Here is a 57,671-nt window from a genome sequence, read left to right on the forward strand (position 1 = left end):
ATATCATTAATGAAAAAAATTTTTACTACTATTACTTATTAATTGGAAAAGAATTAATTTTATTAGAAGAAGCTAAAAAAAAAATATTCAAAATAGCTAAAAAAAAACATTATTTTGAAAAAAAAACATTTTTTATTTCGTCAAAATTTAATTGGAACAAAATATTTTTTTTGTTAGAAAACAAAAATATTTTTAACTTTAAAATGATAATAATATTAATTATAAAAAATGAAAAAAAAATGTTTTTTCTAAAACCTAAGCTTACAAAAATATTTTTTTTATTGAGCAAAAAAAATATAATTGTTATTCAACACGATAATTTTTATTATATAAAAAACAAAATTCTTAAAAAAAAAAAGATCTTGGAGGAATTTCAATTTTTTGTTCATTTTCTAATAAATCAAACAAAGAATTATGGATGAAAAGAAAAATATTGCTTGTTAATCCAACTTTGTCAGAAAAAGTTCAGACAAAAATACAAAAAAAATATGAAAATAATTTATCTATTTTTGAACAAATACTAAATATAATAGAACTTTTTTATTTAAAGAACAAAAATATTACATTAGAAGAAATTGATCAATTAGTTGTTAACAATGAAGAAACGTTCCCTGTAACATGGAGTAATTCGATTCTTTCTGGAGACATAAAAAAATCAGTAAAAATTATAAATGAAATTATATATAAAAAATATAATCCCTTAAATTTAATTAGATTTTTTCAAAAAGATTTATTACTTTTAATAAAGTTTTTCTTTCAAAATAAAAAAATAGAATTTTTTTTAAAAAAAGAAAATATAAAAAATAATCGTTTTATATATTTTATGCGTTGCCTTAAAAAAAACGATCTCAAAAAATTATATTTTGCGTTATCATTACTAATTAAAATAGAAATAAATATCAAAAGTAATGAAAAAAAATTTTTAATTTGGAGTAAATTACAAAATTTATCTATCTTTCTATCGTAGCATTTTTAAAATATATCTTTTAATTTTAATCAAAATTAAGATTTTAAAAAAATTTTCAAGTTTTTTAAAAACATACTTTTTTCAAAAAAGTATGTTTTTAACAATAAACTTAACATATTACAAATATTTTTTTTAATAAAAATTATTTTCTTATTTTTTTTACTTTATAAAAATTATTTTTTAAAATTAAATTTAGGAATTTATAAAATGATCAAAAAAAAACTAGATTTAAGAAATTTTCGATGTCCAGAAAATATTATGTTATTGCGAAAAAAAGTTAGAAACATGAATTTTGGAGAATATTTGTTAGTAATTTCCAATGATTTTTCTTCAAAAAGAGATATACCAAAATTTTGTCAATTTATGAATTGCAAATTAATTAATGTAGAAAAAAAAAATTCTACTGATTATCATCTTCTAAAAAAAAATAATGAAATGTAAAATTATTTAATTAAAAATTTTAACATTCTTCTTATTGGTTCTGAAGCTCCCCATAAAAGCTGATCACCAACCGTAAAAGCTGATAGGTATCTAGAACCAATTGTTAATTTACGTATTCTTCCTATTGGAATATCTAAAGTACCAGTAACAGCAATAGGGTTTAAATATAAAAGCGTATCTTTTATAGTATTAGGTACAACTTTTACCCAAGGATTATGAGAAGATAAAATATTTTCTATTTCCAAAATAGAAAGATCTTCTTTTAATTTTATTGTAAATGATTGACTATGACAACGTAAAGAACCTATTCGAACACAAGTTGCATCTAAAAGTATAGGATTGTTAGATCTAGATAAAATCTTATTAGTTTCAGCTTGAACTTTCCATTCTTCTTTACTTTGACCACTGTTCATTTCTTTATCTATCCAAGGTATTAAACTATACGCTAATGGAGCTTTGAAATTTTTAGTAGGAAAATGAGAAGATCGGATAGTTAAATTTATTTTTTTTTCAATTTCCAATACACTTGAACTTTTAAGAACATCAGAAATATTATTCAAAATCACTCCTGTTTGTTGTATCAACTCTAACATACTTTCTGCTCCACTTCCAGAAGCAGCCTGATAAGTATGAATTGTGCTCCATTCAATTAAGTTATTAGAAAATAAACCACCTAAAGCCAATAACATTAAACTAACAGTACAATTAGAGCCAACATAAGTTTTAATTCCTCTTCTTATAGATTCTTCTATAAAGAAATTATTTATAGGGTCTAACACTATAACACTATCTTTTTCCATTCTAAGAGAAGCAGCTGCATCTATCCAATATCCTTTCCAATTTCTTTTTCTTAGTTCGTAATATACTTTATTAGTATATTCTGTTCCTTGACAAGTAACAATAATATCCATCTTTTTCAAATCATCAATGTCGTATGCATTTTTGATATCATCTAAAGATATTTTTTGAACAAGCGAGTTTTTTTTTCCAATTTGAGAAGTAGAAAAGAAAATAGCATCTATATTTTCAAAATCTTTTTCTTCTAACATTCTTTGCATTAATACTGTTCCTACTGTTCCTCTCCAACCAACAAAACCTACAGATTTTTTCATAATTTTTTTTACGGTCATTTTTTTTTTTAATATAAAATATTCATACTTTATTCAAAAAATAAAAAATTTTTCCCATCTCCTAAAAAATAAAATTAAAATTTTTTTGTTTAACTAAAAATAAAAATTTAATATTTTTAATACAAAAAATATTTTGATTCAAAAATAAAAATTAAAATGAACAAAAATTTTCTATAATATAGAAAACATAAAAACATTATCGATAACATATATACAAAAATATTTTTTGTTAAATATTACATTGTAATATTTAATTATTACATTTTTATATACTAAAGGTAGATTACATTTTATTTAAATTTTAAAAAAGTTACAATAGACAGTATACTACTTTAAGTAACTTAAATTAAATAAAACAGGAAATAGAAATGAAAGAAATGGTATCCACCGTAACATTATTAATTTTAATAATGGATCCTCTAGGAAACCTTCCTATTTTTATGTCAATATTAAAAGATCTTCCTCGAAGAAGACGTCGGTTTATCTTGTTGAGAGAAATGATAATTTCTCTTTTAGTTATGTTATTATTTTTGTTTTTAGGAGAAAAAATACTTACTTTTCTTAATTTAAGAACAGAAGTTGTTTCAATATCAGGAGGAATTATTTTATTCTTAATATCAATAAAAATGATTTTTCCAGAACAGTCTCTTATTAAAGAATCAAAAAAAAATACTCAAGAAGAACCATTTATAGTTCCATTAGCCATACCCTTAGTTGCTGGTCCTTCATTATTAGCAACTCTTATGTTAATGTCACATCAATATCCTGAAAAAATTTTTCTATTATCTGCTTCTTTAATTTTTTCTTGGTTTTTTACTTTAATTGTTTTGTTACTTTCAGGATTTTTTTTAAAAATATTGGGTTCAAAAGGAGTAAATGCTTTAGAACGTCTAATGGGATTAATTTTAATTATGTTATCGGTTCAAATGTTTCTCGATGGAATAAGTGTTTGGTTTAAATTATAAAAAATATAATTTAAATAAAAAGATATTTTTTAAAAAAATTTTTTTGAAAAACAAATATCAAAACAATTTTCATTTTTACAAGGAAATTTATAAATGCCTGTCATATCAATGAAAGAATTAAATTTGTATAACAAAAAAGTATTAATTAGATTAGATTTAAATGTACCAATAAATGATCACGGAAAAATTACTTCACATGCTCGAATTACAGCTTCTATTCCAACAATAGAGTTAGCTATTAAAAAAAGAGCAAAAATAATTATTTGTTCTCATTTAGGAAGGCCTAAAGAAGGAAATTTTCAAAAAAAATTTTCTTTGCTTCCAATTTTTCAATATTTAAAAGAATACTTTAATTCAGTAAAAATTACTTTTAGTAAAACATTTTCATTTAAAGAAATTGAAAAAAGTGAAATAATAATGCTTGAAAATGTTCGATTTAACATAGGAGAAAAAAAAAATTGCAGTTTATTATCAAAAAAATACGCTTCTTTATGCGATGTATTTGTCATGGATGCTTTTGGAACAGCTCACAGATCAGAAGCTTCAACTTGTGGAATTGGATATTTTTCTAAAATAGCTTGCGCAGGACCTTTATTTTTATCCGAACTTTCATCGTTAAAAAAAGCGTTAAAAAATCCTGTTCAACCTGTTGTTTCTATTATCGGGGGATCAAAAGTATCTACTAAATTTAAAATTTTGCAATCTTTAGGAAAGATATCAAACACCATAATTGTAGGAGGAGGAATTGCTAATACTTTTATAGCTACTGATAAAAAAATTGGAAAATCCTTGTTTGAACGTGACTATTTGCATCATGCAAAAAAATTAAAATCAAAATTTAATATCTTGATTCCAACGGATTCAAGAGTTGGAACAGAATTTTCTAAAAATGCCGTTGCTAGAGTAAAAAATACTTCTGATATTAAAGAAAATGAAGAAATTATGGATTTCGGAGATAAAACTATATCAAAAGCATTAAAAATAATCAAATTAGCAAAGACAATTATTTGGAATGGACCTGTAGGAGTATATGAATTTAAAAACTTTCAAAAAGGAACTAAATCGATCGCTTTAGAAATTTCTAAGAGTAATGCTTTTTCTCTTGCTGGAGGAGGTGATACTTTGGCTGTAATTGAAATGTTAAAGATAAAAGAAAAGATTTCCTACGTATCAACCGGAGGAGGTTCATTTTTATCATTTATTGAAGGAAATACATTACCGACTATTAGTATGTTACAAAAAAAATATTTTAAAATAGATAAAAAAAAACAAATTAATTCCACTAATACTTAAATTTTTTTAAAAATAGAGAATTTCAAATGAAAAAAAAATTAAATTTTAAAAAAACAGGAGTTTTGTCCGGAAATGAAGCAAAAAAATTATTTTTGTTTGCTAAAAAAAATAATTTTGCAATTCCAGCAATTAATTGTACCGGAATAGATTCTATAAATACTATTTTAAATTCTGCAGAAAAAATAAATTCTCCCGTTATTATTCAACTTTCATATGGAGGATCTGAGTTCATAGCAGATATTAAATCTAAAAAAATTAAGAAGGAAAAAAAAGCTGTTTTAGGTGCTATATCTGCGGCTAAACATATACATCTAATTTCTTCCTATTATAATATTCCTATTATATTACATACAGATCATTGCCCAAAATCAAGATTATTTTGGATTGATGAATTGTTAGATGAAGGAAAAAAATATATTAAAAATCACGGACATCCTTTATTTACATCGCATATGATTGACTTATCTAAAGAAAAAATTAAAGAAAATATCGACACTTGCTGTAAATACTTAAAACATATGCATGATTTAAATATGTTATTAGAAATAGAATTAGGTTGTACTGGTGGAGAGGAAGATGGAATCGATAATTCTCTTATCAATAAAAAATTGTTATATACTCAACCTATTGATGTTTTATACGCTTACGAAAAATTATATGCTACTAGTAAAAATTTTACAATAGCAGCTTCATTTGGAAATGTTCATGGGGTTTATCAACCAGGAAATGTTTTTTTAAAACCTAAAATACTTAAAAAATCTCAAGAAATTATTAAAAAAAAATATGGTCTATCTTTTAATCCTTTAAATTTTGTATTTCATGGAGGGTCAGGTTCTTCCGAAAAAGAAATAAAAGAAGCTATTAAATATGGAGTTGTAAAAGTTAATATTGATACTGATATTCAATGGGCTAATTGGAAAGGAATTCTAAACTTTTATAAAAAAAATAAAGAATATCTACAATCTCAACTAGGTAATCCAGAAGGAAAAAATATCCCTAATAAAAAATATTACGATCCTCGTGTTTGGATTGAATGTGGAAAAATTTCAATGAATGCTTATTTAAAAAAAATCTTTAAAAAATTAAACGCATTTAATGTATTATAATTTTTTTAAATTACTCTACTTATTTCCTTTATTAAAATATTAAATAAATACGGAGAATAAATGCAATCTTATTCTTCGTAATTAATATGTATCTGAAAATCAAAAATTAACTTTATGTACCAATTGAATATTTAACAGATAAAAATTTCAAATAAATATTGAAAATATTTGACTTATCCAAAAATCTAATATATGGAAATAAAAATGGAAGAATTAAATGTAGTAAGCGATATTAATCATGCAGGAAATTGGATTATACGAAATCAAGAACTTTTGTTTGATTACATAATAAATCTTATGTCATCTATTACTGTTTTAATAGTAGGTTTATTTATAGGAAAAATCATTTCTAATGGAGTAAACAAACTTTTAATTAATAGACATATTGATGCTACTATAGCTGGTTTTTTATCTACTCTAGTAAGATACGTTATTATTACTTTTACAATAATAGCAGCATTAGGTTGCATAGGAGTTCAAACAACTTCGGTTATTGCTATATTAGGAGCCGCTGGGATGGCTATAGGATTAGCATTGCAAGGATCGTTATCAAATTTTGCTGCTGGAGTTTTATTAGTTACATTGAGACCACTAAGAACTAATGAATATGTAGATTTAGGAAATGTAGCTGGAACTGTTTTAAACGTTCATATATTTTATACTACATTAAGAACATTAGATGGAAAAATAGTAGTTGTTCCTAATGGAAAAATTATTGCTGGCAACATTATTAACTATTCTAGAGAACCAGCTAGAAGAAACGAATTTATTATTAGTGTTGCTTATGATTCAGATATTGATAAAGTAATAGAAATATTAAGAGAAGTAGCAAAAAATGAAAAAAGAGTTTTACAAGAAAGGGGGATAGTAGTTGGATTAAGTGAATTAGCTCCTTCCTCTTTAAACTTTATCGTTAGATGTTGGAGTAAAATTGATGATTTAAACTTAGTTTATTGGGATTTGATGGCCAAATTTAAAAAGGCACTTGATGCTAATAAAATTAATATTCCTTATCCAAAAATAGATGTCCATATTTGCAAAAAAAAGTAATTTTAAGACATATAAAAAACAAAAACATTTTTTAAAAAAGGTTTTTATGATTTATTTATACACATCTAACAATCTAAATTCAATTATTATAAAATGCTTAAAAATAATTAAAAAAAACCCTCTTAAAAATCCCTTAGAAAAAGAATATTTTCTAATAGAAAATGAAAATATGGAAGAATGGATCAATATTTTTATTGCAGAAAGAGAACAAATTAGTGCTAATATTGAATTCAAAAATATGTATAATTTTATATGGAAAATATTTAAAAAAAATTTCAATTTTAGATTTCAAAAAGATGAATTTGAACAAGATTCTTTAACTTGGAAATTAATGAATATTTCGTCAATAGAAAAATTTATAAGCAATTTTGGAAAAATTGACACTCAAATAAAAAAAATTCATTTTTGTACTTTTATGGCTGATTTATTTTCAAAATATTTATTGCATCAAAATAAATTAATTATTAACTGGGAAAAAAATATTCTTTTAGATAAGAAAAATTCTTCTGAAAAATGGCAAAAAAAATTATGGAATGAAATAACTAAAAATAACCGTTTGCATTTTTTAAATTTAACTAATTTGCTTTTTAAAAAAATAAGATCTAAAAAATTTAAACATACATTTTTTTCTAATCGTATTTTTATAATAGGAATACATCATTTATATGAAAATTACCTAAAAATCTTGAATCAAATTAGTCCTTATTTAGATATTCACATTTTCATAATTTCTCCTTATAAAATAAAAAACATATCTTTTTCTAAAAAAAATATAGTTTTTAACACTTATATAAATAGAGAATTTAAAAAAAATATTTTATATAATTCATTATTTTCATTAACAAAATATGCTTACAAAAAACTGTTTTTATTTAAAAAAATTCCAATTAAAAAATATACGTCACTGGCTAAAAAAATAGAAAATCCTAAAAAAAAATTATTATTCTATATACAAAATGAAATTTTTTTCTTAAAAAACGAAATATTTTCTTACAAAAAATTAAAACAAGAAATATCAAAGAAAGATTTTTCTTTATCAATACATTGTTGTCATAACATTAGAAGAGAAGTTGAAAATCTACAAAATAATTTATTAAAAATTTTAAATGAAAACAAAAAAATTTTCCCTCAAGATATTTTAGTTCTTGTTTCAAACATAGATAATTACTCGGCAACAATAAGATCTGTCTTCAATAAAAAAGGTGAAAAGAATTTTCTTCCTTTCACTATTTTGAATCAAACTTCTAAAGAAAATAGAACTATTTTATACCTATTAGAAAAGCTATTTAAACTTCATGATTTTAAATTTTGTAATATAGATGTATTAGAGTTATTACAATTTAAATTTATATCAAGAAAATTTAACTTTTCAAAGAAAGAACTAGAAATTTTGAAAGTTTGGATAAAAAATACTAATATCAGATGGGGATTAAACAATAACCATTTAAATAAATTAGGTTTGAATTTGACCGATAAAAACACCTGGGAAAATGGCATTAAAAAATTACTACTTGGTTATGCTATGAACGATTATGATAAATTATGGAGAAACATATCTCCATTTAAAATAACAGAAAAAAAAGAAATAAATGTTTTAGAAAAATTAATTCAGTTTATGACCACTTTAAATAAATGGAAAAAAATTATTTCAAAACCGAAAAAATTCAAAGACTGGTTACCTATTTTTAAAAAAATGATAGTATATTTTTTTTTAAAAGAAGATCTAATTTTAAAAAAAAAATATATTATTTATGAAAATATTTGGAAAAAAAATATTTATTTTGCAATTAATCAAAATTACAAAAAAAAAGTTTTTATTAATATTTTTGTTAAAAAATTTCTAATCAGTGTTAAAAATTTTTTTAAAAAAAAATATTATTCAACAAAAAAAATAACTTTTTTAAGTTTATATAATTTTAACATCATTCCATTCAAAGTAATTTACATACTAGGTTTAAATAAACATATCTATCCTAGAATTAAACCTAATAAATACTTTGATCTTTCAGAAGAAAAAAAATATAAAAATCATGAAAATTTAATAGAAAAAGATTCTTATACCTTTTTAGAAATTTTAGCATCTTCCAAAAAATATTTTATTTTAAGCTATATTAATTATTGTCCAAATAATAATTTAAAATCTGCTCCATCTATTTTAATAGAAAAATTATTGAATTATATTAAAAATAACTTTTTCATAAAAGAAAAATCAAAAAAACAAGAGATACTAAAACATATTCATTTATTTCATTCAACAAATTCATTTGACACCGAAAACTTTAGTAAAACGAATAAATATCAAAGTTTTGACGCTGATTGGTTTAAAATTTTATCCAATAAAAATAAAAATGAATTTAATTTTTTTAAGAAAATGAATCTTTATTTCGAAAAAAAAATTGAATTAAAAAAACTAATTTTATTTTGGAAAAATCCTGTTCGATTTTTTTTTCAAAATAGACTGGAAATTGTATTTCCAACTGAAAATGAAAATTTAACTAAAAATGAACCTTTCGCTTTAAATTCACTTGAAATTTACAGCTTAAACGAAAAAATTTTAAATGGATTAATTAAAAAAAAATCCATAAAAAAAATTTTAAAAGATTTTCAATTCTCAGGAAGATTACCTTATAATTTTAATTATTTTTATATATATAAGGAAAAATATGAAGAATTATTAATTCTATCAAAAAAAATTTTAGAAAATAAAAAAAAATTAGAAGATAAAAAAATATATTTTTGTTTATCTAAAAACACAATATATGGAACGTTAAATAACGTACAAGAAACAGGTATTTTAAAATGGAAATCAACCCTATTAAATTATAATGATATGATATCATTGTGGTTAGAACATTTAATATACTGTATTTCAGGAGGTAAAGGAACTTCTGTTTTATATGGAATAAAAAACAAAAAGTATTTATTTTTAACAATTGAAAAAAACATAGCTATATCATATCTTGAATATTTTATTCAAGGATATTTAAAAGGATTAAATAGTCCTATTTTATTAACAAAATCTGGATTTTCTTGGATGAAAAGGATTTATAATACAACTCAAAAAACTATGTTTTTAGATAAAAAAAATATTAAACAGGCAAAAAAAAATTTTCTACAAACCTGGTATGGAAATATGATTATTTCTGGAGAAAAAGATGATCTTTACATTAAAAAGATTATTCCTGAAATAACCGAAGAATTAATTCAAAAAATGTGCAAAGTTTGTGAAAAATGGATTGTTCCTATTTTAAATCAAATTAACTATTAATTTATTTGTCAAATATATGGAAGAAAATAAAAAAATAAAAGATATAATGAAATTTTCATTAACTGGAAAAAAAATAATCGAAGCCTCTGCTGGAACAGGAAAAACTTTTTTTATAGTCGTAACTTATATCAGATTAATATTAGGCATTAACTATAAAAATAATAATAAACCTTTATCAATAAACGAAATTCTTGTATTAACTTTTAACAAATCAGCAAAAGAAGAAATTTTAAATAGAATAAAAAAAATTATTCAAAATCTAAAGTATGCTTGCTTTAAAAAAAATATTTATGATGCATATGTAAATATGATTTTAAATCAAGTTCAAAATTTAAAATCAGCTTATCTTTTACTTTTAAAAGCAGAAGAAGATTTAAATCAAGCAAAAATTTTTACCGTAGACAGTTTCTTTTATAGAATACTAAATCATTTTTCTTTTCATATAAATCCTATAAATAATTTTAAACAAAATATGAATGAAAAAAATATATATCTAAAAGCAACTATAAATTTTTGGAGAAAAAAATGTTATTTTTTTTCAAAGGAACTATTAAATATTATTTATAAAACTTGGAAAACACCTTTAAATTTATTTAAAGAAATTGAACCTTGGATTTTTTACAAAAAAAATAATCCTACTTTTAAAATAAAAAAAATTCCAAATTTAGAACATTTACATAAAAAAAATATCAAAAAAATTAATTTTTTTAAAAAATCTTGGTTAGGAATTAAAAACAAAATATTCCTTTTAATTGATAATATTTCCAATAATAAAAAATTTTTGGGCAAAAAAAACAAGAAAAAATGGATAAATACCATAAATTTTTGGGCAAAACAAAAAACAATCGATTATTTTATTCCTAATGAACTAATTTATTTTCAAAAAAAAATAAATGTAAAAAATAAAAAAAATAAAAAAATGCACAATTTTTTTATTTATATAAACTTTTTTTTAGAACAAAAAATATCTATAAAAAAAGAATTCATTCTAACATCTATCAAAAATATACTTTCATATGTTAATTTTGAAAAAAAAAATACTGGAAAATTGGAATATTCTGATTTTTCAAAATTACTTTTTAAAGAATTAAAAAAAAGAAAAAATAATTTTCTAAAAAAAATAAGTAAAAAATTTTGTTCAATATTAATCGACGAATTTCAGGATATTAATCTACAACAATATAAAATCATTAAAAAAATATTTTATAAACAAAAAAATATATTTTTACTATTAATAGGAGATCCAAAACAATCTATTTATAATTTTAGAGGAGCAAGTATACTTTCTTATTTACAATCAAAATTTGAAATTAAATCACATTTTTTTCTTGATACAAATTGGAGATCTACACCTCATATAGTTAAAAATATAAATTTATTTTTTTCTAGAGTTCAGAATCCATTTTTAACTTCAAAAATAAAATTTATTCCTTCTGTTTATTCAATAGAAAATAAAAAAAATTATTTTAGAATAAAAAATTCTATTCAACCTTCTTTCTCTATTTTTTTTAATTCAAAAGAGACAATTTCTAAAAAAAATTATGAACAATGGATTTCTAAAGAATGCGCTAAAAGCATTTTTTATTGGCTCGAAACAGGAAAAAGAAAAAGTTCAATTTTATCTATTAAAAACAAAAAAAATTATGTTTCAGAAAAAGATATCGTTGTAATAGTAAAAAATAAAAATGAGGCTTATTCCATACAAAAAGCTTTAAAAAATATAAATATCTCATCAATTTATTTATCTTCTAATAAAAATGTATTTGCTTCGTTAGAAGCTAAAGAATTTCTTTGGATACTAACTGCTATTTTAGATCCTAAAAATGAAAGAAAAATTAAAAGAGCATTATGTACTAACATTTTAGAAAATAACTCAAATAAAATAAATAAAATTTTTTTAAATTTTCAAGATTGGTCGTTGATAATAAAAAAATTTAAATATTTTAAACAAATTTGGGAAAAATCAGGAGTTTTTTCTTTAATAAAACATTTAATAAAAATTAAAACAAAAAAAATATCTTTAAATAAAGAAATGAAAAGTTTTTTTAACATTAATAACTTCTTGCATTTGGCTGAATTAATCAATGAAAAATTCTTTTCGTTAAATGAAAAACAATCTCTTGTATATTGGTTAGAAAAAAAAATTAACAATGTTAATTTTTTATCAAAAAATAATTTTTTTCATATTCCAACTAACAATAATTTTATTAAAATTATTTCTGTGCATAAATCAAAAGGACTAGAATTTCCATTGGTTTGGATACCTTTTATTATGAATTATACGGAAAAAAAAATAGGGTTATATTTTACAAAAGAAAAAAAATTAAATCTTAATTTAGATAAAAATTCAAAAAAATCTCATTTAGTTGATAATGAACGACTTTCTGAAGATATACGATTATTATACGTATCATTAACGAGAGCAACTATACATTGCAGTTTAGGAATAGCTAGAATTTCTAAAACAAGAAAAAAAAAATACGATATCTTTTCTACGATACACCAAAGTGCTTTTGGATATCTTCTTCAAAAAGGAAAAAAATGTAATTTCCTTAATTTTAAAAAAGAAATTAAAGAAATTAAAAATTATAAAAACATTAAATTTTTTTCAAAATTTGAAGAAAAAATTTCTACAAAAATTTCTAAAAAGAACGTAAAAAGTACAAATGTACAAATATTTCATAGAAATATTAAAAATTACTGGAATATAACCAGTTACTCTCAATTAAAAATTGAAAACATAAATTTAAATAAAAATGAACCCTTCTCCTCAAATAAAAAAAATACAAATATTATTTCAAATATTTTAAATCCCCATTATTTTCCAAAAGGTAATAAATTAGGATCTTTACTACACAATATTTTAAGAAAATGCGAATTTTCCAAAGAAATAAAAGAAAAATTCCTAGTTAAAGAAATTAATAAAGAAGAATTAAATGAAAAATGGGTTCCAATCCTAAAAGATTGGATAAATCAAATATTTTTTAGAGAAATTAACAAAGAAAAAATTGTACTATCAAAACTGAAAAAGGGCGAATATTTAAAAGAATTAAAATTTTTTTTCCCTATAAAAAAAATGATAAATGATCAAAAATTAAATGAGATAATACAGCTAAATAATTTTAAAAATCAATCCCCCCCTTTTTTTAAATTTAAGAAAAAAAAAGGAATAATTACAGGATTTATTGATCTAATTGTATTTTTAAATAAAAAATATTATATTTTAGAATATAAATCTAATTGGTTAGGTATTAATAATAGTTTTTATTGTACAAAAAACATAGAAAAGGAAATAATTAAACAACGATACGATATACAATGTTTGTTATATACTATAGCACTTAATAGATATTTAAATAAAAAAATAAAAAAGTATGATTTTAATAAAAATTTTGGAGGTTTTTATTTTTTATTTATTAGAGGTATGTACCATGAAAAAAATGCATCTAAACAAAATAGCGGAATTTATCTGTACAATCCAAAAAAAAAATATGTAAATGAATTGGATAACTTTTTTAAAGGAAAATAAATTCTTTATCAAAGTTTTTAATTTAACAAAATGGATCAAATATTTTTGATATGAAAATATTAAAAATTAAATAATAAATATTATTACTTTTAATTGAATTAAAAAAATTTTTATTAATTAATAATATTAATTATCACTATTCTTTTTCATATTCTAAAATATTTGATTTAATAATAAAAAATTTATCCTTTTAAAAAAAATAAATAATGCTTAAAAAATGAAAAAAATACTAAAAGAAGCTGTTAAAAAAAAAATGATTAGAAACATAGATTTTTATTTTTCTATTTTTGTTTCTAAAAAAAATGAACCTGCTGTTATGTTAGCTGCTGCTTGTACAAGTCATTTTTATGGAAATGGTAATGCATGTTTACCTATAAAATTATTAAAAAAAAAATATTTTAGAAATCCTAGAAAAAAAATTGTTAAAAACCTATGGAAAATTATAGATTTCATAAAATCAACCAAAGATTGGATTAATATTTTAAAAAAAAGCGATGCGATTGGAAAAGAAAATAGTAATAATCCGATTATTTTATCAAACAATAGTTTATATCTTTATCAAGTTTGGAAAACAGAAAAAAAGATAATTGAATTTTTAATTAAAAATAGTAACTTGGAAATAAAAAAAAAATTTTATGAAAATTTTTTAAAAAAAATAAATTTTAAAAAAGAAAACTATTATCAAAAATTAGCTATTTTAATGACAATGATCAATAAAATTACTTTCATCATAGGGGGGCCTGGAACAGGAAAAACTACCTTAATATCAAAATTAATTATTTCAATAATTCAACTTTCCAACAACCTTCCCATTATTAAGTTAACAGCAATGACAGGAAAAGCTGCTTCTAATTTATTAGATTCAATAAAAAAAAATATTTCTATATCAAATTTAACAAAATCAGAAAAAAAATGTCTTCCAAATTGCTCTTCTACTTTACATCGTTTGTTAAAAATAAAATCTAATTTTAATTTAAATACAACTCAAAAAAAAAATATTATTTTAGCAGATATATTAATCATTGATGAATCTTCAATGATCGATTTTTTTATAATGAACAAATTAATTCAATCTGTATCAGAATCTACAAAAATAATATTTATAGGAGATTGTAACCAGTTACCCCCTGTAGGAACAGGATTTTTGTTAAAAGATATTTCTTACTTTCATCAATTAGGATATACCAAAAAATTTACAGATTTATTAAAAAAAACAAATTTTTTAAACAAAAAATATATTAATAAAAATTCAAAATTTATTATTAACAATAATATTTGTGCTCTAGAAAAAAATTACCGATTTTCATCAAAATCAGGAATTAATCAACTTGCTCTGATGCTAAAATTAGGAAAAACAAAAATAATAAAAAAAATAGTTAACAATGTTTATCCGGATATTAAATATATTTCAGTAACGAATAATAAAGAATATAAAAATATGATATTTTCAGTTACTAAAAAATACAAAAAATATATTAAAAACATCAAAACAACTCAAAATCCTAAAAAAATTATAACTTTATTTAATAAATATCGACTAATTTGCGTATTAAAAAAAGGATTTTTTGGAACTAAACATATTAATAAATGCATAGAAAACAAAATGAAAAAACTTTCTTTAATCAAACCTACTATAATTAACAAAAAAAATTGGTATGTAGGAAAACCTATTCTAGTTAAAGAAAATAACAAAAATTTAAAAATTTTTAATGGAAATATTGGGATAACTTTATTAGATTCAAATAAAAACTTTTCAGTTTTTTTTCTTTCTTCAAACAATGCAATTAAAATTGTACCTATTGATCTGTTACCTAAATATGAAACAGCATGGACCATAACTGTTCATAAATCACAAGGATCAGAATTTATCCATACAGGACTATTATTACCTTTTAGTTTTGTAAAAACTTTAAACAGAGAATTACTCTATACTGCCATTACAAGATCTAAAAAAAAATTAACTTTATATGCTAACAAAAACATTTTACATGCAACTATAAAAAATAAAGTTGTCAGATATAGTGGAATTATAAAAAAAATACAAAAACATATTGAATGATAAGTTATTCTTATCTTCTATTCTTTTTATTAAAAAATATTAAGCTCTAACACTTTTGAACCTCTTTGATAGTTATACATTTTTTTTTTACTTTCAGGTAAAGAATTAATGTCCGCTAACAAGAATCCTTTTTCCTGAAACCAATGAATACTATAAGTAGTTAATACAAATATTTTTTTTAGATCTAATTTTTTTGCTTCTTTCTGTATTATTTGCAATAACTTTTCTCCTCTAGAAGATTTTCTATAATCTGGATGAACTACTACACAAGCCATTTCCCCTATTTTTTCATCTTGAAAAGGATATAAGGCGGCACATGCTATAGTTAATTCATCTCTTACTATAACAGTAAATTTATCAATTTCAACTTCCAATTGTTCTCTTGACCTCCTTACTAATATTTTTTTTTCTTCCAAAGGACGAATTAATTTCAAAATTCCACCTATATCGTTAATAGTTGCTTTCCTAATTTTTTCAGAGGATTCCATGACTATTTGAGTTCCTATTCCATCTCTCGAAAATAATTCTTGAAGTAAGGATCCATTTTTTTTATAACTAATCAAATGACATCTCCTGACTCCTTCGGTACAAGACTTTATAGAAGATTTTAAAAAACGAATAATAGATGCAGAAAAAGAACACTTTCTTTTTATCGAAATCATCTTTTTTACTTCACTAGGAAATAACTCTGAAAAAAATTTTCCATTTTTATTAATGATTCCTTGAGAACTTGAAAATCCTATTACTTTTTCCGCTTTTAACTTCACCGAAATTTCTGCTGCTATTTCTTCAGAAATTAAATTGAAACTTTCTCCAGTGATAGATACAGATATTGGACCTATTAAAACAATAGATCGATTTTCCAATTGAGATTTGATATATTCTTTGTTAATTTTTCTAACTCGTCCGGTATGACAATAATCAACACCATTATCAACTCCCAACGGTTGAGAAATGACAAAATTACCACTAACTACATTGATATTAGCCCCTTGAGAAGGAGTATTGGTTAAACTCATCGAAAGTAACGCTGTTATATCTAATTGTAATTTTCCGATCTCTTCTTTAATTAATTTTAATACTTCTGCATTTGTTACTAAAATATCTTTGTGGTAAAAAAAGTCAATATTGTTACTAATTAAACGTTTTTTAATTTGAGGAGTAGCATCATATACTACGACTAATCGAATTCCTAAGCTATGCAATAATCCTATATCATTAATTATATGAATAAAATTTTTATGTTTAATTGCTTCTCCTGATAATAAAATTACAAATATTTTTCCTCTATGAGCATTAATATAGGGAACACTATGTCTAAATTCTTCTACTAAATTAATAATGGGATTTTTGTGCATTATTAAATCCTGAGCATATATCTACATTTTAAATATAAACGTACATAAAAAAAATATTACTTTAACTATTAATAAATGAGAAAAATAGTAATTTACTACTAAATAAAACAGGATTTTTAATTAAGTTTAAAATTTTTTTAATATTTAAAAGAGAAAAAATGTTAGAAATAACATTTCTATGTATTTTTGGTTGCGGGAGTTGGATTTGAACCAACGACCTTCGGGTTATGAGCCCGACGAGCTACCAAACTGCTCCACCCCGCTTTATTGATATATACAATATACATGAAAAAAAATAAAAAAACAATATATTTGAATTAAAAATATTTAAAATAAAATTATTAAATTTTAGATAAGATTTAAATCTTTATCTTTTTTATTTTTTAAAACATAAAGAATACTTTTAATTATAAATTAATTATATGAAATTAATGTTTTATTTTAAAAAAATATTAAAAAATTAATACTTTTATATTGTATAAAAAATAATATAATAAATATCAACAAATTTTTTTATATCTATAGGATGTTATATGAACATACTAAATTCAAAAATTATTTCTAAAAGTGCAATTTTTGCTATAATTATTTCTAGATTTAACAATTTTATCAATGATCATCTATTAAACGGAACTATTGACACCTTAACTAGAATAGGACAAGTGAAAAAAGAAAATATTTTTATATTTTACGTACCTGGAACTTATGAAATACCAATTATTGCAAAAATTCTATGTGAAAAAAAAAAATATGATGCCATAATTACATTGGGGACTATCATAAAAGGGAAAACTCCTCACTATAAATCTATCGTAAATCCTATTTTTTCAAATTTATCCAATATTAGTATTAAAAATAAAATTCCTATTTTATTAGGAATATTAATTACAAATACAGTTGAACAAGCAATCGAAAGAGCTGGGACTAAATTAGGAAATAAAGGATCAGAAACTGCATATGCTGCTTTAGAAATGATAAATCTTATCAAAAAAATAAAATAATAATTTTAAAAATTATTCAATAATACTGAAATTTCTTAGATGACCTCAATAAACAAAAAAATATGATAATTAACGAATTTGAAATCATAAATAATTATTTTAATCATTTTAAAAAAAAAGATAAATATATAATGAAAGGAATAGGAGATGATTGTGCAATTTTAAAAATACCAAAAAATAAATTTTTATCTGTTAGTACAGATACTTTAGTTGAAGGAATTCATTTTTTAAAAACAATAAATCCTATAGATCTAAGCTACAAAGCATTAGCTGTAAATCTAAGTGATTTAGCAGCTATGGGAGCTGATCCTAAATGGTTAACTCTTTCCATCACGATGCCTTATATAAATCTAAAATGGATAAAATACTTCAGCAAAAATTTTATTAAATTAATTTATAAAAACAAAATGAAACTCATTGGAGGAGATACTACTAAAGGACCTTTAAGTATTACAATTAGTGCATATGGTTTAATTCCAAAAGGAAAAGCACTATTTAGAAACGGAGCTAAAGTTGGAGATTTAATTTACGTCACTGGAACATTAGGAAATAGTGCTGCTGGATTAGAATTATTAACTAAGAAAATTTCAATTACTGATAAAAAAATTTACAATTTTCTGATAAAAAAACATTTAAGACCTGTACCTAGAATTTTACAAGGAAAAATTTTAAGAAATATTGCTACTTCAGCAATTGATATTTCAGACGGATTGATTATGGATTTAAACCATATTTTAAACGCTAGTAAATGTGGTGCTACCCTAAATTTAGATAATTTTCCTATATCAAAAAAATTAAAAAATAATTTTTTTAAAAAAAAATGGATAAATTGGGCTTTATATTGTGGAGAAGATTATGAACTATGTTTTACAATACCTAAAAAACAAAAAAAAAAGTTAGATGAACTAATGAAATTTAGTGACGTACCCTATACTCATATAGGAAATATTACTCCTTTTAAAAAAGGATATCAATTATTAGAATTTAAAAAACCTATAAAACTCAAAAAAATAGGTTTTAATCATTTTTTTTAAAAAAATACAAAAATGTTATTATAATAAGAGATACTAAATGAAAGATATTTTTTATATGAAAAAAGCTATTGAAATAGCCAAACTAGGAAAGTTTACTACTTATCCTAATCCAAATGTAGGTTGTATTATTGTAAAAAATTCAAAAATTGTAGGAAAAGGATGGCACAAAAAATATGGAAAACATCATGCTGAAATATATGCTATAAATATGGCAAAAGAACACGCAAGGGGATCCACTGCCTACGTCACTCTTGAACCTTGTTGTCATTATGGAAATACTCCACCTTGCTGTAAAGCAATCTTTTTAGCTGGCATATCTAAAGTGGTAATAGCTACAAAAGATCCGAATCCTAAAGTTAACGGTTCGGGTATTCTTTGGTTAAAAAAAAATGGGATTTCTGTAAAAGAAGGTGTTTTAGAAAATGAAGCGAAATGCATAAATAAAGGATTTTTTAAAAGAATGCAACAAGGAATTCCTTGGATTCGATTAAAATTAGCAATGTCTATCGATGGAAGATCCTCTCTTCAAAACGGAAAAAGTAAATGGATTACTTGTAAAAAATCTCGAATAGACGTTCAGTATTTTAGAGCAAAAAGTGATGCCATTTTAAGTACAAGTAATACTATACTCAAAGATAATCCTTCGTTAAATGTAAGGTACAACGAATTGAATTATAAAAAATTAAAATCTTATAATATAGATAAAAAAAGACAACCTGTTAGAATAATTATTGACAGTAAAAATAAATTAACACCTTTTAACAAATTTATAAATACCAAAGGAAAAATTTTTTTAATTCGAGTAAAATACGATAATTTTATTTGGCCAAAACATGTTCGTCAACTACTGATTCCATTTTCCAAAAAAAGAATAAACTTAAATCACTTATTTTTAACTTTAGGAAAATTGAAAATTAATAATGTATGGATCGAATCTGGACCAACTCTTTCAGGTTCATTACTTAAAATGAAATTATTTGATGAACTAATTATTTATATAGCCCCTAAATTATTTGGTCATTACTCAAAACCTCTATGTTTTTTAGAAAAATATTCGGAAATTTCAAAAACACCTAAGTTTTTTTTTTCTAACATTCAAAAAATTGATTCGGATATACGAATTACATTAAAAAAAAAACAATAACATTATTAACTTAAACGTTTTTTAAATAAAAAATATAATATATAAAATATATTTCTATAATAAGAAAAAAAATGAATCCTATAACTAGAAGAAAAGCAAGAGAATGTGCTGTACAAGCCATTTATTCTTGGCAATTATCAAACAATAATATAATTGATATAAAAAACGAATTTCTAAAGAAAATAACTAAAAAAGAAATAGATATAATTTATTTTTGTCAATTAATAATAGGAATTACAGACCACTACAAATTTTTAGATAAATTTATAAAACCTTACATATCAAAAAAAATAAAAAAATTAGATCCAATTGAAAAAGCGGTTCTTCGACTTTCTTTATACGAATTGATCAAAAGAAAAGATATTCCTTATAAAGTAGCAATAAATGAAGGAATAGAACTTGCAAAATTATTTGGGGCTAAAAAAAGTCATAAATTTGTTAATGGAGTATTAGATAAAGTAGTTTCTAAATTAAAAAAATCTTAAAAAAACTCATTTTTAACTATCTATCCTAAATTTAAAATGGAAAATTAATAAAAATAATCTATTACACTAATTTAATTAGTGTAATAAAATTTATATTTCATATAAAACTTAATTTAACCAAGTTTCTATTCTTTCTTGAATTCCTTTTGAATCTAACTTTATTTTTTTTTTAATTTCGTTTTGACTACCGTGAGATACAAACTTATCAGGTAAACCTATGTTCAAAACAGAAACATTTATTTTATTTAACATTAGCAATTCATTTACACTACTTCCTGCTCCTCCTGATACAATTCCTTCTTCTACGGTTATTAAAAAATTATAATTTTTAGCTAATAACAAAATTAAACTAATATCTAAAGGCTTTATAAATCTCATATCTACTAAAGTAAAATTTAATCTTTTACTTACCTTTTCAACAGATGAAAATAAAGAACCAAAATTTAAAATAGCAGCTTTTTTTCCAATTCTTTTAATTAATGCTTTACCAATTTTTATAGTTTCTGATGAATAAATAATATCGTTTTTAAATTCTTTTTTCGGATATCTTATTGCAATTGGTTTATTAAAATGCAAATATCCCGTATTTAGCATTTTTATAAATTCATTTCCATTACTAGGGGCCATAACAATAAAGTTAGGAATACATCTTAAATAAGTTAAATCAAACATTCCTTGATGTGTCTTTCCATCGTGTCCTACAATTCCTGCTCTATCTATTACAAACAAAATTGGTAAATTTTGTATTGAAACATCATGAATAATTTGATCATATGCTCTTTGTAAAAAAGTAGAATAAATAGCTACTATCGGTTTGTATTTTTTAGAAGCTAAACCAGCTGCAAAAGTTACAGCATGTTGTTCTGCAATTCCTACATCAAAATATTGTTTAGGAAACAACTTTGAAAATTTTTCGATTCCTGAACCTACCGACATTGCAGGAGTAATAACTAAAACTTTTTTATCTTTTTTTGCAATTTTACATAACCAGTTTCCAAATATTTTTGAATAAGTAATTTTTTTTTTAATTAAAAAAGAAAAAGTTTTATTTCTTTTATTATTTAAATGAACAAAATGCCATTTTGTCGGATTTCTCTCAGCTGGAAAATATCCATTTCCTTTTTTCGTTGTGATATGAAGTAATTTAATCCCTTTAACAAGTTTCAATTTTTTTAAGAAATTAACTAAAGAAATGATGTTATGTCCATTATGAGGACCATAATATTTGATTCCACATTTACAAATAATTTTATAAAAATCTTTTTTTTTAAATAAACAACTTTTATTTTTATTAGTTAATATTGAAAAAAAATTTTTTAGCATACCTATGCTGTTACTTATAGACATATTATTATCATTTAGAATGATTAAAAAGTCAGAAGAAACACTTGCAGCATGATTAATAGCTTCTAAAGACATACCTCCTGCTATAGCTGCATCTCCAATAATAGATATTGTTTTTCTATTTTTCTTTTCCTTATGAGCAGCTACTGCCATTCCTAAACCAGCACTAATAGTTGTCGAAGAATGTCCTGTTCCAAAGCTATCATATTTACTTTCTTTACAAGATGGAAATGGATGTAACCCATTTTTTTTTCCAATAGTAAATATATCTTTAAATCGTCCGGTTAAAATTTTATGAGAATAAGATTGATGTCCTACATCCCATAATAAATTGTCAAAAGGAGTATTATACATATAATGAATTGCTATAGTGAGTTCGATTGTTCCTAAGTTAGATGAAAAATGTCCTCCTATTTCATTAATATTATTTATTAAATAAGATCGTAATTCAGTGCATAATATTGGCAACTTTTTAATCGACAATAATCTCAGTTTTTGAACAGAATTTACTGAAAATAAAGTTGGATAATTTTTTACAAAATAATTCATATTAATACTCTATTTTAAAATAATTTAATTTTATTTAATAATATATCTAATTAGTTAGTGTATTAAAATATTAATATACGAACTATTAATCTTTACTTGTCTCTCATAGTTTTGTTATAATAATTAGATATAATTACTAATAATTTCATTATATCTTTATGTTGATTAAGAAAATAAAAAAAAAATTATTGTCCCATTGATACTGCTATCTTAGATATACGTTCATATTCAGAGCACGTAGAAGAACCTATAAACATATCTAATATGAAAATATACTGGATACCATTTTATAAATTAGATAAAAATTTTAAAAATTTAAATCAAAAAATAACTTGGTTACTTTACTGCAAAAAAGGAATTATGAGTAAATTACAAAAAATTTACTTAGAAGAAAAAGGATTTAAAAATGTAAAATTACTGCATTAATACTTTTTATTATACTTATATTTTTTAAAAAAATAAAAAGAAAAAAATAACCAGAAAACATTTATATAAACATTGATTAAAAAGGGAGAAATAAAATAATTCAATTGAAACCAAGCAGTTATGATTCCTCCTAATGATGATCCTAACGATTGAAAAGTATAATAAATTGATAAAATAGTTCCTTTGTAACTATTATTTGATTCTTGATTAATTAATGATGGTAAACAAGAAGAAAAAGTTATAAATGAAATGAAAAAAAGTTGAATAGCTACTAAAATTAGTTTTTTATTTTTAATGAAATTAAAAAAAATAACATTTGAGATTATTAAAAAAATAATAAGCAAAATAAAAATTTCAACTAAAAAACTATTTCTTTTAAAAAAATTGATTAAAAAACCACATAAAAACATAGAAAAAACTACTATTATAATATAAGTTTCAAACTGAAAAAAAGGAATAAAATTTAAAATTTTCATTTTTTTAGGTAATTCTAAAAAAATTGATGTCAAAGTAAAATAAAGAAAAAAGGTCCCTAAATTTAAAAAAACTAATTTAAAATTAAACAAAATAGAAAAAAAACTTTTTTTTTTAATTTTCATTCTCTTTTTTAAAACATCAGATTTTTTAAATTTTTTTAAAAAAAATAAAATTACTATAATATATAATATAGTAATAAAAAGTATTATCAAAAATAATAAATTTATATTTATGTATAAAAATATTATAGGAGAAAAAATAAAAGCAATAAAAAAAGAAAAAATAACAGTAAATCCAACAAACATCATAGATTTTGAAAAGTTTTTAGTTTGAACTATATCAGAAAGTAAAGTTATTAAAATAGAAGAAATAGCTCCTGATCCTTGTAAAGATCTTCCAATAATTACATCCCAAATTGAATCTGTTAACACTAAAAAAACATTTCCTAAAGAAAACAAAAATAACCCTACTATTAATATTATTGTTCTTCCAAATTTATCTGATAATAATCCGAATATTATTTGAAAAATAGATTGAGTTACTCCGTAGCTACCTATTGCTAAACCAATTAAAAAAATATTACTATCTTCATACTTTAATCCCTGTAAACCAAAAGAAGTTGTCAAAATAGATAGTGAAAATATTCTTAAAAAAAATAATATACATACAAAAACAGTAATCTTAATTTCTTGAATGTTCATTTGTTTACATTTTTTATAATTTTAAAAAAATTGGATGTTAAAAACATCATTTATTAGAAATTTTTTTATATAAAAAAATTAATAATTTTATATGAATTGTTATATATTGATAATATAAATCTTGACTAAAAGCACATTTCTTTTATATATATATAAAATACTTTATTTAAAAACTATTTTTAAAAATATGAAAAAAAATTTAGAAAATATATTTAATTATGAAGGATACCTATTAAATTACAAAAATTGGAATAAAGAAATAGCAATTAATATTGCTACTAAAGAATCTATTAAAATAACAAAAAAACATTGGGAAATTATTTTTTTTATAAGAAAATTTTATTTAAAATATAAAATAACACCCTCAATCAGGATGTTAATAAAAACCATAAATAAAAAGAAAAAAATAAATATTGACAGTCAATATTTATTTATTTTGTTTCCTAAGGGACCTGCTAAACAAGCTAGTAAAATAGCTGGAATCCCTAAATCTAATAATTGTCTATAATATTTAATAATTTTAACTTACATAAAATACAGATATTAGTAAACTAAAAAAAAATATTACAAAAATAGAAAATATGAACATAATTTTTGACCATAAAAAAGCATTAATATAATTAATAGTCATGAATCCAAAAAATAACCATATTCCACTAATTATAATAATGCCAAGAAAATAAAAAAAATTAGTAATATTTATAAAATATAAAAGAACAGAAAAAAAAATAAAAATAATAATAGACATTAATATATTATATTGCGTTTTTCGAATTCCTTTAATTACAGAAAAAATAGGTACGCCTGCTAACCGATATTCATCAACCCTAAAAATTGAAATTGAATAAAAATGGGCAACTTGCCAAAATAAAAAAATTAAAAATAAAATTAAAGAGCATAAATTTATTTTTTTTTCGATAATAGAGTATCCAATTATTGGAGGTAAAGAACCAGAAAAACCACCAATAATGGTTGAATAAATAGAATTTGGTTTTGCAATTTGACTATATAAAACAACGTATATTAAAAATCCTACGACATTAAGAAATAATACTAATATGTTCGCAAAAAAAAATAAATATAGCAATCCAATTAATAATAAAAATGTTCCATAAAAAAAAGCGAACTTAATAGATATTTTTTTTTTTGCCAATACTCTATTGTTTGTTCTTTTCATTTTTTGATCGATATTTCTATCAATAATATTATTAAACACACATCCAGAAGCTATGATTAAAAAAGTACCAATCAAAACATTAAATAATAAAAAAACATTAATATTTCCCCTAGAAGCTAAAAAAAAACCTCCTGCTACAACTATCAAATTACCAAATATAATCCTCGGTTTAATAAGTTCTAAACATTTCTTAAAAATTAAAAAATTCATTTTTAATTATCCATTAAATGATGATTTAAATTTAACATAATCCAAATTGATCCGAATAAAATAATAAAAATAATCAATAAAGAAAAAATAATAGATATTAAATACCATGGATTCTTCTTAGAAAACTCTAATTTAAAAAAATATCTAAAATGTACTAAAATTTGAAAAATTGCAAAGATGGAAATCAAAAAAAAAGTGCTAAATTTAGAAAAAATATTAAATATTGTTATAAAAAAAGAAAAAATAGTTAAAATTATAGATAGAAAAAATCCTATTCCATAAATATATATTTCTTTAAAAAACTTTTTTTTTTTATCAGAATTTGATTCTTTCATACTAATTTTCCCAATAAATAAACAAAAGTAAATATACAAATCCATATTACATCAAGAAAATGCCAAAAAAAACCTAAACACTTAACTTGAGTTATAGTTTTTTTAATTAAACCCATTTTTTTAATATTAATTATTAATATTAACATCCAAATTAAACCAGAAAAAATATGTATTCCATGAGTTCCTACTAAAACGAAAAAAGAAGATAAAAATGCACTATTTTTTGGAGTATAACCTTTTAAAACTAATGAATATAATTCAAAAAATTCTAAAGTGATGAAAGAAAATCCAAGCAAAAAAGTAATTACTAAGAAAAAAAACAAATATTTTTTTTTATTATAATTAACTAAAATATTAGCTATTCCATAAGTGATAGAACTGCACAATAAAAAAAAAGTTTCCCAAGCAACAGTCTCTGTATTAAAAAAACTTTTTTCAATCCAAGAATAAGAAACACTATTTGTCATTACTGCATATACTGAAAAAATTGTTGCAAATAAAATACAATCACTAATTAAATATAACCAAAATCCAAACACTACTTTTTCATTAACATCTTGTTTTTTAGATATATTTATTTTTTTATTAAAGTTATTAATTAACATTTTTATAAACCTAATTTTATATCATTTTTTTTTATATTAATTATAGTTTTATAATTTTTTTTATAACTATCATTAATCCATATTGAAATAATAATTAAAAATGATAATAATCCCAACCACCAAATATGCCATACTAAAGAAAATCCTAATAAAATAGAGAAAAAAGAAATTATTACTCCTAGATTAGTATTACTAGGAAGAACAATATTTTTTTGATGCAACATATTAATATTTTCAAAACAACTATTTTTTTTAATTCTCCAAAAATCATCTCTTTCTTTAACTTCAGGAAAAGTTAAAAAATTATATGCAGGAGGAGGGGATGATATAGACCATTCCAAAGTTCTTCCATCCCAAGGATCACCAGTTAAATCAGCATATTTTTTTCTTAAAATAATCGATTTTATTAACTGTACTATTTGACAAATAATACCAATAGCGATCAAAAATGTACCTAAAGTAGAAATTAACAAAAAAGGATGAAATTCATGTTCTATATTTTGACTTAAACGTCTAGTCATACCTATTATTCCTAAATAATATAAAGGCATAAAAGCTAAAAAAAATCCAGAAATCCAAAAATAAAATGCTTTTTTACCCCAATATTCATCTAAAGTAAATCCAAATAATTTAGGAAACCAATAAGTAATACCTGAAAAACAACCAAATACCACTCCACCAATAATTACATTATGAAAGTGAGCTACTAAAAATAAACTATTATGCAAAACAAAATTAATACTAGGTATAGATAACAATACCCCGCTCATACCTCCTATAGAAAAGGTAATTAAGAATCCAATAGCCCATAACATAGAAGAATGCAATTGAATTCTACCTTGATACATAGTAAATAACCAATTAAAAATTTTAACTCCTGTCGGAATTGCTATGATCATAGTTGCAATGCCAAAAAAACTATTTATATTTGCACCAGATCCCATAGTAAAAAAATGGTGTAACCAAACAATAAAAGATAAAATTGTAATAGCTATAGTTGCCCAAACTAATGAAGTATATCCAAATAACGTTTTTTTGGAAAAGGTTGGAACAACTTCTGAAAAAATACCAAATGCTGGAAGAATTAAAATATATACTTCCGGATGTCCCCAAATCCAAATTAAATTAATATACATCATCGGATTTCCACCAAAAGTATTTGTAAAAAAATGAAATCCTAAATATCTATCTAATGCTAATAAAAATAGAACTGTTGTTAATACTGGAAAAGCAAAAATAATTAATATATTAGTACAAAGAGATGTCCATGTAAAAATAGGCATTTTAAACATATCCATACCAACTGTTCTCATTTTTAAAATTGTTACTAAAAAATTGATACCAGTTAATGTTGTACCTATCCCAGCAATTTGTAAACTCCAAATCCAATAATCAACTCCAACTCCAGGAGTATATTGAACTTCTGATAAAGGAGGATATGCTAACCATCCTGTTCGAGCAAATTCGCCAATTCCTAAAGAAATATTCAATAACATAGCTCCAGAAAAAGTTAACCAAAAACTTATGTTATTAAGTTTTGGAAAAGCTACGTCTCGAGCACCAATTTGTAAAGGAACAACTAAATTCATTAATCCTATAACTAAAGGCATAGCGACAAAAAAAATCATAATAACGCCATGTGCAGTAAATATTTGATCATAATGATAGGAAGGCAAAAACCCTTGTTTTCCTGAAGAAGCTAACAATTGCTGTAATCTCATCATAAGAGCATCAGCAAACCCTCTAAATAACATTACAAACGATAAAACTATATACATTACTGCTATTTTTTTATGATCTACTGTACAGCACCATTCCTTCCATAAAATTGTCCATTTTTTAAAATAAGTAATTAAAAAAAATACAAATAAGCTTATTAATGCGACTGATAAACAAGTAAATCGAATAATTGGTTCGTCATACGGTATGTCAGATAAAGTTAATTTTCCAAACATTTTTTTATCTCTTAAAATAAATAAAATTAATCTTTCTTGTAACTATTATTAATATAATTGTTAGGTTTCAAATAACAATTTTGAATTGACTCTTTGAAAATATTCTGATTTATTCCAGAAAAATACTTTATTTTATAACTTTCACTCGGTTTAAAAATTTTTTTAATATTTTTATTATTATTTAAAGATATTCCTTTACTTTTTATTTCTTTTATCCATGAAATAAAAGAAAAGTTATCTTCTTGTACCAAAACCGTAAATTTCATATTAGAAAAATTTTTTCCACTATAATTAGATGAAATACCATTATATTTTCCTGAATTGTTTCCCATTAAATTTAAAGTAGTAGACATACAAGGCATTGCATAAATTTGACTTCCAAGAGAAGGAATGAAAAAAGAATTCATTACTGAATTAGAAGTTATTCTAAATTGAATTGGAACATTTTTTGGAAAAGATATTTCATTAATAGTTGCTATATCGTATTTTGGATAAATAAACAACCATCTCCAATCTAAAGCAATAACATCTATTTTTATTGGCTTATTTTTAGAAATTAAAAGTCTACTAGGTTCTAATTTATGCGTTGTTTTATATGCTATTATTGATAAACAAAAAATAATTAATACTGGTATTATCCATACTAATAATTCTATATTTCTGGAATAATTCCAATTTGGAGTATATTTAGAATTAACATTCGATTTTTTGTACTTAATAACAAACCATAAAGTCATGAAAATAACAGGGATAACTACGATCAACATCATTCCTAAAGAAAATAACATTATTTTTTTTTGATTTTCTGCTATTTCTCCTTTAGGTTCTAATAAAGAAGCATGACAAAAATTAAGAAATAACATCATTATTACTAACATTATTATAATAATACTTTTTTTAATTGAAGATTTCATTTTAAAAACCTTAAAAATAATGATTTTTATTATTAATAATAAAATATATTTTTTATGTAAAAAATATATTTTTTAAATTCTATCATTATACTTAATTCATTCACATAAAATATTTAAATATTAAACTCTTAATTATAAAAAATAGTTTCCAATTTTTTTATAAAACAATAAAAAATATTTTTATATAAACTATAATTTAGAATTTATTTCTTTCTTAAAAGAAGATAGAAACAATATTCTTGTTTTATAAAATTTTAAATAATATAATAATTTTGAACAAATTCCTATTTAAAAGATATTTTAAAAAACCACACAGTAAAATCTTTTATTTTTTTTGTAAAAATTTTATATATTAATTGTTCATATTTTATATTTTTAACATACAAAAAACTAAAATAATAAAAGAATTAAACTTCATTTTATAAAAAATAGATGTATATTTGTACGTATGATAAAAATTATTATATCAAAGTATGGTAGTTAATATATGCATTTTAAACATTTTTTACTTTCAGTACATAATATCTTAACAACTATGCTTTTAAAAACAAAATTTCTTTTCTATCACTAAATTAAAAAAATATCTTTCGTATTTTTTATAAAAATAAATAACATAAATTATTATTTATAAGGATAGTAAAATACTATGAAAATCAACAAGAATTCAAAAAATTATATAAAAATAATAATTCCATATAATGATATTGAAATGGCTATAGAAAAAGAACTATTAGCTTTTAGCAAAACGGTTAAAATAAATGGTTTTCGAAAAGGTAGAATACCTCTAAAACTAGTTAAAAAAAAATACAAAAATATAGTAGAAGAAAAAGTTTTATTCAAAAAAATGAAAGAAAAATTCCTACACTTTATTTTAGAAAACAAAATAGTACCTATTAAAGAACCAAAATATTATCCTTCTCAATATATAACCGGAAAAGATTTTATCTATTTTGTAGATACTGAAAAATATCCAACAATAAAAATAAAAAAAACTAAATTTGATAATATAAAAAAGATAATTGTTAATTTCGATAAAAATGATACTCAATTTTTCATTGATAATTTCATTGATAACAATAACTGGATTGAAAAAGAAAAAAATATAAATATTGGAGATGAAATTACAATTAAATATGATGTTTTTTTAGAAAACAAAAAAATAAATTTAGATTGTTCTGTTTATCGTTTTTTTGTAGGAAAAAATGAAATTTTAAAAAAAATAGAAAAAAAAATATTTACTTCAAGCAAAAATGAAAAATTTTCTGTGTTTATTAAGATAGATGAAAATTACCCTGAAGAAAAAATTCAAGGAAAAAAAATACAAATAGCTATAAAAATATTATCTATAAAAGGAAAAAAGAAACAAAAAATAGATAAAATTAAGTTAAAATCTATAAACTGGAACGATTCTAAAGAAAACTTTTTAAAAAAAATTAACCAGCAGATGGAGTTAGAAATAAAAAACATAAATTTTATTTATCTAAAGAAACAAATTATTAACAATTTAATTTTAAAAAACCCTATAAAATTACCTTCTATTTGGATTGAACAAGAACTGAAATCTTTAAAAATTTACAATGATTATTTTTTTGAAAAAAATAAAAAAAATTTTTTAATACCTTTACCTTACAATAACATCGTATTGCAATCCAAAAATAGAATAAAAAGTAAATTACTATTAAATAAAATTATTGAAAATAATAAAATCAAAATTAACGATAAAAAATTAAAAATATACAATGAAAAAATAATGAAAAAATATAAAAATTTTTCAAAAAAAGATATAGCAATGAAAAAAAAGAAAATAAAAAATATCTTATTAGAAAATAAAGCAATTGACTTTTTAATTAAACAAGCAAAAACAATAGAGAAAAAATGTTCTTTTAAGAAAGCAATTTATTGTGCTTTAAATATATAAATATAAAAAATATATTTTTTTATATATCAAACATATACTAATTAACTAACTTCAGGAAGTACTTATGTTCTATGATAGTTTTTTATTATCTAAAAAAAGCAAAAAAATAAATTTTTTACCTACAGTGATAGAACAGACAAACAAAGGAGAGAGATCTTATGATATCTATTCTAAATTACTGAAAGAAAGAATTATTTTTGTTACAGGAATAATAGAAGATTATTTGGCTAATTCTGTTATTGCCCAACTCTTATTTTTAGAATCAGAAAATCCAAACAAAGATATCTTTTTATATATTAATTCCCCTGGCGGTATAATTTCTTCAGGAATATCCATTTACGATACCATGCAATTTATTAAACCAAACATTAATACCATCTGTATAGGACAAGCTTGTTCCATGGGTGCATTCTTATTATCTTCAGGTACAAAAGGAAAGAGATTTTCCCTACCTAATTCTAGAATAATGATACACCAACCATTGGGTGGTTACAAAGGACAAGCCTCTGACATTGAAATTCATGCTAATGAAATTATTAAAATAAAAAAGAAATTAAATCAAATTTTTTCTATCCAAACTGGAAAATCGATTAAAAGAATAGAAAAAGATACTGAACGAGATTGTTTTCTTTCTGCTAAGGAAGCATTAAATTACGGATTAATAGATTCAATTTTAAATCATCGATAAAAATTTTGGTTAATATTAAATAAACTTAAATTATTTCTTTTTTATAAAAAAAAATGAATTGAATCATAGGAATATAATTAATGAAAGATAACAATAACATTGAATCTACCAAAAAAATAAATTGTTCTTTTTGCGGGGAAAATCAAAAAGAAACAAAAAAAATAATAGCTGGACCTACAGTATTTATTTGTTTTAAATGCACAAAATTATTTTATAAATTTTTCATAAATGAAGAAAAAAAATATAGTTTTAATTTTTTTAAAAATGAATTATTAACCCCAAAAAAAATTAAATTTCTATTAGATCAACATATCATTGGACAAGAAGAAGCTAAAAAAATACTATCAGTAGCCGTATATAATCATTACAAACTTAAGATTAATACAATTAAGAGAAAAGATATTGAATTTGGAAAAAGCAACATTTTGTTAATTGGTCCTACAGGGAGTGGAAAAACTTTATTAGCTGAAACTTTAGCAAAGATACTTAATGTTCCTTTTGCTATAACAGATGCTACTACTTTAACAGAAGCTGGATATGTAGGAGAAGATGTTGAAAACATTGTTCAAAAACTTTTACAAAATAGTAATTTTAATGTACAAGAAGCTCAATTTGGAATAATTTATATAGATGAAATTGATAAAATATCTAGAAAATCAGATAATCCATCTATAACTAGAGACGTTTCAGGAGAAGGGGTACAACAAGCTTTACTAAAAATTATAGAAGGAACTATAGCTTCAATTCCTCCTAAAGGAGGAAGAAAACATCCTCAAGAAGAATATATTCAAGTAGATACTTCTAAAATTTTATTTATTTGCGGAGGAACTTTTGCAGGATTGGAAAAAATAATTTCTAAAAGAATTCAAACTGGGAAAGGAATAGGTTTTAATGCTATTGTTGAAGAAACTCAAAAAAGTTTCACAAATTCTAATATTTTAAAAAAAATTCAACCTGAAGATTTAATAAAATTTGGATTGATTCCAGAATTCATAGGTCGATTACCTATCCTAACAAGTCTAGATGAATTAAATGAAGAATTATTAATTAAAGTTCTAAAAGAACCTAAAAACGCTTTAATAAAACAATATAAAGCTTTATTTGAATTAGAAAATGTTAAATTAAAATTTGAAAAAGAAGCACTAAAAGAAATAGCAAAACAAGGAATAAAAAGAAAAACAGGTGCTAGAGGTTTAAGATCTATTTTAGAAATGATCTTATTAGAAACAATGTATATTTTGCCCTCGATAAAACATGTAGATAAAGTATTAATAAATCGGAATGTAGTTAAAAAAAAATGTAATCCTGAAATAATTTATAAAAACAAAAAATAATAATTTTTATTCGTTATTAAATCATTTTATTTAATAAATTCAGGTAAACTTAAATGCTTTTTATTGAAAAATTACTTTACATCTATATATACTTAATTATACCTTTTTACTTCTATGTATATTTAAAATTACACTTTTTAATACTTATCGGAAATTAAACTAAGAGAGAGCTCTATGAATATTGAGCGTTCTGAACGCATTGAAATTCCTGTATTACCATTGCGTGACGTCGTAGTTTATCCGTACATGGTAATACCATTATTTATAGGTCGAAAAAAATCAATTAAATGCATTGAAATGTCTATGAATAATGATAAAAAAATTTTTTTAGTAGCTCAAAAAAAAGCTTCTATGGAGGAACCTAAATCTGTTGATTTATTTTCAGTAGGTACAGTTGCTTCAATTTTACAAATGCTCAAATTACCTGACGGAACAGTCAAAGTCTTAGTTGAAGGATTACAGAGAGCTCAAATAATTTCTTTTAATAAAAAAAATGAATATTTTATTTCTGTAATTCAATGGATAAAAGATAAAAAAATTGATAAAAAAGAAGAAAAAGTTTTGGTCAAATCAACTCTGAATCAATTTGATTCTTATATTAAACTAAACAAAAAAATTCCTCCTGAAATATTAAATTCAATCGGTAATATAAAAGAAGCAGCTAAACTTGCTGACATTATATCAGCTTATATACCATTAAAACTTGCAGATAAACAATCGATATTAGAAATGAAAAAAATAAGTACTCGATTAGAATATTTGATGACTTTAATGGAATCAGAAATGGAATTATTTAAAATAGAAAAAAATATTAGAAATAGAATAAAAAAACAAATGGAAAAAAGTCAAAGGGAATATTATTTAAATGAACAAATTAAAGCTATTCAAAAAGAGTTAGGTGAAATTGAAAATTTTCCTGATGAAAACAAATACTTAAAAAAGAAAATCATTGCTGCAAAAATGCCTAAAGAAGCAAAAAAAAAGACTCTTGCAGAACTTCAAAAACTAAAAATGATGTCATCTATGTCCGCAGAAGCTACAGTAGTACGAAGTTATATTGACTGGATGATTCAAGTACCTTGGCACTTAAAAAGTAAAGTTAAAAAAAACATAAAAACAGCTGAAAAAAACTTAAATTTAGATCACTTTGGATTAAAAGAAGTAAAAGAAAGAATTCTAGAGTATTTAGCTGTTCAATGTAGAATGTCAAAAATGAAAGGTCCTATTTTATGTTTAATAGGTCCTCCTGGAGTAGGAAAAACTTCATTAGGAAAATCTATTGCCAAAGCAACTGGAAGAAAATATGTAAGAATGGCTTTAGGAGGAATTAGAGACGAAGCAGAAATCCGAGGACATAGAAGAACCTACATTGGTTCTATGCCAGGAAAATTAATCCAAAAAATGGCAAAAATAGGAGTTAAAAATCCTTTATTTTTATTAGATGAAATAGATAAGATGTCTTTCGATATGCGAGTAGATCCTGTTTCCGCATTATTAGAAGTGCTTGATCCAGAACAAAATACATCTTTTAATGATCATTATTTAGAAGTAGATTATGATTTATCTGACGTTATGTTTGTAGCTACATCAAATTCAATGAATATCCCTTCTCCTTTATTAGATCGAATGGAAGTTATACGTATTCCTGGATATACAGAAGATGAAAAATTAAACATTGCAAAATCTCATTTAAAACTAAAACAAATTCAAAGAAACGGGTTAAATTTAAAAGAATTGACGATAACCGATAGTGTAATCATAGATATAATTAGATATTATACTAGAGAAGCAGGCGTTAGAAATTTAGAAAGAGAACTATCTAAAATATGTAGAAAATCCGTAAAATCATTACTTCTTAACAAGAAAACAACGTCTATTTCAATAACTAAAAAAAATTTAAAAGAATATTTAGGCGTAAAAAAATTTATATATGGAAAGGCTAATAAAAGAAATTATATTGGTCGAGTAGTAGGATTAGCTTGGACTGAAGTAGGAGGAGATTTGTTAACTATAGAAACAGAATGTATGCATGGAAAAGGTAAATTACTTTACACTGGTTCTTTAGGTGAAGTAATGCAAGAATCTATTCAAGCTGCTCTTACAGTAGTTCGTTCAAACTCCAAAAGATTGGGCATTGATCAAAATTTTTATGAAAAACATGACATACATGTTCATGTTCCTGAAGGGGCTACACCAAAAGATGGTCCTAGTGCTGGTATAGCAATGTGTACAGCCATTGTATCTAGTCTTACTAATAATCCTGTTAAATCGAATTTTGCCATGACAGGAGAAATTACCCTACATGGCCATGTTTTAATCATAGGAGGATTAAAAGAAAAATTATTAGCGGCTCATCGAGGGGGGATTAAAAAAGTGCTAATTCCATATGAAAATAAACGAGATTTAGAAGAAATTCCTAAAAATATATTATCAGGTTTAACTATATATCCGGTTAAAAAAATTGGAGAAGTTTTAAGTTTAGCTTTGGAAAATAATCCTAACATTTATTAAAAATTTTTTTATTAAATTTTTTTTTTGAAAAATTGGCCGGCAAAATTTAAATTTTGTGCCAGCCAATTTTTTTATTTATTTAAAAATATTATATGTACGAAAAAATAAAAAATCTAAAAAATAAATATTTTTTTTATCTAAAAAATATCAAGAAATATTTATAACTTTTCTACAAAACTGTTACCTTCAATAAATTAAAAAAAACATTTAGTTGTAATCAAATTTTAAATAAAAATTTATTTTTTAATATCATTTAAAATTCTTATAACTTAATCTTTAACTTTAATGATTTCATAAATAAATTTTTATTTAATTTCCAATTTTTGTAACCAAGATTTCTAATCTTACAAGCTTTACATTGAAAACATCCTTTCCCTATAATTCCATTATAACAAGTTAAAGTACTGGAAAAAATTAATGAAGATTGATTATAGAAATCTGACAAAGCCCAAATTTCACTTTTATTTAAATTTATTAATGGCATTTTTAACGAAAATGAAGAATTCATTCCCAATTTTATAGTTTTGTTCATACTTTTAATAAAGTTACTTCTACAATCTGGATATCCAGAAAAATCTACCTGATTCACACCTATAATTATATCTTGAATATTATTATTATACGCATATATAGAAGATAATACTAAAAATAAAATATTTCTTCCAGGAACAAAAGTCTTATTGGTATTTAAAGATTTTTTTTCTTCAAAAAAAATGTTTTTATTAGTTAAACTACTTAAAAACAACTTATTTAAATTGGAAATATCTATTATTTTATGTTTTTTAATACCTATAATTTTAGTCAAATTAACAGCTACATTTATTTCTTGTCCATGTCGTTGTCCGTAATTAAATGTTATTGCATAAACTTTTTCATATTTATTTTTTGCATAAATTAAACAAGTAGTGGAATCTTGTCCTCCACTAAAAATTACCAATGATTTTTTTTTTTTCATTTTTTTGAATACAAATTCTTAATTTTTTATTAAAAAAATATGTGACTCTTTATTTTAAAAAATTAGAAAAATTATTTGCATATAGAAGATATATTATATGATAAAATAGAAAGTTCAATAAAACATATTTGGTTTAAGATAAAAACATTTAAAAAAATTTTCATATACAATATATGAATAAACATAACTAATAATAACCAAATCTTTAATATTTATTCTTAAATTTTAGGAATTCTTTGTGATTTTTTTTAAACAATTAAGTTGGTATTTTATCAGAGAATGGAAAAGATATTTAGGAGCAATTTTTCTTCTTATTATCATAGCATTTTTACAATTATTACCTCCCAAATTAGTTGGGATGTTAGTGGATTTAATTATCCAAAAAAAAATAGAAAATAAAACAATTTTTTACTGGGTTAGTATAATTTTAATAGCAGCTGTTATTATATATATACTTAGATATATGTGGAGAGTGTTGCTGTTTGGCGCTGCATATAAATTAGCTATAGAGTTAAGAGAAAAATTGTTTTCTTATTTTAGCAAACAAAATCAAGATTTTTTTCTAAAATATAGAACTGGAGATCTAATTGCAAGAGCTACAAATGATGTTGATCGAATTGTTTTTGCTTCAGGAGAAGGAATTCTCACATTAGTTGATTCATTAGTAATGGGTTGTTTGGTAATTATTGTCATGATTTCACAAATTAGTTGGCTACTAACTATAATATCTCTTTTACCTATGCCTATTATGGCTATAATTATCAAGAAATACGGTGAAAAATTACATAAGTCATTTTATAAAGCACAAACTTCTTTTTCTTTATTAAATAATCAAACTCAAGAAAGTCTAACCAGTATTAGAATGCTAAAATCTTTTGGATTAGAAAAGAATCAATCAAAAAAATTTAATTTAATTGCAAAAGATGCTGGGGAAAAAAATATGGAAGTAGCTAAAATTGATGCTTTATTTGATCCTACAATACATTTAACAATTGCTGCCTCAAATTTATTAGCTATCATTGAAGGAGGATGGTTAGCTTGGCAAAATAAAATTACATTAGGTGAACTAACAACTTTTATTATGTACCTTGGTCTAATGGTTTGGCCTATGCTAGCTTTAGCATGGATGTTTAATATAGTAGAAAGAGGTAGTGCTGCTTGGGAAAGAATAGAAAAAATTATTAAATTTAATAATAAAACAGAAAACAGTAAGAAAAAACGATTACCTCTAACTCCTGGTATTTTAAATGTTAAAATTAAAAATTACTTTTATCCTCATAACACTAAATCATCAATTAAAAATATTTCTTTTTTTGTTGAACCAGGGAAAAAATTAGGTTTATGTGGACCAACAGGATGTGGAAAAAGTACCTTACTAAATTTAATTCAATATAATTTTACTAATTTAAGAGGAGACATTTTCTTTAATGGTGTTTCTTTATCTGAAATAAATTTAAATGAATGGAGAGCTAGATTATCTGTTGTTAATCAAACTACATTTTTGTTTTCAGACACTATCAAAAATAATATTTCATTGGGAACACCTAATGCAAATTTTAAAAACATAGAATATGTTTCTTCAATTGCTTGCATACATAAAGACATTATACGATTACCTCAAGGCTATGAAACTCAAGTAGGAGAAAAAGGAATAATGCTTTCCGGAGGACAAAAACAAAGAATTGCTATTGCTAGAGCTTTGTTAACAAATCGAGAAATATTAATTTTAGATGACTCTTTATCTGCAATTGATGGATATACTTCTAAAAAAATTTTAAGTAATTTAAATGTCTGGAAAAAGAAGAATAAAACCATGATAATTAGCAGTCATAAATTATCTATTGTTTCTGATTCTGATGAAATAATAGTCATGAACAAAGGTTCTATTATTCAAAAAGGAACTCATATTGAATTAATAAAAAATAACAAATGGTACAATGAAACTTACTATGATCAAAGATCATTAGAAGAATTAGATAAAAAATATTAGGAAAATGTTATGATGATTAACCTAATCTCATTTTGGTCCGTATTAAAACGTTTATTGTCATATGGGATGATTTGGAAAAAATTTTTTATCATCGCATTATTTTTATTATTATTCGCATCTATTACAGAGGTAATAGGTCCAATATTAATTAGTTACTTTATTAACAATATTATTTCGCTACATTTAGGATCAATTAAAAAAATTTGTTTTTTTATACTCACATTTATTATATTACAAATAATCTCTGCTTATCTGTACTATCTTCAAAGTATTGTATTCAACAAAACTGCTCTAAAAATAGTACAAAAACTACGCTGTGATGTTATGCAAGCTGCTCTATTTCAACCAATTAGCGTTTTTGATACTCAACCAATAGGACAAATAATTTCTAAAATTACAAACGACACTGAATTAATAAAAGAACTGTATGATACGGTCATAGCAACCACTATGAGAAGTATGGTACTTATAATTATAACTATAATAGCCATGTTTAGTTTAGAATGGCATATGGCAATAATATCTATTATTATTTTTCCATTAGTAATTCTAATAATGATAACTTATCAACATTATAGTACTCCTATTTTAAGAAAAGTTAGATATTATGTAGCTAATTTAAATAATAAATTTAACGAATATATTAATGGAATGAATGTCATCCAACAATTTAATCAAGAAAAAAAATTCAGATTTTTAATAAAAAAAGTTAGTTATTCCCATTATCTTGAAAGAATGAAAATTCTAAAATTAGACGGGTTTTTATTAAGACCGCTATTAAGTTTAATTTCTTCTTTTATTTTATGCAGTTTAATATTATTAATTAGTTTTATGCCTAATGAAATTTTTGAAGTAGGAACATTATATGCTTTCATGAGTTATTTAGGACGATTAAGCGAACCTTTAATTACCATAAGTAGTCAACAATCTATTCTACAACAAGCTATTGTTGCAGGAGAAAGAATTTTTGAACTGATAGATTCTCCAAAAGAACAATTCGGGGAAAAAAATCTTCCAATAAAAAAAGGGAAGATTAAAATAGAAAATTTAAACTTCAAATACGAAAGCAATAAAGTGCATGTTTTAAAAAATATTAATTTAAAAATTTCTAAAAAAAAATTTGTTGCATTTGTTGGTCATACTGGGAGCGGAAAAAGTACTTTAGCTAATTTATTAATGGGTTATTATCCAATAAAAACAGGAAAAATTCTAATAGATGGAAATGATATTAATCATCTTAGTTACAATTCAATAAAAAAAGGGATTTTGATGGTTCAACAAGAACCTGTTATTCTAGCTGATACTTTTTTTGAAAATATAACTTTAGGAAAAAAAATTTCTGAATATAAACTTTGGAAAATATTAGATATGGTGCATTTATCTTCATTAGTAAATTCTTTTCCTAATGGAATTCATTCTTTACTAGGAGAACAAGGTAATAATTTATCTGTAGGTCAAAAACAATTAATAGCTTTAGCTAGAGTATTAGTTAGAAAACCTAAAATATTAATTCTTGATGAAGCAACTGCTAGTATAGATTCAGAAACAGAAAAATCTATACAAAAAACTTTATTATCTATTAAAAGGAAAACTACATTAATAATAATTGCTCATCGATTATCTACGGTTGTTAACGCAGATTATATTATTGTTTTACAAAATGGAACTATAATTGAAGAAGGATCTCATAAAGCATTATTAGAAATGAAGGGAAAATATTGGAGAATGCAAAAATTTCAATCCCTATAAATTTTAAAAACTTCATTAACATCATTAATGTGCCTGTATCATTTAAATTGGCTGCTTTTTTCCAAATCTGACCGATTATTTAAATTAACATCACAATAATGCTAATGAAGTATTTAATAAATGATACTATTTTTTAAAAAAAGTTCAAGAAAAAAATGATTTTTTATTAACTTAAAATATAAAAAGTAAATTACTTTATTATATGTAATAATATTTTCATTAATTTCACAAATAAACTATATTAATAATGAATTATCAAATTTTTGCTAGAAAATATCGACCTCAATTATTAAAACAAGTTGTAGGTCAAAAAGTCGTCGTTGCTGCCTTACATAATAGTTTATCTCTAAATAGAATTCATCACTCTTGGATTTTTTCTGGAACTAGAGGAGTAGGAAAAACAAGTTTAGCTCGATTATTAGCTAAATGCTTAAACTGTTTATCTGGAATAACAGCTAATCCTTGTAGAATTTGTCAAAGCTGTAAAAACATAGAAAAAGGTTGCTCTTTGGATTTATTAGAAATAGATGCTGCTTCTAAAACAAAAGTTGAAGACATGCGCGAATTACTTGAAGGTTCTCAATACTCTCCAAATCAAAGCCGTTTTAAAATATATTTAATTGATGAAGTCCATATGCTTTCTAAACATAGTTTTAATGCTTTACTTAAAATTTTAGAGGAACCTCCAGAACATATAAAATTTATCTTAGCTACAACTAATATAAGAAAAATTCCAAATACTATTCTTTCAAGATGCTTTAAATTAAATTTACAAAAAATATCTTTTTTAAATATCAAAAATTATATTGAATACATTTTAAAAAAAGAAAATATTGAATTTGAATCTAGAGCAACAGAATTATTATCTATAGCATCAGATGGAAGTCTCAGAGATGCCCTTAATTTAATAGAACAAACAATTTCTATTGATTTTAAAAAAGTAAAAACAGAAAATGTATTAAAAATGATAGGAGGGCTAAATGATTACTATTCTTTCTTTTTAACTGAATCCATATTAACAAGAAATATTGATAATTTTATATTAATTTTAAATCAGCTCGAAAGAAAAATAATCAAATGGGATGAATTATTAATTTCTGTATTAAAAGTATTACACTATATTGCCATGAATCAGTTATCTCCTACTTTTTCTAAAAAAGAAAACATAGGAAAATACAAAAAAAATATATTACTAATATCAAAAAATATAGATACTAAAATAATACAACTATTTTATAAAATAATATTGACTGGAAGAAAAGAGCTTCAATATTCTCCTACAGAAAAAATGGGTGTAGAAATGATTTTTTTAAGATTATTATCCATAGATCAAAAAAAATATATTGATTTATTCAAAAAAAAACAAAAAAACATCTTTAAAAAAAATGATATAAATAAAAAACAGATAAACTTCGTTGAATTAATACCTAAAAAAAAATTGAAATTAGAAGAAAAAATAGATATTGATAATATTTTAACTAAAGAACTTATTAAAAAAAAAAAAAAATAATCGATATAAAGAAAAAAATTAATAAAAAAGTTATAATTAAGAATAATTACCTTTTAACGAATAATAAAAAAAAAATAAAAAAAAATAACGAAAAAAATAAAATTTTTGTAAAAAAAAACACTAATAATAATAAAACAAAATTGAAAAAAATAAGTAATTTAGATATTATAAAAAATGAAGATAATATACCAAAAGAAATAAAAAAAAAAGAATTCATCAATTCTAAAAAGAAAAAAAAAGAAATAAATATAAACGATAAAGAAATTAAAAAAATGCAAAAAATATTTCAAACAAATTTTGAAAAAATAGATGTCTCTATTTTTAATAAATAGTTTTCATTACGTCAAATTTTACATTATTTTACTAAAAAAACGAGAAAAAAATGTTTAATAAAAATGGTTTAAATAACCTAATGAAACAAGCTCAACAAATGCAAGAAAAAATGAATAAAGTACAATCAGAAATGGCCAATGTAGAAGTTACCGGAGAGTCAGGTGCAGGATTAATCAAAATTACTATTAATGGTGCTCACAATTGTAAAAAAATTGAAATAGACCGGAGTTTATTACTTGACGATAAAGAAATGTTGGAAGATCTCATTGTAGCTGCTTTTAATGATGCTTCAAGAAGAATTTCTGAAATTCAAAAACAAAAAATGTCTGATATGTCTAATAATATGTCTCTACCTTCTGGATTTTCTTTGCCATTTTGACATATACATTTTTATAAACTCAATGAATTGACTTAGTTAAATAATTTATTTTTTACAATAATTATTCAAACGTTCGTTTAATTTTTTATTATAGAAAGGAAAAAATATGGAAAAAATGAAGAAAGAAATTCATTCATTTCAATCAGAAGCTAAACAACTACTTCATTTGATGATTCATTCTCTTTATTCTAACAAAGAAATTTTTATAAGAGAAATAATATCAAACGCATCAGATGCCATTGACAAATTACGATTTCACTTTTTATCTCATCCTGAAACAAATAAAAGTAATATTGATTTTCAAATTTGCATATCTGTAAATAAAGAAAAAAATACTCTTATTATTTCGGATAATGGAATAGGTATGAATAAAAATGAAGTAATTGAAAATTTAGGAACTATTGCAAAATCTGGAACTAAAAAATTCATAAATGAATTAAAAAATAAAACAGAAGAAAAAAGTAACCTAATCGGTCAATTTGGAGTAGGATTTTATTCCTCTTTTATTGTTTCTAAAAAAGTAATAGTTCGAACTAAATCGATAAATTGTTCGGAAAAAGAAGGGGTTTTATGGGAATCTGATGGAAAGGGAAAATATACTATTCAAAATATCATTAAAAAAGAAACTGGAACAGAAATAATTTTATTTTTAAACGATTCAGAAAAAATTTTTCTTGAAGAATGGAAAATTAATAATATTGTAAAAAAATATTCTGATCATATCGACATTCCGGTAAAAATAAATTCATTTAATGAAAAAGAAAAAATATATTGTTTAAAACAAATTAATAGAGCAAAAGCAATATGGAGTTTAAAAAAATCAGAAATTAAAAAAGAAGAATATCAAAATTTTTATAAATACATAACCAATGATACTAATAATCCCTTAACATGGACGCACAATACAGTAGAAGGAACACTAGAATATACTAACTTGCTTTACATCCCTTCTAAAGCACCTTGGGATATGTGGAATAGAGAAAATAAATATGGTTTAAAATTATATGTCAAAAAAGTTTATATAATGGATGATGTTCAACAATTTTTACCAAATTATCTTAGATTTGTTCGAGGAATTATAGATTCTTATGATATGCCATTAAATGTTTCTCGAGAAATTTTACAGGAAAACAAAATTGTTAGTGGATTAAGAAAAACTTTAACGAAAAGAATTTTGTCTCTTCTTAATCAATTATTGATCAATAACCCAGAAAAATATCAAAAATTTTGGAACGAATTTGGATTAGTTTTAAAAGAAGGTATTGCTGAAGATTTTCAAAATAAGGAAACTATAGCAAATCTTTTAAGATTTACGTCCATTTCTAATAACAAATCCGAACAAACAGTTTCATTAGAAAATTATATTAAAAATACAAAAAAAGAACAAGAAAAAATCTATTTTCTTACTGCAGACAATTATTTATCTGCTAAAAATAGTCCTCATTTAGAATTTTTTAAAAAAAATAACATAGATGTTCTTTTATTATCAGATAAAATTGATGAATGGATGATGAATCATTTAACTGAATTTAAAGAAAAAAAATTTCAATCAATTAATAAAACTGACGAATCATTAAACAAACTAATACAAGAAGACAATAGTAATCAAAAAATACTTGAAAAAAATGAATTATTAAAAAAGATAAAAGAATCTTTAAGTGATAAAATAAAAGATGTAAAATTTACTAATAAACTTACTGATACCCCTGCTATTTTAGTAACTGATTCATCTGACATGAGTACACAAATGGCAAAATTATTTTCTGCAGCAGGTCAAAACCCATCTCCTATAAAATATATATTTGAAATTAATCCTAATCATGTTTTAATTAAACATATTAATAACATTACTGAAGAAAAAATATTGAAAGAATGGATACATTTGTTATTTGAAGAAGCACTATTAGTTGAAACAGGATCTTTAGAAGACCCAGCAAATTTCATATTTCGAATAAATAAATTATTAACTCAAAATATTTTTTCTACATAAAAAAATATTTATCTTGAGAAAAATTAATAATCTTTATCAAAAAAGTAAAAAAGGATTTTTTCTACATTAAAATTTATGATGATACTATTTTAAAATGAAAATAATTTTATTAGGAGCTCCTGGAACAGGAAAGGGAACTCAAGCCAAATATATTAGTGTTAAATATCATATTCCGCATATCTCCACTGGAGATATGCTCAGAAAAGAAATTGATAAAAAAACAAACTTAGGAAAAATTATTAAAAGTTCAATCTCGAAAGGAAAATTAATTTCAGATGATATTTTATTTTTATTAATAAAATCTAGAATTAAAAAAAAAGATTGTAAAAATGGTTTTTTATTGGATGGATTTCCAAGAACCTTATGTCAAGCAATATATTTAAAAAATAAAAATATAAAAATAAATATAGTTTTAAACTTTATCGTTCCAAAAAATATATTAATACAAAGAATTGTTGGAAGAATGATTCATATATCGTCTGGAAGAATATATCATACTCAATTTAATCCTCCCAAGAAAAAAGGAATAGATGATGTAACAGGAGAACCTCTTATTCGTAGAAAAGATGATAATGTTATATCTTTAAAATATAGATTATTAGAATACAGAAAAAAAACAGTTCCTTTAATTAAGTTCTATATTAAAGAAAAAAAACTAAAAAATTTAAACTATTATGAAATAGACGGGTGTAAAAATTCCAAGGAAATAAATAATTTATTGGACAAATTATTTTTTGAAAATAAAAAAAATTAAAAGATATGGTGCGCTTTACAGGATTTGAACCTGTGACCTACAGCTTAGAAGGCTGCTGCTCTATCCAACTGAGCTAAAAGCGCTTTAAACTTTTTATTTTTATATCTAAGAAACTTATTCTATATCTCAAAACATAGAAAATCAATTTTTTTTTTAAAAGTTATATATAAATCATATTTATATCTTAAAAAAAAATATTTTTTACGATTTTGTGTTAATATATATTAACAAAAATTTTAAAAATGTTTAAAAATGTTTGCTAAAATAATTGATGGAAAAAAAATTGCTCAAAAAATTGAATTTAATATTTTAAAAAAAATAAAAAATTTTGTTAAATTTGGAGATAAACCACCTGGTTTGTCAATAATTTCAGTAGGAAACAATCCTGCATCTAGTCTATATATCAAAAAAAAAAGAGAGGCTTGTCAAAGAGTGGGTATCAATTTTACTCATTGGAAGTTTTCTTCAAAAACACAGGAAAACCAAATTATAAAATTAATAAAAAAACTAAATGAAGATCCTTTTACACATGGAATATTAATTCAATTTCCAATACATGAAAAATTAAATTCTTTAAAAATTATTAGTTATATATCTCCAAAAAAAGATGTTGATGGACTTCATCCTTTCAACATTGGTTGTTTAGTACAAAAAAATCCTACTTTTAGACCTTGTACTCCAAAAGGAATCATTACCCTATTAAAAAAAGAAAAAATTAATTTAAGAAGTTTACATGGTGTAATCATAGGAGCATCTAATATAGTAGGAAGACCTATGAGTCTGGAGTTATTACTTGCAGGATGTACTACTACTATCACTCATAGATTCACAAAAGATTTAAAAACACACACAAAAACAGCCGATCTTTTAATTGTTGCCGTAGGAAAACCATTTTTTATCAACAAAAGTTGGATTAAAAAAGGATCTATTATTATAGATGTAGGAATTAATAAATTGAAAAATAATAAAATTGTCGGAGATGTTGATTTTCTTTCTGCTGCTTCTAAAGCATCTTATATTACACCGGTTCCTGGTGGAGTTGGACCAATGACTATTATTAGTTTATTAGAAAATACAGTAAAAGCTTATTTATATGAAAAAAATAAAAAATATCTACTTTTTTCTCCAAGTTGTAAATAATTTATGATCTTCTAAAATTATTCCAAATTTAAATAACTTTTCTCTAATATTATCTGATAACTTCCACATTTTTAACTTTCTTGCTATATTTCTTTCTTTTATTAAAGAATTGATTTCTTCTTTTGATTTCATTTTTGATTTTTTTCTTAAAAAATCTTCAGGATCATAAGAAAAAAATCCAAGAACTTTTCCTAATTTTCTTAACAAATTAGAAAATTTTTTAACTTCTTTAAATTTATTTTGATTTTTTAACATATTAATTTTTTTAGAAATAGCATGTAATACAGACAAAGCTTTCGGAGTATTAAAATCATCTTGCATAGCTTCTTCAAATGCAATCGAATATTCATTTTGAAAATAATAATTTTTTTTTTCTATTTTGGTATTTCTAAGTGAGTTATATAAACTTTTCAAAGAAAGAGCAGATTTTTTAATGTTATTTTCACAATAACTTAACGGTCTTCTATAATGAGTAGACATTAAAAAATATCGTAAACTTTCCCCGTCATACGTAGATAACAGATCTTTTAACAAAATAAAATTATTTAATGATTTAGACATTTTTTTATTGTTAAGTATTACCATACCAGAATGTATCCAATAATTTATCTTGGATCTTTTTTTTAAACAATTAAATTGTGAATTTTCATTTTCGTGATGAGGAAATAAAAGATCTATTCCTCCTCCATGAATATCTAATTTATTTCCAAACTTAATAGAAGAAATAGTTGTACATTCTATATGCCATCCAGGCCTTCCTTGTCCCCAAGGAGATTTCCAACTAAATTTTTCCGAAGGTAATGTTTTTTTCCATAAAACAAAATCTAAAGGATTTTTTTTTTCTTTATTAACTTTTATTCTTTTGCCTACTTTTAACTTTTTCAAGAACTGATTAGATAATTTTCCATAGTTTTTATAACTATCTACTGAAAACATGACATCTCCATTATTTTGAATATAAGCATGATTATTTTTTAATAATTTATTTATAATTTTAATTATTTCATTAATGCATTCACTTACTTTTGGTTCAAAATCTGGAGATAAAATATTTAATAAAGAAAAGTCATTCTGCATATTTTTTATCATTCGATTAGTAAATTTTTCAATAGTTTCATTATTTTTTTTAACTACATTAATAATTTTATCATCTATATCTGTAATATTTCTCACATACTTTGTTTTATAACCTAAATGACGAAAATAGCGAAATATCATATCAAATATAACGAATGTTCTTCCATGTCCTATATGACAGTAATTATAAACTGTTACTCCACATACATACATATTGACTATATTTTTTTTGATAGGTATAAACGTTTCTTTTAAACGAGTAATAGTGTTAAAAATTTTTAGCATAAAAAAATTTATAAAGAAAATTCGATTGTGTATGTCATAGTATAATATACTATCATATTAATATTTCAAATATGTTACTATATATAAATTTTATATTTTTTAAAATGTTTTTTAGTGTTCGAGCATTTTAAATTTAAAACACTTAACTTAACTTATTTTTTTCTAATATTTTATATAATTGTCAATAACTTTTATTCTAATAAAAATTAATGAATATCTTATATGTACTTATTTTTTATATTAAACAAAAAAATTTATTTTTTAATTTATAAAATTTATTTAAATGCATTTTATACAACAGGTATTTTTATGAAAACTAAATTGGAAGAACTATTAAAATTTCCATGTTCTTTTACCTATAAAGTAATAGGATTGGCTAAACCAGAATTGGTTGACCAATTAATTAAAGTAATTCAACTAAGAATTCCAGGAGATTATATACCTCAGATAAAATCAAGTAATAAAGGAACATACATTTCTATTTCTATTACTGTTTTTGCGAACAACTTTGAACAAATAGAAAATCTATATTATGATATAAGCAAAATAAATATGGTTAGAATGGTTTTATAATAATAAAATATTTCTTAAAAAAAAATATTACGATGCAGAATATACTGTATCGTAATATTAGTTGAATTCTTGTAAAATTTAATTAAAAATTACAAACTGATAACGTTAGCAGCAGATGGTCCTTTTGCTCCTTCAGTGATTTCAAATTCAACACTTTGGCCTTCTGCCAATGTTTTAAATCCATTACTTTGAATTGCTGAAAAATGAACAAAAACATCTTTACTTCCATCTTCAGGAGTAATAAAACCAAATCCTTTAGACTCATTAAACCACTTAACATTACCTTTAATCTTGGACATCTATATTACCTTTACGTGAAAAAAATAAACTGTTCGTATTTTATAAGAAAAAAATAACTTTATTATTTACTAAATATAGTATATATATACTATATTTTTCTTATTTTTAATATGTAAATCAAATAAAATATTTTTTATACCTGGCAATTTCCTACTCTCACACGGGGAGACCCCGTACTACCATCGGCGTTATAGTATTTCACTTCTGAGTTCGGAATGGATTCAGGTGGTACCACTACACTATTTTTGCCAGGTATTTAAAACACTTATTTTAAAAATAAATTCGGTAAATTTAAAAAAACAACTTTGGTGTTACAAGATTAAGCCTATCGGGTCATTAGTACTAGTTAGCTCAACATATTACTATGCTTACACACCTAGCCTATCAACGTTGTAGTCTCCAACGTCCCTTCAGTAAACTACATTAATACAGTTTACAGGGAAAACTAATCTTAGGGCAAGTTTCGTGTTTAGATGCTTTCAGCACTTATCTTTTCCGTATTTAGCTACCGGGCAATGCCATTGGCATGACAACCCGAACACCAGTGATACGTCCACTTCGGTCCTCTCGTACTAGAAGCAGCCCCCTTCAATTTTCCAACGCCCACGGCAGATAGGGACCGAACTGTCTCACGACGTTCTAAACCCAGCTCGCGTACCACTTTAAATGGCGAACAGCCATACCCTTGGGACCTGCTTCAGCCCCAGGATGTGATGAGCCGACATCGAGGTGCCAAACACCGCCGTCGATATGAACTCTTGGGCGGTATCAGCCTGTTATCCCCGGAGTACCTTTTATTTGTTGAGCGATGGCCCTTCCATACAGAACCACCGGATCACTAAGGCCTGCTTTCGCATCTGCTCGCGTTATCACGCTCACAGTCAAACTGGCTTATGCCTTTGCACTAACCTTACGATTTCCAACCGTAATTAGCCAATCTTCGCGCTCCTCCGTTACTCTTTGGGAGGAGACCGCCCCAGTCAAACTACCTACCAGACACTGTCTCTATATCGGATAACGATATCAGGTTAGAAATTTAAAATGTAAAGGGTGGTATTTCAAGTTTGGCTCCATTTAAACTGGCGTTTAAATTTCTTAGCCTCCCACCTATCCTACACATTACATATCAAAAATCAGTGTCAAGCTATAGTAAAGGTTCACGGGGTCTTTCCGTCTTGCCGCGGGTATACTGCATCTTCACAGCAATTTCAATTTCACTGAGTCCCAGGTGGAGACAGCCTGGCCATCATTACGCCATTCGTGCAGGTCGGAACTTACCCGACAAGGAATTTCGCTACCTTAGGACCGTTATAGTTACGGCCGCCGTTTACCGGGGCTTCAGTCTAGAGCTTCAAATTTTCATTTTAACCCTTTCGATTAACCTTCCGGCACCGGGCAGGCGTCACACCGTATACTTCCACTTTCATGTTTGCACAGTGCTGTGTTTTTAATAAACAGTTGCAGCCAGCTGTTTTCTTCGACTAATTTCAGCTTTAAAAGTAAATTTTATCACTTAATATTAGCATGCCTTCTCCCGAAGTTACGGCATCATTTTGCCTAGTTCCTTCACCTGGGTTCTCTCAAGCGCCTTAGTATTCTCTACCTAACTACCTGTGTCGGTTTGTGGTACGATTTAATACTACCTGATGCTTAGAGAATTTTCTTGGAAACATGGTATCAGTTACTTCGTCACATAAGTGACTCGTCATCATGCCTCAAAATAGAGAAAATCGGATTTTCCAAACTTTCATTTCTACGCATTTAAACCAGGACATCCGTCACCTGGATAACCTAACCTTTTTCGTCCTCCCTTCGCAGTAATATTAAGTACAGGAATATTAACCTGTTATCCATCGACTACGCCTTTCGACCTCGCCTTAGGGGTCGACTAACCCTGCCTCGATTACCGTTGGACAGGAAACCTTAGTTTTTCGGCGAGCAGGTTTTTTACCTGCTTTATCGTTACTCATGTCAGCATTCGCACTTCTGATACCTCCAATGTATTTTACAATACATCTTCAACAGCTTACAGAACGCTCCCCTACCCAATAAAAATAATAAATAAATTTATTGCCGCAGCTTCGGTGCATAGTTTAGCCCCGTTAAATCTTCCGCGCAGAAAAACTCGACCAGTGAGCTATTACGCTTTCTTTAAATGATGGCTGCTTCTAAGCCAACATCCTGGCTGTTTAAGCCTTTCCACCTCGTTTCCCACTTAACTATGACTTTGGGACCTTAGCTGGCGGTCTGGGTTGTTTCCCTTTCCACAACGAACGTTAGCACCCGCTGTGTGTCTCCCGTGATAGCATTCTTCGGTATTCGGAGTTTGCATCGGATTAGTAAGCTAGTATAGCCCCCTAGCCGAAACAGTGCTCTACCCCCGAAGATGAATTCACGAGGCGCTACCTAAATAGCTTTCGGGGAGAACCAGCTATCTCCCGGTTTGATTGGCCTTTCACCCCTAGCCACAAGTCATCCGCTGATTTTTCAACATCAGTCGGTTCGGTCCTCCAGTTGGTTTTACCCAACCTTCAACCTGCTCATGGCTAGCTCACCGGGTTTCGGGTCTGTATCCTGAAACTAAAAACGCCTATTTAAGACTCGGTTTCCCTTCGGCTCCCTTATACAGTTAACCTTGCTACAGAATACAAGTCGCTGACCCATTATACAAAAGGTACGCAGTCACTTCTAAAAAAAAGCTCCTACTGCTTGTACGTATACGGTTTCAGGATCTATTTCACTCCCCTAACCGGGGTTCTTTTCGCCTTTCCCTTACGGTACTAGTTCACTATCGGTCAATCAGGAGTATTTAGCCTTGGAGGATGGTCCCCCCGTATTCAAACAGGATTTCTCGTGTCCCGCTTTACTTATCGAGTTAATAATTTAATTTTTTTCATATACAGGGCTATCACCTTGTATCGCTGTTTTTTCCAAAAACATTCTATTAAAAATTAATTTATTATTTTTACTCTGGGCTGTTCCCGTTTCGCTCGCCACTACTAAGGGAATCTCGGTTGATTTCTTTTCCTCAAGGTACTTAGATGTTTCAGTTCCCTTGGTTTGCATTGTTAATCTATGAATTCAATTAACAATAACATCTCTAAGATGTTAGGTTTCCCCATTCGGATATCGACGGTTATAACGTTTCATATCAACTTACCGACGCTTTTCGCAGATTAGCACGTCCTTCATCGCCTCTGATTGCCAAGGCATCCACCGTATACGCTTAATTACTTAATCTTGTAACACCAAAGATGTTTTAATTATACCGAATTTTAAAAGAACTAAATTGCAAAACAACTACTAACTCGTTACAATCCTACACTATTTTTATAAAATATACAAATTTATTTTAAAAAAAATTAAACATAAAAAATGTCTCCTAGGGGATTTGAACCCCTGTTGCCGCCGTGAAAGGGCGATGTCCTAACCACTAGACGAAAGAGACTAATAAAAAAAGAATTCAATCTTTCTTTAATAATTAACTCAAAAATCACAATTATTAAGTTAGTTATCTTACCTTAGTAAAAAAAAGAGTCAAGTTTTTTTACATTTTAATTTCAAAAATCAAATTTAAAATTTAACAAAAATAAAAATATTTATAATTCAGCAAAAATCTTTTCAATATCTGGTAGAATATTATTCCAAAGTAAAAATGAATAAGCCGCTTGACTAATTAGCATTCCAATTCCATTAGCTAAGTTCATTGCTCCCAATTTTTTACACCAATTTAAGAAAGGAGTAGTCTGACTATTTTTTACGTACGATAAATCATAACAACTAACATTTTGATGAATTAATGAAGAAGGTAAAATCAATTTTTCCTTACTAAAAAAATACGAAGTAGCATGAATAATTAAACCAGCCTTAATAGCTGATAAATCTTTATATCCAACTTCCTGAATTTTCCCTAAATATCTAAATTCTTCTGCTAATTTTTTAGCCCGTTCATAAGTTCGATTATAAATGAAAACTTCATTATTTTTTGATAAAATTGATGGTAATAACCCTCTTGCAGCACCTCCTGCTCCTATTAATAGGATCTTATTGTTTTTTTTAAGAAAACCTAATCGATTTAAATCATATAAAAATCCTATACCATCTGTATTATCACCTAAAATTTTTTCATCTTTTACTTTTTTTAATGTATTTACTGATTTTGTTAACTTAGCTCTATTAGTTAATATGTCAGAAAAACAATATGCTTCTTCTTTAAAGGGTAAAGTAACATTAGCTCCATCTCCTATTGTATTAAAAAAAGAGTTAATTCTATTACTAAATTCATTTAGTGGAACTTTAACAGCTGTATACGAACAAGGAATATTAGTTTGCTTAGAAAATAATGAATGTATTTTGGGTGATAGTGTATGTTCTATGGGATTACCAAAAACCGAAAAATGTTTAAATTTATCTAATTCCATACGAATCTCCCAAAATATTAAAATTATAATTTTTATTATTAATTATTAAAATGTTTTTTATCTTTCTTTAAAAAAATAATATTCAAAATATTTTTTAACTTTTTTTATTCATTAAATACAAAATCTAAATTTTATTAAATATTAATTAATGTTTTAAAAAAACTTTTAAATTAATTAATAAAAAATCAGTAAAAATATTTAATATTAAAAAAAAATGCTTTAAACTATTTGCATAATTAATATAAACATGTAGCATATATACTTTAAATATGAAAATATTACAATATCCTGATAAAAGATTACGAAAAAAGGCAAAACCAATAAAAAAAATCAGTGAAAAAATAAAAAAAATTATAGATAATATGTTCAAAACCATGATTCATAATGAAGGAATTGGTTTAGCTGCTACTCAAATTAATATTAATTTACAAATTATTGTAATAGGTAAAATAGATAACATTTGTAATCCATTTGCATTAATAAATCCAAAAATAATGAAAAAATCTGGTTCTTCTAGCATTGAAGAAGGTTGTCTTTCTATTCCTAAAAGAAAAATTTTTGTCCCAAGATATGAAAAAATAAAAGTTAAAGGATTAAATCTAAAAGGTCAAAAAGCAATTTTTACAGCTAAATCTTTACTTTCTATCTGTATTCAACATGAAATTGATCATTTAAAAGGAAAATTAATCATTGATTACCTTTAACAAAATTAAAAAATAAAAAAAAATATTATTTATGAAAAAAAAAACAAATTCTATGAATATAATTTTTTCCGGAACTTCCGAATTTTCTGCTATGCATCTTATAGCACTGTTAAATTCCGGTTATAAAATAGTTCTTGTATTAACTAAACCAGATAGCTTTTCAGGAAGAGGAAAAAAATTAACTTTTTCTCCTGTAAAAAAAATCGCTTTAAAAAGATCTATACCTATTTTACAACCAAATTCTTTACAAGAAAAAAAAACATTTTGTACTTTACGTGATTATCATGCTGATATAATGATTGTTATTTCATATGGATATATTTTTCCTAAAAAAATAATAAATTTATTTAAAAAAGGATGTATAAATGTACATCCATCTTTACTTCCTCGTTGGAGAGGAGCCACTCCTATCCAATCAGCAATTTTAAAAGGAGATAAAATAACTGGTGTTAGCCTTATTCAAATTAATGAAAAAATAGATAACGGAAATATTCTTTTATCAAAATCCTGCATTATTTCAAAAAATGAAACTACGTATTCTTTATCTAAAAAACTTCAGTTTATTGGTATTAAACTTTTAAAAAAAATTCTAAAAAAAATTTTTTTTGGCACATTAATTCAAAAAACTCAAAATAATAAATATGCTACATATTCAAAAAAAATTAATAAAAAAGATGCCTTATTAAAATGGAATAAGTCTGCTTTAAAATTAGAAAGAAAAATTAGAGCCTTTAATCCTTGGCCTATAACATTCTTTAAATTTAAAGAAACAATCATAAAAGTATGGAAAGCAAAAAAAATTAACTCTACTAGTGTACTTCCAATAGGAACTATTTTAGAAGTTAATTCCAAAGGTATTCAAATAAATACGAATAAAGAAATACTAAATATAGAAAAAATTCAATTTCCTGGAAAAAAAGTTATTAGTGTTAAAGATCTCATAAATTCTAATAAAAATTATTTTTCAAAACAAAATAAAATTTCATAAAATAAAAAACTATTAATTTTCATTTTTTTTTAAAACCCTACTATTAAAATATGTAAATAGGGTTTATTTATTTTCTGTTCTTTACATTCATTAACAATTTAAAAAATAATTAAAAAATTTTAAACTTATTTTTTTATTTTCAACATTTTTTTACTTTTGTTGTCATTTAACCTATCAACTAACTCTACGTATGCCATCTTTGTATTATCTCCTAACCTAAAACCACATTTTAAGACTCTTATATAACCTCCTAATCTAGAATTAAAATGAGGTCCTATTATAGTAAATAGCTTAGCTACTATTTTAGCATTCCTTATCTTAGAAAAAATTAAACGACGATTTGAAACTGAATCAATTTTAGCTATAGTAATAATTGGTTCTACTATTCTTCGCAATTCTTTTGCTTTAAACAAAGTTGTTTTGATAGATTCATGAAGAAATAAAGAACAAGCCATATTTTTAAACATCGACTGAACGTGACTTCTTTTTCTGTTGAATTTACGACCAATTTTTCTATGTCTCATATTCCTATCCTTAAAAAAAAATACTTTATAGAAAATTATTCTTCTTTTATACTTTTTGGAGGCCAATTTTCTAAACGCATACCTAAAGAAAAATGTCTAGAAGCCAAAACATCCTTAATTTCTGTTAATGATTTTTTACCTAAATTAGGAGTTTTTAATAACTCTACTTCTGTTTTTTGAACTAAATCTCCTATAAAATGAATTTTTTCTGCTTTAAGACAATTAGCAGATCTTACTGTTAATTCTAAATCATCTACTGGTCTTAATAATATTGGATCAAAATCTGGTTTTTCTTCTTTTATTTCAGTTTCATGCACATTTTTTAAATCAATAAATGCTTCTAACTGTTCAGCTAAAATGGTTGAAGCCCTTCGTATAGCTTCTTCAGGATCTATAGAACCATTAGTTTCTAATTCTATTACTAATTTGTCTAAATCTGTTCTTTGCTCTACTCGAGCTGATTCAACATTATAAACCATTCTTTTAATAGGACTATAACAAGCATCTAACACTAATTTCCCCAATAAATGATTTTCGGAATCTAATTTTATTCTAGAAGCTGCAGGAACGTAACCTCTTCCTCTTTCAACTTTCATTTTCATTTTAATAAATGATTTTTCATCAGTTAGATTACAAATTTTTTGATTAGGTCGAACTATCTCTACATCTTCTCCATGTATAATATCTCCAGCAGTAACTAAACATACACCAGAAGAATTCAAATGAATAATCGCTTCATCTTTTCCAAATATTTTAATAGAAATTTCTTTTAAGTTTAACAAAATCTCAAGTATATCTTCTTGAATCCCTTCCTTAGTGCTATACTCATGAAGTATACCGTCAATTTCTACTTCTGTAATAGCACAACCTGGCATAGAAGATAATAAAATTCTACGAAGTGCATTTCCCAATGTATGCCCAAATCCTCTTTCCAAGGGTTCAAGTACGACTCGAGAACAAGTTGAACTAATTTGTTTTACTTCAACTAAACGTGGTTTCAAAAAATTTAGAATAGTATTCTGCATGATACTCCTCTATTCTATATAGAATATTATTTAGAATATAACTCAACAATTAAATGTTCATTAATTTCTGCAGATAAATCAGACCTATCTGGAAATCTTTTAAAAATACCGGTCATTTGTTTACTATCTACTTCCAACCAACTAGCTTTTTCTCTTTGTTCGCATAATTCAAGAGCTGCTTTGATTCGAAATTGATTTTTGCATTTTGATTTAATTTCTATTATGTCATTAACTTTAACTTTATAAGAAGGAATATTTAAAATATGGTTGTTAACCATCACTGATTTATGTGTAATGAGTTGCCTTGCTTCTAACCGAGTAGCTCCAAATCCCATTCGATATACTACATTATCTAATCTGCTTTCTAAAAGCTTCAATAAATTTTCTCCAGTATTTCCTTTCAATTTAGAAGCTATTTTATAATAATTTTTAAATTGATGTTCTAACATTCCATATAATCTTCTTACCTTTTGTTTTTCTCGCAATTGAATACCATAATCAGATAATCGTTGTTTTCTACTTCCATGCTGCCCTGGAAGCTGATCTATTTTGCATTTTGATTCTATAGAACGACACCCTGATTTTAAAAATAAATCAGTTCCTTCTCTTCTACATAGTTTCAATTTTGGTCCTAAATACTTAGCCACTTTAATTTATCTCCAAAAAAATAAACAATTAAACTCTTCTTTTCTTAGGTGGACGACAACCGTTATGAGGAATAGGAGTAACATCAGTAATGTTAGTAATTCTAAAACCAGAAGCATTCAAAGCCCTAATAGTAGATTCTCTTCCAGGCCCTGGTCCTTTTACCATCACTTCTAAATTTTTAATACCATACTCTTTAACCAATTCAGCACATTTTTCTGCAGCTACTTGCGCAGCAAATGGAGTAGATTTTCTAGATCCTCTAAATCCCGAGCCTCCTGAAGTTGCCCAACCTAAAGTGTTACCTTGTCGATCTGTAATAGTAACTATAGTATTATTAAATGAGGCATGAATG

Annotated in this window: 47 protein-coding genes, 3 tRNA genes, 2 rRNA genes and 1 other RNA gene (1 of these 53 only partly in view); 30 read left to right on the forward strand and 23 right to left on the reverse strand. The window is 24.0% G+C overall.

The window, feature by feature from the left end; all coding sequences use genetic code 11:
* Positions 1 to 418: 418 nt before the first annotated feature.
* Complete coding sequence (locus tag RJT62_RS01835) at positions 419 to 967, forward strand: hypothetical protein (RefSeq protein ID WP_343153423.1); 549 nt, start codon at positions 419 to 421, stop codon at positions 965 to 967.
* Between the two features lie 207 nt (positions 968 to 1,174).
* Positions 1,175 to 1,408, forward strand: a complete 234-nt coding sequence (tusA, locus tag RJT62_RS01840) for a sulfurtransferase TusA (RefSeq protein ID WP_343153425.1) — start codon at positions 1,175 to 1,177, stop codon at positions 1,406 to 1,408.
* Between the two features lie 2 nt (positions 1,409 to 1,410).
* Here tusA and asd read toward each other — a convergent pair whose 3' ends face one another.
* Positions 1,411 to 2,520: an aspartate-semialdehyde dehydrogenase gene (gene asd / locus RJT62_RS01845; protein WP_343153967.1), complete on the reverse strand. Its 1,110-nt coding sequence runs from the start codon at positions 2,518 to 2,520 to the stop codon at positions 1,411 to 1,413.
* Positions 2,521 to 2,906: 386 nt separating this feature from the next.
* Here asd and RJT62_RS01850 point away from each other — a divergent pair, with 386 nt between their 5' ends.
* From RJT62_RS01850 to recD, 7 genes are all read left to right on the forward strand, one after another.
* On the forward strand, positions 2,907 to 3,503 hold the full coding sequence (locus RJT62_RS01850) for a YhgN family NAAT transporter (RefSeq protein ID WP_343153428.1): 597 nt from the start codon (positions 2,907 to 2,909) through the stop codon (positions 3,501 to 3,503).
* Positions 3,504 to 3,596: 93 nt separating this feature from the next.
* Positions 3,597 to 4,796: a phosphoglycerate kinase gene (locus RJT62_RS01855; protein WP_343153430.1), complete on the forward strand. Its 1,200-nt coding sequence runs from the start codon at positions 3,597 to 3,599 to the stop codon at positions 4,794 to 4,796.
* A 26-nt stretch (positions 4,797 to 4,822) separates the two neighbouring features.
* Complete coding sequence (gene fbaA / locus RJT62_RS01860; protein WP_343153432.1) at positions 4,823 to 5,902, forward strand: class II fructose-bisphosphate aldolase; 1,080 nt, start codon at positions 4,823 to 4,825, stop codon at positions 5,900 to 5,902.
* Between the two features lie 204 nt (positions 5,903 to 6,106).
* On the forward strand, positions 6,107 to 6,952 hold the full coding sequence (gene mscS, locus RJT62_RS01865) for a small-conductance mechanosensitive channel MscS (protein WP_343153434.1): 846 nt from the start codon (positions 6,107 to 6,109) through the stop codon (positions 6,950 to 6,952).
* A 46-nt stretch (positions 6,953 to 6,998) separates the two neighbouring features.
* Positions 6,999 to 10,220 (forward strand): exodeoxyribonuclease V subunit gamma, encoded by a 3,222-nt coding sequence (locus RJT62_RS01870; RefSeq protein WP_343153436.1) that lies wholly within the window; start codon positions 6,999 to 7,001, stop codon positions 10,218 to 10,220.
* Positions 10,221 to 10,266: 46 nt separating this feature from the next.
* On the forward strand, positions 10,267 to 13,749 hold the full coding sequence (gene recB, locus RJT62_RS01875; protein ID WP_343153437.1) for an exodeoxyribonuclease V subunit beta: 3,483 nt from the start codon (positions 10,267 to 10,269) through the stop codon (positions 13,747 to 13,749).
* A 217-nt stretch (positions 13,750 to 13,966) separates the two neighbouring features.
* The gene (recD, locus tag RJT62_RS01880) at positions 13,967 to 15,808 is read left to right on the forward strand and encodes an exodeoxyribonuclease V subunit alpha (RefSeq protein ID WP_343153440.1); all 1,842 of its coding nucleotides are present in this window, start codon (positions 13,967 to 13,969) and stop codon (positions 15,806 to 15,808) included.
* A gap of 29 nt (positions 15,809 to 15,837) precedes the next feature.
* On the opposite strand, the gene argA is transcribed toward recD, so the two are convergent.
* Together argA and RJT62_RS01890 are read right to left on the reverse strand one after the other, a co-directional pair.
* Entirely contained in the window at positions 15,838 to 17,166 is a 1,329-nt protein-coding gene (gene argA, locus RJT62_RS01885; RefSeq protein WP_343153442.1) for an amino-acid N-acetyltransferase, read from the reverse strand.
* A gap of 187 nt (positions 17,167 to 17,353) precedes the next feature.
* Positions 17,354 to 17,430: transfer RNA gene (locus RJT62_RS01890), tRNA-Met, on the reverse strand.
* Between the two features lie 269 nt (positions 17,431 to 17,699).
* Here RJT62_RS01890 and ribH point away from each other — a divergent pair.
* From ribH to nusB, 4 genes are all read left to right on the forward strand, one after another.
* Positions 17,700 to 18,167, forward strand: a complete 468-nt coding sequence (ribH, locus tag RJT62_RS01895) for a 6,7-dimethyl-8-ribityllumazine synthase (protein WP_343153444.1) — start codon at positions 17,700 to 17,702, stop codon at positions 18,165 to 18,167.
* A 62-nt stretch (positions 18,168 to 18,229) separates the two neighbouring features.
* On the forward strand, positions 18,230 to 19,201 hold the full coding sequence (thiL, locus tag RJT62_RS01900; protein WP_343153446.1) for a thiamine-phosphate kinase: 972 nt from the start codon (positions 18,230 to 18,232) through the stop codon (positions 19,199 to 19,201).
* A gap of 55 nt (positions 19,202 to 19,256) precedes the next feature.
* The gene (gene ribD, locus RJT62_RS01905; RefSeq protein WP_343153448.1) at positions 19,257 to 20,345 is read left to right on the forward strand and encodes a bifunctional diaminohydroxyphosphoribosylaminopyrimidine deaminase/5-amino-6-(5-phosphoribosylamino)uracil reductase RibD; all 1,089 of its coding nucleotides are present in this window, start codon (positions 19,257 to 19,259) and stop codon (positions 20,343 to 20,345) included.
* 71 nt (positions 20,346 to 20,416) lie between these two features.
* Complete coding sequence (gene nusB, locus RJT62_RS01910; RefSeq protein WP_343153450.1) at positions 20,417 to 20,830, forward strand: transcription antitermination factor NusB; 414 nt, start codon at positions 20,417 to 20,419, stop codon at positions 20,828 to 20,830.
* A gap of 108 nt (positions 20,831 to 20,938) precedes the next feature.
* Here nusB and dxs read toward each other — a convergent pair whose 3' ends face one another.
* Positions 20,939 to 22,723 (reverse strand): 1-deoxy-D-xylulose-5-phosphate synthase, encoded by a 1,785-nt coding sequence (gene dxs, locus RJT62_RS01915; protein ID WP_343153451.1) that lies wholly within the window; start codon positions 22,721 to 22,723, stop codon positions 20,939 to 20,941.
* Between the two features lie 207 nt (positions 22,724 to 22,930).
* Between dxs and thiI the strand changes: the two genes are divergently transcribed.
* A complete protein-coding gene (gene thiI / locus RJT62_RS01920) occupies positions 22,931 to 23,149 on the forward strand; it encodes a thiazole biosynthesis protein (RefSeq protein ID WP_343153968.1) in 219 nt (72 codons plus the stop codon).
* Here thiI and RJT62_RS01925 read toward each other — a convergent pair.
* Complete coding sequence (locus RJT62_RS01925; protein WP_343153453.1) at positions 23,146 to 24,327, reverse strand: MFS transporter; 1,182 nt, start codon at positions 24,325 to 24,327, stop codon at positions 23,146 to 23,148. The genes thiI and RJT62_RS01925 overlap by 4 nt on opposite strands.
* A gap of 187 nt (positions 24,328 to 24,514) precedes the next feature.
* On the opposite strand from RJT62_RS01925, the gene RJT62_RS01930 reads away from it, so the two are divergent.
* Positions 24,515 to 24,835, forward strand: coding sequence for a TusE/DsrC/DsvC family sulfur relay protein (locus RJT62_RS01930; RefSeq protein WP_343153456.1), 321 nt, complete (start codon positions 24,515 to 24,517; stop codon positions 24,833 to 24,835).
* 12 nt (positions 24,836 to 24,847) lie between these two features.
* On the opposite strand, the gene cyoE is transcribed toward RJT62_RS01930, so the two are convergent.
* From cyoE to cyoA, 5 genes are all read right to left on the reverse strand, one after another.
* Positions 24,848 to 25,714 (reverse strand): heme o synthase, encoded by an 867-nt coding sequence (gene cyoE / locus RJT62_RS01935; RefSeq protein WP_343153458.1) that lies wholly within the window; start codon positions 25,712 to 25,714, stop codon positions 24,848 to 24,850.
* Between the two features lie 2 nt (positions 25,715 to 25,716).
* The gene (locus RJT62_RS01940) at positions 25,717 to 25,938 is read right to left on the reverse strand and encodes a hypothetical protein (RefSeq protein WP_343153969.1); all 222 of its coding nucleotides are present in this window, start codon (positions 25,936 to 25,938) and stop codon (positions 25,717 to 25,719) included.
* A gap of 107 nt (positions 25,939 to 26,045) precedes the next feature.
* A complete protein-coding gene (locus tag RJT62_RS01945) occupies positions 26,046 to 26,654 on the reverse strand; it encodes a cytochrome c oxidase subunit 3 (RefSeq protein WP_343153460.1) in 609 nt (202 codons plus the stop codon).
* 2 nt (positions 26,655 to 26,656) lie between these two features.
* The gene (gene cyoB, locus RJT62_RS01950) at positions 26,657 to 28,609 is read right to left on the reverse strand and encodes a cytochrome o ubiquinol oxidase subunit I (RefSeq protein ID WP_343153462.1); all 1,953 of its coding nucleotides are present in this window, start codon (positions 28,607 to 28,609) and stop codon (positions 26,657 to 26,659) included.
* 26 nt (positions 28,610 to 28,635) lie between these two features.
* Entirely contained in the window at positions 28,636 to 29,523 is an 888-nt protein-coding gene (cyoA, locus tag RJT62_RS01955; RefSeq protein ID WP_343153464.1) for a ubiquinol oxidase subunit II, read from the reverse strand.
* A gap of 646 nt (positions 29,524 to 30,169) precedes the next feature.
* Between cyoA and tig the strand changes: the two genes are divergently transcribed.
* The 4 genes from tig to lon all read left to right on the forward strand — a co-directional run bounded on the left by tig (position 30,170) and on the right by lon (position 35,974).
* Positions 30,170 to 31,441, forward strand: coding sequence for a trigger factor (tig, locus tag RJT62_RS01960; RefSeq protein WP_343153466.1), 1,272 nt, complete (start codon positions 30,170 to 30,172; stop codon positions 31,439 to 31,441).
* 64 nt (positions 31,442 to 31,505) lie between these two features.
* A complete protein-coding gene (gene clpP, locus RJT62_RS01965; protein ID WP_343153468.1) occupies positions 31,506 to 32,129 on the forward strand; it encodes an ATP-dependent Clp endopeptidase proteolytic subunit ClpP in 624 nt (207 codons plus the stop codon).
* Positions 32,130 to 32,209: 80 nt separating this feature from the next.
* Positions 32,210 to 33,463, forward strand: coding sequence for an ATP-dependent Clp protease ATP-binding subunit ClpX (clpX, locus tag RJT62_RS01970; RefSeq protein ID WP_343153470.1), 1,254 nt, complete (start codon positions 32,210 to 32,212; stop codon positions 33,461 to 33,463).
* 174 nt (positions 33,464 to 33,637) lie between these two features.
* Positions 33,638 to 35,974, forward strand: a complete 2,337-nt coding sequence (gene lon, locus RJT62_RS01975) for an endopeptidase La (RefSeq protein ID WP_343153472.1) — start codon at positions 33,638 to 33,640, stop codon at positions 35,972 to 35,974.
* Positions 35,975 to 36,236: 262 nt separating this feature from the next.
* Here lon and queC read toward each other — a convergent pair whose 3' ends face one another.
* On the reverse strand, positions 36,237 to 36,929 hold the full coding sequence (gene queC, locus RJT62_RS01980; RefSeq protein ID WP_343153474.1) for a 7-cyano-7-deazaguanine synthase QueC: 693 nt from the start codon (positions 36,927 to 36,929) through the stop codon (positions 36,237 to 36,239).
* Positions 36,930 to 37,167: 238 nt separating this feature from the next.
* Here queC and RJT62_RS01985 point away from each other — a divergent pair, with 238 nt between their 5' ends.
* Together RJT62_RS01985 and RJT62_RS01990 are read left to right on the forward strand one after the other, a co-directional pair.
* A complete protein-coding gene (locus RJT62_RS01985) occupies positions 37,168 to 38,919 on the forward strand; it encodes a SmdA family multidrug ABC transporter permease/ATP-binding protein (protein ID WP_343153476.1) in 1,752 nt (583 codons plus the stop codon).
* A gap of 12 nt (positions 38,920 to 38,931) precedes the next feature.
* The gene (locus tag RJT62_RS01990) at positions 38,932 to 40,668 is read left to right on the forward strand and encodes a SmdB family multidrug efflux ABC transporter permease/ATP-binding protein (RefSeq protein WP_343153970.1); all 1,737 of its coding nucleotides are present in this window, start codon (positions 38,932 to 38,934) and stop codon (positions 40,666 to 40,668) included.
* A 10-nt stretch (positions 40,669 to 40,678) separates the two neighbouring features.
* Here RJT62_RS01990 and ffs read toward each other — a convergent pair.
* Positions 40,679 to 40,775, reverse strand: an RNA gene (ffs, locus tag RJT62_RS01995) — signal recognition particle sRNA small type.
* 140 nt (positions 40,776 to 40,915) lie between these two features.
* Here ffs and dnaX point away from each other — a divergent pair.
* The 5 genes from dnaX (at position 40,916) to adk (ending at position 45,634) form a co-directional block, all read left to right on the forward strand.
* Positions 40,916 to 42,178 carry a DNA polymerase III subunit gamma/tau gene (gene dnaX / locus RJT62_RS02000; RefSeq protein ID WP_343153478.1) on the forward strand — a complete coding sequence of 421 codons (1,263 nt, stop codon included), beginning with the start codon at positions 40,916 to 40,918 and terminating at the stop codon, positions 42,176 to 42,178.
* 140 nt (positions 42,179 to 42,318) lie between these two features.
* A complete protein-coding gene (locus RJT62_RS02005) occupies positions 42,319 to 42,510 on the forward strand; it encodes a hypothetical protein (RefSeq protein WP_343153480.1) in 192 nt (63 codons plus the stop codon).
* Between the two features lie 50 nt (positions 42,511 to 42,560).
* Positions 42,561 to 42,890: a YbaB/EbfC family nucleoid-associated protein gene (locus RJT62_RS02010; protein WP_343153482.1), complete on the forward strand. Its 330-nt coding sequence runs from the start codon at positions 42,561 to 42,563 to the stop codon at positions 42,888 to 42,890.
* Positions 42,891 to 42,996: 106 nt separating this feature from the next.
* Complete coding sequence (gene htpG / locus RJT62_RS02015; protein ID WP_428994286.1) at positions 42,997 to 44,880, forward strand: molecular chaperone HtpG; 1,884 nt, start codon at positions 42,997 to 42,999, stop codon at positions 44,878 to 44,880.
* A gap of 94 nt (positions 44,881 to 44,974) precedes the next feature.
* The gene (gene adk, locus RJT62_RS02020) at positions 44,975 to 45,634 is read left to right on the forward strand and encodes an adenylate kinase (RefSeq protein WP_343153484.1); all 660 of its coding nucleotides are present in this window, start codon (positions 44,975 to 44,977) and stop codon (positions 45,632 to 45,634) included.
* A gap of 6 nt (positions 45,635 to 45,640) precedes the next feature.
* On the opposite strand, the gene RJT62_RS02025 is transcribed toward adk, so the two are convergent.
* A tRNA-Arg gene (locus RJT62_RS02025) sits at positions 45,641 to 45,717 on the reverse strand.
* Positions 45,718 to 45,886: 169 nt separating this feature from the next.
* Here RJT62_RS02025 and folD point away from each other — a divergent pair.
* Positions 45,887 to 46,774 (forward strand): bifunctional methylenetetrahydrofolate dehydrogenase/methenyltetrahydrofolate cyclohydrolase FolD, encoded by an 888-nt coding sequence (gene folD, locus RJT62_RS02030; protein WP_343153487.1) that lies wholly within the window; start codon positions 45,887 to 45,889, stop codon positions 46,772 to 46,774.
* On the opposite strand, the gene cysS is transcribed toward folD, so the two are convergent.
* Positions 46,748 to 48,136, reverse strand: a complete 1,389-nt coding sequence (gene cysS, locus RJT62_RS02035; protein ID WP_343153489.1) for a cysteine--tRNA ligase — start codon at positions 48,134 to 48,136, stop codon at positions 46,748 to 46,750. The two genes, folD and cysS, sit on opposite strands and share 27 nt — an antisense overlap.
* A 309-nt stretch (positions 48,137 to 48,445) precedes the next feature.
* Here cysS and ybeD point away from each other — a divergent pair, with 309 nt between their 5' ends.
* Positions 48,446 to 48,709 carry a DUF493 family protein YbeD gene (ybeD, locus tag RJT62_RS02040; RefSeq protein ID WP_343153491.1) on the forward strand — a complete coding sequence of 88 codons (264 nt, stop codon included), beginning with the start codon at positions 48,446 to 48,448 and terminating at the stop codon, positions 48,707 to 48,709.
* Positions 48,710 to 48,798: 89 nt separating this feature from the next.
* Here the strand turns inward: ybeD and cspE are convergent, their stop codons facing one another.
* The 5 genes from cspE to aroE all read right to left on the reverse strand — a co-directional run bounded on the left by cspE (position 48,799) and on the right by aroE (position 53,430).
* The gene (gene cspE, locus RJT62_RS02045) at positions 48,799 to 49,008 is read right to left on the reverse strand and encodes a transcription antiterminator/RNA stability regulator CspE (RefSeq protein WP_009874442.1); all 210 of its coding nucleotides are present in this window, start codon (positions 49,006 to 49,008) and stop codon (positions 48,799 to 48,801) included.
* A gap of 138 nt (positions 49,009 to 49,146) precedes the next feature.
* Positions 49,147 to 49,262: ribosomal RNA gene (gene rrf / locus RJT62_RS02050) — 5S ribosomal RNA — on the reverse strand.
* A 62-nt stretch (positions 49,263 to 49,324) separates the two neighbouring features.
* Positions 49,325 to 52,249 (reverse strand): 23S ribosomal RNA (locus tag RJT62_RS02055).
* Positions 52,250 to 52,385: 136 nt separating this feature from the next.
* Positions 52,386 to 52,457, reverse strand: a tRNA-Glu gene (locus RJT62_RS02060).
* Positions 52,458 to 52,608: 151 nt separating this feature from the next.
* Positions 52,609 to 53,430, reverse strand: a complete 822-nt coding sequence (gene aroE / locus RJT62_RS02065; RefSeq protein ID WP_343153493.1) for a shikimate dehydrogenase — start codon at positions 53,428 to 53,430, stop codon at positions 52,609 to 52,611.
* A 269-nt stretch (positions 53,431 to 53,699) separates the two neighbouring features.
* On the opposite strand from aroE, the gene def reads away from it, so the two are divergent.
* The gene (gene def, locus RJT62_RS02070; RefSeq protein WP_343153496.1) at positions 53,700 to 54,134 is read left to right on the forward strand and encodes a peptide deformylase; all 435 of its coding nucleotides are present in this window, start codon (positions 53,700 to 53,702) and stop codon (positions 54,132 to 54,134) included.
* Positions 54,135 to 54,165: 31 nt separating this feature from the next.
* Entirely contained in the window at positions 54,166 to 55,122 is a 957-nt protein-coding gene (gene fmt / locus RJT62_RS02075; protein ID WP_343153499.1) for a methionyl-tRNA formyltransferase, read from the forward strand.
* 125 nt (positions 55,123 to 55,247) lie between these two features.
* Here the strand turns inward: fmt and rplQ are convergent, their stop codons facing one another.
* The 4 genes in view from rplQ to rpsK are tightly spaced (at most 35 nt apart) and all read right to left on the reverse strand, a layout consistent with a single transcriptional unit that may run on beyond the window.
* The gene (gene rplQ / locus RJT62_RS02080; RefSeq protein ID WP_343153501.1) at positions 55,248 to 55,646 is read right to left on the reverse strand and encodes a 50S ribosomal protein L17; all 399 of its coding nucleotides are present in this window, start codon (positions 55,644 to 55,646) and stop codon (positions 55,248 to 55,250) included.
* 35 nt (positions 55,647 to 55,681) lie between these two features.
* Complete coding sequence (locus RJT62_RS02085; protein WP_343153503.1) at positions 55,682 to 56,671, reverse strand: DNA-directed RNA polymerase subunit alpha; 990 nt, start codon at positions 56,669 to 56,671, stop codon at positions 55,682 to 55,684.
* A gap of 26 nt (positions 56,672 to 56,697) precedes the next feature.
* Complete coding sequence (rpsD, locus tag RJT62_RS02090) at positions 56,698 to 57,318, reverse strand: 30S ribosomal protein S4 (RefSeq protein ID WP_343153505.1); 621 nt, start codon at positions 57,316 to 57,318, stop codon at positions 56,698 to 56,700.
* A 28-nt stretch (positions 57,319 to 57,346) separates the two neighbouring features.
* Positions 57,347 to 57,671: the 3' portion of a 30S ribosomal protein S11 gene (rpsK, locus tag RJT62_RS02095; protein ID WP_343153507.1), read on the reverse strand. 65 nt of this gene lie beyond the right edge of the window; only the last 325 of its 390 coding nucleotides appear in the window; the start codon falls outside the window, past its right edge; the stop codon is at positions 57,347 to 57,349.

Source organism: Buchnera aphidicola (Mindarus keteleerifoliae) (genome assembly GCF_039392895.1).
Classification (GTDB): domain Bacteria; phylum Pseudomonadota; class Gammaproteobacteria; order Enterobacterales; family Enterobacteriaceae; genus Buchnera_A; species Buchnera_A aphidicola_A.

What these genes read in the sequence shown, in the direction of transcription:
- RJT62_RS01835 (WP_343153423.1), top strand. Translation starts at nt 419, where the DNA reads ATGAAAAGAAAAATATTGCTTGTTAATCCAACTTTGTCAGAAAAAGTT.
- tusA (WP_343153425.1), top strand. Translation starts at nt 1,175, where the DNA reads ATGATCAAAAAAAAACTAGATTTAAGAAATTTTCGATGTCCAGAAAAT.
- asd (WP_343153967.1), bottom strand. Translation starts at nt 2,520, where the DNA reads ATGAAAAAATCTGTAGGTTTTGTTGGTTGGAGAGGAACAGTAGGAACA.
- RJT62_RS01850 (WP_343153428.1), top strand. Translation starts at nt 2,907, where the DNA reads ATGAAAGAAATGGTATCCACCGTAACATTATTAATTTTAATAATGGAT.
- RJT62_RS01855 (WP_343153430.1), top strand. Translation starts at nt 3,597, where the DNA reads ATGCCTGTCATATCAATGAAAGAATTAAATTTGTATAACAAAAAAGTA.
- fbaA (WP_343153432.1), top strand. Translation starts at nt 4,823, where the DNA reads ATGAAAAAAAAATTAAATTTTAAAAAAACAGGAGTTTTGTCCGGAAAT.
- mscS (WP_343153434.1), top strand. Translation starts at nt 6,107, where the DNA reads ATGGAAGAATTAAATGTAGTAAGCGATATTAATCATGCAGGAAATTGG.
- RJT62_RS01870 (WP_343153436.1), top strand. Translation starts at nt 6,999, where the DNA reads ATGATTTATTTATACACATCTAACAATCTAAATTCAATTATTATAAAA.
- recB (WP_343153437.1), top strand. Translation starts at nt 10,267, where the DNA reads ATGAAATTTTCATTAACTGGAAAAAAAATAATCGAAGCCTCTGCTGGA.
- recD (WP_343153440.1), top strand. Translation starts at nt 13,967, where the DNA reads ATGAAAAAAATACTAAAAGAAGCTGTTAAAAAAAAAATGATTAGAAAC.
- argA (WP_343153442.1), bottom strand. Translation starts at nt 17,166, where the DNA reads ATGCACAAAAATCCCATTATTAATTTAGTAGAAGAATTTAGACATAGT.
- ribH (WP_343153444.1), top strand. Translation starts at nt 17,700, where the DNA reads ATGAACATACTAAATTCAAAAATTATTTCTAAAAGTGCAATTTTTGCT.
- thiL (WP_343153446.1), top strand. Translation starts at nt 18,230, where the DNA reads ATGATAATTAACGAATTTGAAATCATAAATAATTATTTTAATCATTTT.
- ribD (WP_343153448.1), top strand. Translation starts at nt 19,257, where the DNA reads ATGAAAAAAGCTATTGAAATAGCCAAACTAGGAAAGTTTACTACTTAT.
- nusB (WP_343153450.1), top strand. Translation starts at nt 20,417, where the DNA reads ATGAATCCTATAACTAGAAGAAAAGCAAGAGAATGTGCTGTACAAGCC.
- dxs (WP_343153451.1), bottom strand. Translation starts at nt 22,723, where the DNA reads ATGAATTATTTTGTAAAAAATTATCCAACTTTATTTTCAGTAAATTCT.
- RJT62_RS01925 (WP_343153453.1), bottom strand. Translation starts at nt 24,327, where the DNA reads ATGAACATTCAAGAAATTAAGATTACTGTTTTTGTATGTATATTATTT.
- RJT62_RS01930 (WP_343153456.1), top strand. Translation starts at nt 24,515, where the DNA reads ATGAAAAAAAATTTAGAAAATATATTTAATTATGAAGGATACCTATTA.
- cyoE (WP_343153458.1), bottom strand. Translation starts at nt 25,714, where the DNA reads ATGAATTTTTTAATTTTTAAGAAATGTTTAGAACTTATTAAACCGAGG.
- RJT62_RS01945 (WP_343153460.1), bottom strand. Translation starts at nt 26,654, where the DNA reads ATGTTAATTAATAACTTTAATAAAAAAATAAATATATCTAAAAAACAA.
- cyoB (WP_343153462.1), bottom strand. Translation starts at nt 28,609, where the DNA reads ATGTTTGGAAAATTAACTTTATCTGACATACCGTATGACGAACCAATT.
- cyoA (WP_343153464.1), bottom strand. Translation starts at nt 29,523, where the DNA reads ATGAAATCTTCAATTAAAAAAAGTATTATTATAATAATGTTAGTAATA.
- tig (WP_343153466.1), top strand. Translation starts at nt 30,170, where the DNA reads ATGAAAATCAACAAGAATTCAAAAAATTATATAAAAATAATAATTCCA.
- clpP (WP_343153468.1), top strand. Translation starts at nt 31,506, where the DNA reads ATGTTCTATGATAGTTTTTTATTATCTAAAAAAAGCAAAAAAATAAAT.
- clpX (WP_343153470.1), top strand. Translation starts at nt 32,210, where the DNA reads ATGAAAGATAACAATAACATTGAATCTACCAAAAAAATAAATTGTTCT.
- lon (WP_343153472.1), top strand. Translation starts at nt 33,638, where the DNA reads ATGAATATTGAGCGTTCTGAACGCATTGAAATTCCTGTATTACCATTG.
- queC (WP_343153474.1), bottom strand. Translation starts at nt 36,929, where the DNA reads ATGAAAAAAAAAAAATCATTGGTAATTTTTAGTGGAGGACAAGATTCC.
- RJT62_RS01990 (WP_343153970.1), top strand. Translation starts at nt 38,932, where the DNA reads ATGATTAACCTAATCTCATTTTGGTCCGTATTAAAACGTTTATTGTCA.
- dnaX (WP_343153478.1), top strand. Translation starts at nt 40,916, where the DNA reads ATGAATTATCAAATTTTTGCTAGAAAATATCGACCTCAATTATTAAAA.
- RJT62_RS02010 (WP_343153482.1), top strand. Translation starts at nt 42,561, where the DNA reads ATGTTTAATAAAAATGGTTTAAATAACCTAATGAAACAAGCTCAACAA.
- htpG (WP_428994286.1), top strand. Translation starts at nt 42,997, where the DNA reads ATGGAAAAAATGAAGAAAGAAATTCATTCATTTCAATCAGAAGCTAAA.
- adk (WP_343153484.1), top strand. Translation starts at nt 44,975, where the DNA reads ATGAAAATAATTTTATTAGGAGCTCCTGGAACAGGAAAGGGAACTCAA.
- folD (WP_343153487.1), top strand. Translation starts at nt 45,887, where the DNA reads ATGTTTGCTAAAATAATTGATGGAAAAAAAATTGCTCAAAAAATTGAA.
- cysS (WP_343153489.1), bottom strand. Translation starts at nt 48,136, where the DNA reads ATGCTAAAAATTTTTAACACTATTACTCGTTTAAAAGAAACGTTTATA.
- ybeD (WP_343153491.1), top strand. Translation starts at nt 48,446, where the DNA reads ATGAAAACTAAATTGGAAGAACTATTAAAATTTCCATGTTCTTTTACC.
- cspE (WP_009874442.1), bottom strand. Translation starts at nt 49,008, where the DNA reads ATGTCCAAGATTAAAGGTAATGTTAAGTGGTTTAATGAGTCTAAAGGA.
- aroE (WP_343153493.1), bottom strand. Translation starts at nt 53,430, where the DNA reads ATGGAATTAGATAAATTTAAACATTTTTCGGTTTTTGGTAATCCCATA.
- def (WP_343153496.1), top strand. Translation starts at nt 53,700, where the DNA reads ATGAAAATATTACAATATCCTGATAAAAGATTACGAAAAAAGGCAAAA.
- fmt (WP_343153499.1), top strand. Translation starts at nt 54,166, where the DNA reads ATGAAAAAAAAAACAAATTCTATGAATATAATTTTTTCCGGAACTTCC.
- rplQ (WP_343153501.1), bottom strand. Translation starts at nt 55,646, where the DNA reads ATGAGACATAGAAAAATTGGTCGTAAATTCAACAGAAAAAGAAGTCAC.
- RJT62_RS02085 (WP_343153503.1), bottom strand. Translation starts at nt 56,671, where the DNA reads ATGCAGAATACTATTCTAAATTTTTTGAAACCACGTTTAGTTGAAGTA.